The 57,442-nt window shown below is 57.5% G+C and carries 47 protein-coding genes, 1 other RNA gene and 13 pseudogenes (2 of these 61 only partly in view); 31 read left to right on the forward strand and 30 right to left on the reverse strand.

What is annotated here, in order from left to right; translation table 11 throughout:
* Positions 1-2,336 carry the 5' portion of a DNA polymerase III subunit gamma/tau gene (dnaX, locus tag SOPEG_RS21385; RefSeq protein WP_025246868.1) on the reverse strand. 73 nt of this gene lie to the left of the window's left edge, so the window shows 2,336 of its 2,409 coding nt (coding positions 1-2,336); its start codon is at positions 2,334-2,336; the stop codon falls past the left edge of the window.
* 74 nt (positions 2,337-2,410) lie between these two features.
* The gene (apt, locus tag SOPEG_RS21390) at positions 2,411-2,962 is read right to left on the reverse strand and encodes an adenine phosphoribosyltransferase (protein ID WP_025246869.1); all 552 of its coding nucleotides are present in this window, start codon (positions 2,960-2,962) and stop codon (positions 2,411-2,413) included.
* Positions 2,963-3,221: 259 nt separating this feature from the next.
* Here apt and priC point away from each other — a divergent pair, with 259 nt between their 5' ends.
* Entirely contained in the window at positions 3,222-3,752 is a 531-nt protein-coding gene (priC, locus tag SOPEG_RS21395; RefSeq protein WP_025246870.1) for a primosomal replication protein PriC, read from the forward strand.
* Between the two features lie 108 nt (positions 3,753-3,860).
* Entirely contained in the window at positions 3,861-4,010 is a 150-nt protein-coding gene (locus SOPEG_RS25640) for a DUF2496 domain-containing protein (RefSeq protein ID WP_071882037.1), read from the forward strand.
* A gap of 29 nt (positions 4,011-4,039) precedes the next feature.
* Here the strand turns inward: SOPEG_RS25640 and acrR are convergent, their stop codons facing one another.
* Complete coding sequence (gene acrR / locus SOPEG_RS21400; RefSeq protein WP_025246871.1) at positions 4,040-4,699, reverse strand: multidrug efflux transporter transcriptional repressor AcrR; 660 nt, start codon at positions 4,697-4,699, stop codon at positions 4,040-4,042.
* Positions 4,700-4,843: 144 nt separating this feature from the next.
* Between acrR and SOPEG_RS21405 the strand changes: the two genes are divergently transcribed.
* The 6 genes from SOPEG_RS21405 (at position 4,844) to SOPEG_RS21425 (ending at position 10,924) form a co-directional block, all read left to right on the forward strand.
* On the forward strand, positions 4,844-6,040 hold the full coding sequence (locus SOPEG_RS21405; RefSeq protein ID WP_025246872.1) for an efflux RND transporter periplasmic adaptor subunit: 1,197 nt from the start codon (positions 4,844-4,846) through the stop codon (positions 6,038-6,040).
* An 18-nt stretch (positions 6,041-6,058) separates the two neighbouring features.
* The gene (locus SOPEG_RS21410; RefSeq protein WP_025246873.1) at positions 6,059-9,223 is read left to right on the forward strand and encodes an efflux RND transporter permease subunit; all 3,165 of its coding nucleotides are present in this window, start codon (positions 6,059-6,061) and stop codon (positions 9,221-9,223) included.
* Between the two features lie 151 nt (positions 9,224-9,374).
* Positions 9,375-9,632 (forward strand): type B 50S ribosomal protein L31, encoded by a 258-nt coding sequence (locus SOPEG_RS21415; protein WP_025246874.1) that lies wholly within the window; start codon positions 9,375-9,377, stop codon positions 9,630-9,632.
* 20 nt (positions 9,633-9,652) lie between these two features.
* Positions 9,653-9,793, forward strand: a complete 141-nt coding sequence (ykgO, locus tag SOPEG_RS25645; RefSeq protein WP_071882278.1) for a type B 50S ribosomal protein L36 — start codon at positions 9,653-9,655, stop codon at positions 9,791-9,793.
* A gap of 521 nt (positions 9,794-10,314) precedes the next feature.
* Positions 10,315-10,674 (forward strand): Hha toxicity modulator TomB, encoded by a 360-nt coding sequence (gene tomB, locus SOPEG_RS21420; protein WP_025246875.1) that lies wholly within the window; start codon positions 10,315-10,317, stop codon positions 10,672-10,674.
* Positions 10,675-10,720: 46 nt separating this feature from the next.
* Positions 10,721-10,924: an HHA domain-containing protein gene (locus SOPEG_RS21425; RefSeq protein WP_011410544.1), complete on the forward strand. Its 204-nt coding sequence runs from the start codon at positions 10,721-10,723 to the stop codon at positions 10,922-10,924.
* A gap of 494 nt (positions 10,925-11,418) precedes the next feature.
* On the opposite strand, the gene ffs is transcribed toward SOPEG_RS21425, so the two are convergent.
* Positions 11,419-11,515, reverse strand: an RNA gene (gene ffs, locus SOPEG_RS25650) — signal recognition particle sRNA small type.
* A 202-nt stretch (positions 11,516-11,717) separates the two neighbouring features.
* Here ffs and SOPEG_RS21430 point away from each other — a divergent pair.
* A complete protein-coding gene (locus SOPEG_RS21430; RefSeq protein ID WP_025246876.1) occupies positions 11,718-12,047 on the forward strand; it encodes an MGMT family protein in 330 nt (109 codons plus the stop codon).
* A gap of 320 nt (positions 12,048-12,367) precedes the next feature.
* Here SOPEG_RS21430 and SOPEG_RS21435 read toward each other — a convergent pair whose 3' ends face one another.
* Together SOPEG_RS21435 and SOPEG_RS21440 are read right to left on the reverse strand one after the other, a co-directional pair.
* Positions 12,368-12,928, reverse strand: a complete 561-nt coding sequence (locus SOPEG_RS21435) for a YbaY family lipoprotein (protein ID WP_025246877.1) — start codon at positions 12,926-12,928, stop codon at positions 12,368-12,370.
* Positions 12,929-12,950: 22 nt separating this feature from the next.
* A pseudogene (locus SOPEG_RS21440) lies at positions 12,951-13,547 on the reverse strand (IS256-like element ISSoEn2 family transposase); the annotation flags it as partial.
* A gap of 72 nt (positions 13,548-13,619) precedes the next feature.
* Here SOPEG_RS21440 and SOPEG_RS21450 point away from each other — a divergent pair.
* A pseudogene (locus SOPEG_RS21450) lies at positions 13,620-14,827 on the forward strand (IS256-like element ISSoEn2 family transposase).
* Positions 14,828-14,851: 24 nt separating this feature from the next.
* Here SOPEG_RS21450 and SOPEG_RS26830 read toward each other — a convergent pair.
* The 6 genes and pseudogenes from SOPEG_RS26830 to SOPEG_RS21480 all read right to left on the reverse strand — a co-directional run.
* Positions 14,852-15,482 (reverse strand): annotated as a pseudogene (locus SOPEG_RS26830) (IS256 family transposase); the annotation flags it as partial.
* Positions 15,483-15,529: 47 nt separating this feature from the next.
* Positions 15,530-16,042 (reverse strand): annotated as a pseudogene (locus tag SOPEG_RS26835) (IS21 family transposase); the annotation flags it as partial.
* A gap of 346 nt (positions 16,043-16,388) precedes the next feature.
* Positions 16,389-17,618 (reverse strand): annotated as a pseudogene (amtB, locus tag SOPEG_RS21465) (ammonium transporter AmtB).
* Between the two features lie 36 nt (positions 17,619-17,654).
* A pseudogene (gene glnK, locus SOPEG_RS21470) lies at positions 17,655-17,998 on the reverse strand (P-II family nitrogen regulator).
* A gap of 392 nt (positions 17,999-18,390) precedes the next feature.
* Positions 18,391-20,166: a SmdB family multidrug efflux ABC transporter permease/ATP-binding protein gene (locus SOPEG_RS21475; protein WP_025246882.1), complete on the reverse strand. Its 1,776-nt coding sequence runs from the start codon at positions 20,164-20,166 to the stop codon at positions 18,391-18,393.
* Entirely contained in the window at positions 20,150-21,922 is a 1,773-nt protein-coding gene (locus tag SOPEG_RS21480) for a SmdA family multidrug ABC transporter permease/ATP-binding protein (RefSeq protein WP_025246883.1), read from the reverse strand. The genes SOPEG_RS21475 and SOPEG_RS21480 overlap by 17 nt, the downstream gene beginning before the upstream one ends.
* Here SOPEG_RS21480 and SOPEG_RS28565 point away from each other — a divergent pair.
* The 3 genes and pseudogenes from SOPEG_RS28565 (at position 21,853) to queC (ending at position 24,281) form a co-directional block, all read left to right on the forward strand.
* Positions 21,853-22,134, forward strand: a complete 282-nt coding sequence (locus SOPEG_RS28565; RefSeq protein WP_162149706.1) for a hypothetical protein — start codon at positions 21,853-21,855, stop codon at positions 22,132-22,134. The two genes, SOPEG_RS21480 and SOPEG_RS28565, sit on opposite strands and share 70 nt — an antisense overlap.
* Before the next feature lie 325 nt (positions 22,135-22,459).
* Entirely contained in the window at positions 22,460-23,488 is a 1,029-nt protein-coding gene (locus SOPEG_RS21485; protein ID WP_025246884.1) for a PLP-dependent cysteine synthase family protein, read from the forward strand.
* 97 nt (positions 23,489-23,585) lie between these two features.
* Positions 23,586-24,281: pseudogene (queC, locus tag SOPEG_RS21490) on the forward strand (7-cyano-7-deazaguanine synthase QueC).
* A gap of 261 nt (positions 24,282-24,542) precedes the next feature.
* Here queC and SOPEG_RS28965 read toward each other — a convergent pair.
* From SOPEG_RS28965 to bolA, 9 genes are all read right to left on the reverse strand, one after another.
* A complete protein-coding gene (locus SOPEG_RS28965) occupies positions 24,543-24,698 on the reverse strand; it encodes a ComEA family DNA-binding protein (RefSeq protein WP_417903426.1) in 156 nt (51 codons plus the stop codon).
* A 163-nt stretch (positions 24,699-24,861) separates the two neighbouring features.
* Positions 24,862-25,221, reverse strand: coding sequence for a hypothetical protein (locus SOPEG_RS21500; RefSeq protein WP_148297162.1), 360 nt, complete (start codon positions 25,219-25,221; stop codon positions 24,862-24,864).
* Positions 25,222-25,395: 174 nt separating this feature from the next.
* A complete protein-coding gene (ppiD, locus tag SOPEG_RS21505) occupies positions 25,396-27,282 on the reverse strand; it encodes a peptidylprolyl isomerase (protein ID WP_025246886.1) in 1,887 nt (628 codons plus the stop codon).
* Between the two features lie 235 nt (positions 27,283-27,517).
* Positions 27,518-27,847 carry a nucleoid-associated protein HU-beta gene (gene hupB, locus SOPEG_RS21515; protein ID WP_158382515.1) on the reverse strand — a complete coding sequence of 110 codons (330 nt, stop codon included), beginning with the start codon at positions 27,845-27,847 and terminating at the stop codon, positions 27,518-27,520.
* A 154-nt stretch (positions 27,848-28,001) separates the two neighbouring features.
* Entirely contained in the window at positions 28,002-30,362 is a 2,361-nt protein-coding gene (gene lon, locus SOPEG_RS21520) for an endopeptidase La (RefSeq protein WP_025246889.1), read from the reverse strand.
* Between the two features lie 194 nt (positions 30,363-30,556).
* Positions 30,557-31,831, reverse strand: a complete 1,275-nt coding sequence (gene clpX / locus SOPEG_RS21525; RefSeq protein WP_025246890.1) for an ATP-dependent protease ATP-binding subunit ClpX — start codon at positions 31,829-31,831, stop codon at positions 30,557-30,559.
* A 147-nt stretch (positions 31,832-31,978) separates the two neighbouring features.
* Entirely contained in the window at positions 31,979-32,602 is a 624-nt protein-coding gene (gene clpP, locus SOPEG_RS21530; RefSeq protein WP_025246891.1) for an ATP-dependent Clp endopeptidase proteolytic subunit ClpP, read from the reverse strand.
* A 397-nt stretch (positions 32,603-32,999) separates the two neighbouring features.
* The gene (tig, locus tag SOPEG_RS21535) at positions 33,000-34,304 is read right to left on the reverse strand and encodes a trigger factor (RefSeq protein ID WP_025246892.1); all 1,305 of its coding nucleotides are present in this window, start codon (positions 34,302-34,304) and stop codon (positions 33,000-33,002) included.
* A gap of 319 nt (positions 34,305-34,623) precedes the next feature.
* Positions 34,624-34,941 (reverse strand): transcriptional regulator BolA, encoded by a 318-nt coding sequence (bolA, locus tag SOPEG_RS21540; RefSeq protein ID WP_025246893.1) that lies wholly within the window; start codon positions 34,939-34,941, stop codon positions 34,624-34,626.
* 289 nt (positions 34,942-35,230) lie between these two features.
* Here bolA and SOPEG_RS21545 point away from each other — a divergent pair, with 289 nt between their 5' ends.
* The 7 genes and pseudogenes from SOPEG_RS21545 to SOPEG_RS21575 all read left to right on the forward strand — a co-directional run bounded on the left by SOPEG_RS21545 (position 35,231) and on the right by SOPEG_RS21575 (position 42,137).
* Positions 35,231-35,809 (forward strand): lipoprotein, encoded by a 579-nt coding sequence (locus tag SOPEG_RS21545; protein WP_025246894.1) that lies wholly within the window; start codon positions 35,231-35,233, stop codon positions 35,807-35,809.
* Positions 35,810-35,936: 127 nt separating this feature from the next.
* Complete coding sequence (locus SOPEG_RS31075; protein WP_417903427.1) at positions 35,937-36,629, forward strand: MFS transporter; 693 nt, start codon at positions 35,937-35,939, stop codon at positions 36,627-36,629.
* A 550-nt stretch (positions 36,630-37,179) separates the two neighbouring features.
* A pseudogene (locus SOPEG_RS28975) lies at positions 37,180-38,795 on the forward strand (cbb3-type cytochrome c oxidase subunit I); the annotation flags it as partial.
* On the forward strand, positions 38,785-39,399 hold the full coding sequence (locus tag SOPEG_RS21560) for a cytochrome o ubiquinol oxidase subunit III (RefSeq protein WP_025246895.1): 615 nt from the start codon (positions 38,785-38,787) through the stop codon (positions 39,397-39,399). The pseudogene SOPEG_RS28975 and the gene SOPEG_RS21560, both read left to right, overlap by 11 nt.
* Entirely contained in the window at positions 39,399-39,731 is a 333-nt protein-coding gene (locus tag SOPEG_RS21565; RefSeq protein ID WP_025246896.1) for a cytochrome o ubiquinol oxidase subunit IV, read from the forward strand. The genes SOPEG_RS21560 and SOPEG_RS21565 overlap by 1 nt, the downstream gene beginning before the upstream one ends.
* Before the next feature lie 15 nt (positions 39,732-39,746).
* Positions 39,747-40,637, forward strand: a complete 891-nt coding sequence (gene cyoE, locus SOPEG_RS21570) for a heme o synthase (protein WP_025246897.1) — start codon at positions 39,747-39,749, stop codon at positions 40,635-40,637.
* Positions 40,638-40,862: 225 nt separating this feature from the next.
* Complete coding sequence (locus SOPEG_RS21575; protein WP_025246898.1) at positions 40,863-42,137, forward strand: MFS transporter; 1,275 nt, start codon at positions 40,863-40,865, stop codon at positions 42,135-42,137.
* A gap of 204 nt (positions 42,138-42,341) precedes the next feature.
* On the opposite strand, the gene SOPEG_RS21580 is transcribed toward SOPEG_RS21575, so the two are convergent.
* Positions 42,342-42,833 carry a YajQ family cyclic di-GMP-binding protein gene (locus tag SOPEG_RS21580; protein ID WP_025246899.1) on the reverse strand — a complete coding sequence of 164 codons (492 nt, stop codon included), beginning with the start codon at positions 42,831-42,833 and terminating at the stop codon, positions 42,342-42,344.
* Positions 42,834-43,024: 191 nt separating this feature from the next.
* On the opposite strand from SOPEG_RS21580, the pseudogene panE reads away from it, so the two are divergent.
* Positions 43,025-43,928: pseudogene (gene panE / locus SOPEG_RS21585) on the forward strand (2-dehydropantoate 2-reductase).
* Positions 43,891-44,467 (forward strand): annotated as a pseudogene (yajL, locus tag SOPEG_RS21590) (protein deglycase YajL). The pseudogenes panE and yajL overlap by 38 nt, the downstream one beginning before the upstream one ends.
* Before the next feature lie 147 nt (positions 44,468-44,614).
* Here the strand turns inward: yajL and thiI are convergent.
* Positions 44,615-46,066 (reverse strand): tRNA uracil 4-sulfurtransferase ThiI, encoded by a 1,452-nt coding sequence (gene thiI, locus SOPEG_RS21595; protein ID WP_025246900.1) that lies wholly within the window; start codon positions 46,064-46,066, stop codon positions 44,615-44,617.
* A 219-nt stretch (positions 46,067-46,285) separates the two neighbouring features.
* Between thiI and xseB the strand changes: the two genes are divergently transcribed.
* From xseB to SOPEG_RS21620, 4 genes and pseudogenes are all read left to right on the forward strand, one after another.
* On the forward strand, positions 46,286-46,534 hold the full coding sequence (gene xseB, locus SOPEG_RS21600) for an exodeoxyribonuclease VII small subunit (protein WP_025246901.1): 249 nt from the start codon (positions 46,286-46,288) through the stop codon (positions 46,532-46,534).
* Positions 46,531-47,433 carry a (2E,6E)-farnesyl diphosphate synthase gene (gene ispA, locus SOPEG_RS21605; RefSeq protein ID WP_025246902.1) on the forward strand — a complete coding sequence of 301 codons (903 nt, stop codon included), beginning with the start codon at positions 46,531-46,533 and terminating at the stop codon, positions 47,431-47,433. Before xseB ends, ispA begins: the two co-directional genes overlap by 4 nt.
* Before the next feature lie 37 nt (positions 47,434-47,470).
* Positions 47,471-49,333 (forward strand): 1-deoxy-D-xylulose-5-phosphate synthase, encoded by a 1,863-nt coding sequence (dxs, locus tag SOPEG_RS21610; protein ID WP_025246903.1) that lies wholly within the window; start codon positions 47,471-47,473, stop codon positions 49,331-49,333.
* 320 nt (positions 49,334-49,653) lie between these two features.
* Positions 49,654-50,626, forward strand: a pseudogene (locus SOPEG_RS21620) (aldo/keto reductase).
* A 43-nt stretch (positions 50,627-50,669) separates the two neighbouring features.
* Here the strand turns inward: SOPEG_RS21620 and pgpA are convergent.
* The 6 genes and pseudogenes from pgpA to nrdR form a co-directional block, all read right to left on the reverse strand.
* Positions 50,670-51,158, reverse strand: coding sequence for a phosphatidylglycerophosphatase A (pgpA, locus tag SOPEG_RS21625; protein ID WP_038470679.1), 489 nt, complete (start codon positions 51,156-51,158; stop codon positions 50,670-50,672).
* A gap of 8 nt (positions 51,159-51,166) precedes the next feature.
* Positions 51,167-52,153, reverse strand: coding sequence for a thiamine-phosphate kinase (thiL, locus tag SOPEG_RS21630; protein ID WP_025246906.1), 987 nt, complete (start codon positions 52,151-52,153; stop codon positions 51,167-51,169).
* Positions 52,154-52,222: 69 nt separating this feature from the next.
* Complete coding sequence (gene nusB / locus SOPEG_RS21635; protein WP_025246907.1) at positions 52,223-52,642, reverse strand: transcription antitermination factor NusB; 420 nt, start codon at positions 52,640-52,642, stop codon at positions 52,223-52,225.
* Positions 52,643-52,662: 20 nt separating this feature from the next.
* Positions 52,663-53,133, reverse strand: coding sequence for a 6,7-dimethyl-8-ribityllumazine synthase (gene ribH, locus SOPEG_RS21640; protein WP_025246908.1), 471 nt, complete (start codon positions 53,131-53,133; stop codon positions 52,663-52,665).
* 86 nt (positions 53,134-53,219) lie between these two features.
* On the reverse strand, positions 53,220-54,347 hold the full coding sequence (gene ribD / locus SOPEG_RS21645; RefSeq protein WP_025246909.1) for a bifunctional diaminohydroxyphosphoribosylaminopyrimidine deaminase/5-amino-6-(5-phosphoribosylamino)uracil reductase RibD: 1,128 nt from the start codon (positions 54,345-54,347) through the stop codon (positions 53,220-53,222).
* A 22-nt stretch (positions 54,348-54,369) separates the two neighbouring features.
* A pseudogene (gene nrdR / locus SOPEG_RS21650) lies at positions 54,370-54,817 on the reverse strand (transcriptional regulator NrdR).
* A 193-nt stretch (positions 54,818-55,010) separates the two neighbouring features.
* Between nrdR and SOPEG_RS31080 the strand changes: the two are divergent.
* The 5 genes and pseudogenes from SOPEG_RS31080 to SOPEG_RS21665 all read left to right on the forward strand — a co-directional run bounded on the left by SOPEG_RS31080 (position 55,011) and on the right by SOPEG_RS21665 (position 57,394).
* Positions 55,011-55,157: a SadB/YajI family lipoprotein gene (locus SOPEG_RS31080; protein ID WP_417903428.1), complete on the forward strand. Its 147-nt coding sequence runs from the start codon at positions 55,011-55,013 to the stop codon at positions 55,155-55,157.
* A 12-nt stretch (positions 55,158-55,169) separates the two neighbouring features.
* Positions 55,170-55,510, forward strand: a pseudogene (locus SOPEG_RS21655) (DUF3251 domain-containing protein).
* Positions 55,507-55,773 (forward strand): hypothetical protein, encoded by a 267-nt coding sequence (locus SOPEG_RS21660; RefSeq protein WP_025246911.1) that lies wholly within the window; start codon positions 55,507-55,509, stop codon positions 55,771-55,773. Before SOPEG_RS21655 ends, SOPEG_RS21660 begins: the two are co-directional and overlap by 4 nt.
* Positions 55,774-55,955: 182 nt before the next feature.
* Entirely contained in the window at positions 55,956-56,276 is a 321-nt protein-coding gene (locus tag SOPEG_RS30420) for a BRO-N domain-containing protein (protein ID WP_148297164.1), read from the forward strand.
* Positions 56,186-57,394 carry an IS256-like element ISSoEn2 family transposase gene (locus SOPEG_RS21665; RefSeq protein WP_025246912.1) on the forward strand — a complete coding sequence of 403 codons (1,209 nt, stop codon included), beginning with the start codon at positions 56,186-56,188 and terminating at the stop codon, positions 57,392-57,394. Before SOPEG_RS30420 ends, SOPEG_RS21665 begins: the two co-directional genes overlap by 91 nt.
* 10 nt (positions 57,395-57,404) lie before the next feature.
* Here SOPEG_RS21665 and SOPEG_RS28095 read toward each other — a convergent pair whose 3' ends face one another.
* On the reverse strand, positions 57,405-57,442 hold the final stretch of the coding sequence (locus SOPEG_RS28095) for an FAD-binding protein (RefSeq protein ID WP_417903461.1). Its footprint extends 94 nt past the window's final position; the window shows 38 of its 132 coding nt (coding positions 95-132); its start codon lies beyond the right edge, outside the window; it ends in the stop codon at positions 57,405-57,407.

The raw sequence follows: 57,442 nt of genomic DNA on the forward strand, positions 1-57,442 counted from the left end.
TTCATCATCGCTTCCCGCGCCCGCATCAGTTTCTCTTCGTAAATCGCCTGGCGCCATTCCAGCGGCGTTTTCATCGCCGAATTATCATCTTCCGTTACGGTTAATTCAACCGGTGCGCCCAAATCGGCGCTGAGCGCGTCGCGCAGGGCGTTTTGCGCTGTCGCCGAATTCAGATGACGCTGCGAGGCGCGCAGGTGCAGACAGACCTTGCCCGGCGCCAAATCTTCTTTCCAGGCGTTCAGAGCAAGCTGCTGCACCAGCTTGGGTACCGCCAGCCGATGCACCTGCGCCGCCCAGGGATCGCGTTCCAGAGATTCTTCCGCCAGAGACAAGGCCAGTTCCGGCGTTTTTTCATGCTCCAGCGCCGTGCGCAGCGCTTTCGGAGTGGTCACCGGCGCCGGCTCAGCTTCAGCCTGCTGGCTGGCACGCCAGCGGTAAGCCTCCGGTCGCGGCGCTTTCACCGAATCTTCCCGTCCGGCGGCAGGCTGACGCTGCTGGGCACGTTCGCCCACGGTGGTCAGCCGCTCCAGCACGCTGACGGCCGCTTTCTGGCGCGCCGGCGCCGGTTCAGCCTTTTTTGTTTTTTGGCTCTCCTGACGTCGCAGCAAGGCGGTACGGGCCTGCAAGAGCTGCGCGGTCGCGTCCGGCAATGGACTATCGCCGCCGGGGGGCGGAGCGGGCGGCTCGACATTTTCCGGCATTACCGCCCCCGGCTGCCATTCAGCCTGCGCCTCATCATCATCGAAGCCGCTGGCGGCATACGCCTCCATAAGGCTTTCATCCGCACTGTCAACCGCAGTGGCTTGCCGGGTAGTGGGCGCGCCGCCGCCCGGTAGAGACGGGGTCTGCCCGCCGGTCAACGTTGGCGCAGAAACGCCAGCGGCCGGTTTATGCCCCGGTGCCGCCTGTCCAGCGACATGGCCGGCATGCGCATTGTGCGTTGGGCTATCGCTCCCGTCGCCCCCCTGGGCACCTGCCGCCTTGTCAGACGCAGAGAGGCGCCCTTGCCCCCCATGGGGACTGGGCACCCTTTCAGACGCCGCCAGGGGGGCTATGTCCGGTGCCGCGCCCGGCCGGCCCTTAGCGAGGGGGGGGGCATTAACGCCGGCGCGCGACGTCACGCGATCCGCGGACGCGGCCCCTGAGGCGACAGCTGCGTCGGCGGCAGGTCCGCCCTGGCCGGCGGCGGAGCTAAATTCAGCTGTTTTTTTTTCCGCGTTGGCCGGTATCACCGCCTCTTCCACCGCAGCAGGATGAAACGCCAGCGCGCGCAATAGGGTCATTTCAACCCCCATCCTGGGGTCCGGTGCGAAAGGCAGCTCTTTGCGCCCTATAAGCAAGGTTTGGTAATACAGCTGTAAATCGGCCGGAGGAAGGCGACGGGCCAATTCCCGCAAACGCGGCACGATGCCGGGGTCTTCCTCATCGTTCAGTTGGTCCGGCAAAAGCTGCCCCATCGCGAGACGGTGTAGCAAAGAGAGCATTTCCAGGAGCAGAGTTTCCCAATCCATACCGCGAGCGGCGCATTGCGCAAGCTGCGCCATCATCGCGCCGCCGTCGGCGTCGGCCAGCGCTTCGATAAGCACCAGCGGCTGCTCGGTGTTCAACGTGCCGAGCATGAGGCTTACCGCCTCAGCGCTAACCTCCCCCTGCCCCATGGCGATAGCCTGATCGGCCAGGCTCAGGGCGTCACGCATGCTGCCGTCGGCGGCACGGGCCAGCAGTTGCAGCGCGCGCGGCGCGGCGGCGATATGCTCCTGCTGCAACACCGTCGATAGCTGACCGCGGATTTGCTCGACGTCGAGCGCTTTTAAATGGAATTGTAAACAGCGGGAAAGGATGGTCACCGGTAGTTTCTGCGGATCGGTGGTGGCCAGTAAAAATTTGACGTGCGCCGGCGGCTCCTCCAGCGTTTTTAACAGCGCGTTGAAGCTATGGCGAGACAGCATATGCACTTCATCGATGAGATACACCTTGAAGCGGCCACGCGCCGGCGCGTACTGGACGTTATCCAGCAGATCGCGGGTATCCTCAACTTTGGTCCGCGAGGCGGCGTCGATTTCAATCAGATCGATGAAGCGGCCCTGCTCGATTTCGCGGCAATTATCGCACTGGCCGCAGGGGGTGGCGGTGATACCGGTTTCGCAATTCAGCCCTTTCGCCAGAAGACGGGCGATGGTGGTTTTACCCACGCCGCGGGTGCCGGATAACAAATAGGCATGATGGATCCTGCCCAATGATAGGCCGTTCGTCAGCGCCGTCAGGACATGCTCCTGACCTACTACATCGGCAAATGTTTGCGGACGCCACTTACGGGCAAGCACCTGATAGCTCATGAGTCGCGATTTACGTCGGAGGAACAGAGTGCCATGCTAACACAGCCTCACACCGCAGCGCGAGGCTGTTGTCATCAGTGGCCGGGGAAGAGCACCAGACTGTAACTCGTTACGCCGATACCGTTGAGAAGCGTTTCACCGCCGAGGTCGACCAGATTGATAACGAAGGCCGCATCCTGCACATCGCCGCCGAGCCGCCGGATAAGCTTAACCGTGGCGCCGATGGTCCCGCCGGTGGCGAGCAGATCGTCCACCACCAGCACTTTATCGCCGGGGACGATGGCGTCTTTATGGATTTCCAGGCTGTCGGTACCGTATTCCAGCACGTAGTTTTCGCTAATGGTTTCACGCGGCAGCTTGCCGGGTTTGCGCACCGGCACGAACCCCAGCCCCAACGCCAGCGCGACCGGCGCGCCGAACAAAAATCCGCGCGCTTCGGTGCCGACGATTTTGGTCAGCCCTGCATCGCGATAACGATCGGCCAGCAAGGCGATGCTGGCGGCATAGGCATGCGGATCTTCAAGCAGACTGGTGACATCGCGAAACAAAATACCGGGTTTCGGATAGTCTGGAACCGATTTTATGCTTTGCTTGATTAATGCTAATTGTTGTTCCGTAGCGGTCATAGTGGGTATGCCTGGAAAGCCTTTATTCATCATTAACGCGGTTCTTGTCATGGCTAAATAAGACTGACCGCGCACGAAAGCGCCCAAATCTATGCAAACTGCCGCGAAAATGCAACCTCCGGCAAACGCAGAGAAGGCAAATATTGACGTGGCGCAAGCTGCACCAGCCGCCCCCGCGCGTTAATGCTGTGCATCGCAGAAAACGACGGGGTATTATCATAAAAGTCGACCCCGATGTCATTCATTACAGGTAAATGGCGTGCACGCATCTCAACTGATTACCGTTCTTGGCGCCCGTCTAAACGATTTAGCCGTACGCATCGAAGCCCAGGGACACCCTGTTGTGAAGCAATCCCGTTTCGATCATCTGCTCTTTAGCACCCGCGGCAACCGCCTGGGCGATTATTTGTCCGAGAGCCGCGCAACGCTTGCGTATTTGACCAGCGCGGTGAAACAGGGCCGTACCGAACGCGTGGCCTGGCTGGCCCAGCGGCTAACCGATCAAATGTTGGCGCTCTCCCGCGAACTGGCCACGCAAAATCTGCACCAGGCGGCCCCCGCCGCCGCGCCGGAGGATATTTACGCCCGCCTGGCCGAGCATCAGGACTATGAGCGGCGGCTGCTGTCGATGATCCGCGATCGCGATAGCCTGCTCGCCGCCGCGGACGATCTGGCCTGCGCGCGGCAGTTGCAGCAGGAAATCGCCGCGCTGGAAGGCCGTCTACAGCGTTGCCGGCAGGCGCTGACCCGTCTCGAATACCAGATAGAGCGGCGCGAGCGGGGCGAATAAGAAAAAAAATTCGCCCGGCGACACAAATGGATTACCTGCTCATCTTTTAGAGTGTAAATAATATTCTCTATACTTGAGTTTACAGCCTGAGTTGAGCAGGAGCGCGAGGTGACCCTCGAAGACGAATCCCCCGAAATCAAACTGGCGGTCGATTTGATTATGCTGCTTGAAAAGAACGAACTGGCACCAGAGCTGGTGCTGGCGGCGCTGGAGATTGTCAAAAATGATTATTTGCGCAAAGCGGATACGGTGGAATAAACGTTGATCGTCTTTGCGTGGGCACGCCGTCAGACGGTTTGGGGGGCGTCGTGTTGCTCGCAGCGCAACATCGGGCTCATGCGCAACATGTCGATCAGCGCGAAAACCAGAGTGCGCGAGTCGGCCTGCAAATCAAAGCTCCCGGGAATGAACAACCAATTTTCCATGAGGCCAGACATAGAGGCGCGCAACATGATCGCCGCACGGCGGTAGTGCAGGGTCGCGGGCAGTTGCCGTTGCACGATGCAGCGACCGAGCGTGGCCTCAAGCCGGCCGTAACATTCGTCGAAAAGCTGCGAACGCACTTCTTGATACAGCGCCATTTTACCCACAAACTCGCATTTATGAAACACGATTTCCATAAGCTCGCGCCACTGGCGATTGGATACGGTAGCGTCAAGAATGTAAATCATTGTCTCGGTTAACACATAAAGTGGATTGTCTGGATATTTTGTCTGATACTCTGTTTCAAAATCTCGGACCTTACTGTCAGCCGTGTGAAGTATTTCATTAAATAACTCGGCTTTATTTTTGAAGTGCCAATAAATCGCGCCGCGCGTCACCCCGGCCAATGCCGAGATATCATTGAGCGAGGTGGCGGATACCCCTCTCTCGGAGAAAGCCTTAATTGCGGCGTCCAGTATATGCTGGCGGGTTTCCTGAGCCTGTCGTTTGGTTTTTCGTGCCATAGTGCCGTTTTGAAGTGGTCTTTGGATTTACATACATTCAAAAATGTATGTAACATAGCATAATGAAAAATGTCGCGCAGCACTGTCTTTGGGGCTTGTGATCACTTGATCAATTTTTTCAAATCGGAATCTTGGGGTTTATCTATGAACAAAAACAGAGGGCTATTGCCTCTGGCGGCCGTTCTGATGCTTTCCGGCAGTTTTATTCTCGCAGGCTGTGATAATAAAGAAGCCGCGCAGGCAGGCAATCAGCAGCAGGCTCCCGAAGTGGGCGTTGTGACGCTAAAAAAACAAGCGCTTAATGTCACCATCGACTTACCGGGCCGCACCGCCGCTTTCCGGGTCGCGGAAGTCCGTCCACAGGTCTATGGCATTATCCTGAAACGTAATTTCGTCGAAGGGAGCGATGTCACGGCAGGCGTCTCTTTGTATCAAATTGATCCGGCCACCTATCAGGCCGCCTATAACAGCGCCAAGGGCGATTTGGCGCAGGCGCAGGCGAATGCCGGCATCGCGAGGGTGACGGTAAACCGCTATAAGAAACTGCTCTCCACCAGCTATGTCAGCCGCCAAGACTATGATCAGGCGGTTGCGACGCTGGCGCAAAACGATGCGGCCGAGCAAGCGGCGCAGGCGGCGCTGGAAACCGCCCGCATCAATCTGGCCTACACCCGCGTCACTTCCCCGATAAGCGGCCGCATCGGCAAGTCCGCCTTTACCGAAGGCGCCTTGGTCACCAGCGCGCAAACGACCGCGATGGCGACCGTTCAGCAGTTGGACCCGATGTATGTCGATGTTACCCAGTCGAGCAATGACTTCATGCGTCTGCGTCAAGAGCTGGAAAACGGCACGTTGAAACAGCATGACGGTAAAGCGACGGTGCGCCTGCTGATGGAAAACGGCGGCGAATATGCACAGACGGGTACGTTGGAATTCTCCGATGTCACGGTGGATGAAACCACCGGCTCCATTACGCTGCGCGCTATTTTTCCGAATCCGCAGCATACGCTACTGCCGGGTATGTTTGTGCGCGCCAAATTGGACCAGGGTATCAATGAAAACGCTTTACTCGTGCCTCAACAGGGCGTCACCCACACGCCCCGTGGCGAGGCGAGCGCCATGGTGGTCGGGAGCGACAATAAAGTCGCGATCCGTCAGATCACGGCACCGCAGGCCATCGGCGATAAATGGTTAGTCACCGCCGGATTACAAGAAGGCGACAAGGTCATCGTCGCCGGCGTGCAAAAGGTGAAACCCGGCATGCAGGTCACCCCGAAAGAAGTGACCGACCAGGAAAAACAACCGGAACAACCGCAGCCTGACACCGCCAGTAAGTCTTAACAGGAACGGGTAACCCTTATGTCTAAGTACTTTATCGATCGGCCCATCTTCGCATGGGTGATTGCCATTATCATCATGCTGGCGGGGGCGCTATCGATTCTCAAGCTGCCCATCGAACAGTATCCGGCTATCGCGCCGCCGACGATCCGTATCACCGCTACCTACCCCGGGGCGGACGCCTCAACGCTGCAAGATAGCGTGACGCAGATAGTCGAGCAGAATATGAACGGCATCGACCATCTGATGTACATGGCCTCCGACAGCGACTCGTCCGGCACCGCGACCATCACCCTGACCTTTGAATCGGGTGCCGATCCGGATATCGCCCAGGTCCAGGTGCAGAACAAACTGCAACTCGCAATGCCGCTGTTGCCTCAAGAAGTTCAGCAACAAGGCGTACAGGTACAGAAATCCAGCGCCAGCTTCCTTATGGTCGCCGGTTTTATCAGCGATGATAAAAACATGACCCAGGAAGATATCGCGGATTATGTCGGTTCCTCCATCAAGGATCCGATAAACCGTACCAACGGCGTGGGCGAAGTGCAATTGTTCGGCGCCCAATATGCAATGCGTATCTGGCTCGATCCCAATAAGCTAAATAATTTTCAGCTAACGCCGGTGGATGTCATCAGCGCGCTGGAGGTCCAGAACAACCAGATCGCCGCAGGCCAGCTGGGCGGTTCGCCGCCGGTGAAGGGGCAACAGCTTAACGCCTCGATTATCGTGCAAACCCGGCTGAAAACCGCCGAGGAGTTCGGCAAAATCCAGCTGAAAGTCAATCCCGACGGATCGCAGGTGCGGCTGAAGGATGTGGCGACCATCGCGCTGGGCGGAGAGAGCTACGATATTATCGCCCGCATCAACGGCCAGCCCGCCACCGGTTTGGGGGTTAAACTCGCCACCGGCGCCAACGCGCTGGATACCGCCAACGCGGTTAAAGCGGAACTGGCGCGGCTTCAGCCCAACTTCCCCGCCGGACTGAAAGTGGTTTACCCTTACGACACCGCGCCGTTTGTGAAGATCTCCATCACCGAGGTGGTGAAAACGCTGGTGGAAGCCATCATCCTGGTGTTCCTGGTGATGTATCTGTTCTTGCAAAATTTCCGCGCGACGCTTATCCCGACCATCGCGGTGCCGGTAGTTCTGCTGGGGACATTCGCCATCCTGGGAGCGTTTGGTTATACCATTAACACATTGACGATGTTCGCCTGCGTGCTCGCCATCGGGCTGCTGGTGGATGACGCCATCGTGGTGGTGGAAAACGTCGAGCGCGTAATGGCCGAGGAGGGGCTCAGTCCCATTGAGGCCACGCGGAAATCGATGGGCCAGATCCAAGGCGCACTGGTAGGGATCGCGCTGGTACTCTCCGCCGTATTTGTGCCGATGGCGTTTTTCGGTGGCTCGACCGGCGCTATTTACCGTCAGTTCTCTATCACCATCGTTTCGGCGATGATTTTGTCGGTTATCGTGGCGCTGATTCTGACCCCGGCGCTGTGCGCCACCCTGTTCAAGCCCATTAAAAAAGGCGCTCACGGCAAGACCACCGGCTTTTTCGGCTGGTTTAATAAAAAGTTCGACCAGAGTACCCACCACTATACTGACAGCATCGGCCACATCTTAAACAGCACCGGTCGCTATTTGTTGATTTATCTGCTGATTGTGGTGGGTATGGCGTTACTGTTTATTCGCCTGCCCACGTCGTTCCTGCCGGATGAGGATCAGGGCGTCTTCCTGACGATGACGCTGCTGCCGGCGGGCGCCACCCAGGAGCGCACCCAGAAAGTGCTGGATGAGGTGACCCAGTATTATCTGAACAACGAAAAAGACAATGTCAGGTCGGTGTTCACGGTCAACGGCTTTGGTTTCGCCGGCCGGGGGCAGAACTCCGGTATCGTGTTCGTCAGCCTGAAGGACTGGGGTGAGCGTTCCGGGGCAGACAACAAAGTGCCCGCGATTACCGCCCGCGCCAACCAGGCGTTCTCCAAGATCAAAGACGGCATCGTGCTGGCGTTTAACCTGCCCGCGATCGTCGAACTGGGGACTGCAACCGGTTTCGACTTTGAGCTTATCGATGAGAACAATCTGGGGCATGAACAGCTGACCGCGGCGCGCAATCAGCTGTTGGGGATGGTGGCGCAGCATCCTGATGTGTTGCAGGGCGTCAGGCCCAACGGTCTGGAAGATACCCCCGAATACAAGCTGGATGTCGATCACGAGAAAGCCGAAGCGCTGGGAGTTTCGCTGTCGGATATCAACACCACCATCGGTGCGGCGCTCGGTGGCAGCTATGTTAATGACTTCATTGACCGCGGCCGCGTGAAGAAGGTCTATGTCCAGGGTGACGCGCCCTACCGTATGCTGCCGCAGGATATCAATAACTGGTATGTACGCGGTTCGGATAACCAAATGGTGCCCTTATCGGCGGTCACGACCTCACGCTGGCAATACGGTTCGCCGCGTCTGGAGCGCTATAACGGGCTGCCGTCGATGGAGATCCAGGGGGAAGCCGCGCCCGGTAAGAGTACCGGTGAAGCCATGGCATTGATGGAGCAGCTGGCGGGCAAACTGCCGACGGGAATCGGTTACGACTGGACCGGAATGTCCTACCAGGAACGGTTATCCGGCAATCAGGCCCCATCGCTGTATGCGATATCGCTCATCGTGGTGTTCTTATGCCTGGCGGCCCTGTATGAGAGCTGGTCTATTCCGTTCTCGGTCATGCTGGTGGTACCGCTGGGGGTTATCGGCGCCCTGCTGGCGGCGACGCTACGCGGTTTAAACAATGACGTTTACTTCCAGGTTGGTCTGCTGACCACCATCGGATTGTCGGCCAAAAACGCCATATTGATCGTGGAATTCGCCAAGGATCTGATGGAGAAGGAAGGCAAAGGACTGGTAGAAGCCACTTTGGAAGCGGTACGTATGCGTTTACGACCGATTCTGATGACCTCGCTGGCCTTCATCCTCGGCGTATTGCCACTGGCGATCAGCATCGGTGCCGGCTCAGGCTCGCAAAACGCGGTCGGTACCGGCGTCATGGGCGGGATGGTTACCGCTACCCTGTTGGCAATTTTCTTCGTACCGGTGTTCTTCGTGGTGGTACGCCGCCGCTTCGGTAAGACGGGCCATCAGGACGAACTGGAACATGGACATCCCGTGGACAACCCGTCGCCGCGGCCGTAAGCGCGACGTCGTCATCCCCTCACACCAGGGCCGCTATTGCGGCCCTTTTTCATGTCTTGCGGGCCGAGACGATCCCCCGCCCGGCGATTGTATAATGTCTTCCCTGACGCTATAATTAATATGTTATAACATTATAATTAGGAGCAGCATGATGAAACCCGCTATTCATCCCGTTTATCGTCAGGTGGTTTTTCACGACACCACGGCCAACGTCTACTTCAAAGTCGGTTCGACCATCGCGACCACGCGCTCTGTGGAATACGAGGGGGCGACCTACCCCTATGTCACTCTCGACGTCTCAAGCGCGTCGCATCCCTATTACACCGGGAAGCAGCGTACGGTAGCCAAAGACGGGAGTACCGCACGTTTTAATCAACGCTTTGGCCGTTTCCTCGGTCAACAAGGTTAACCCTCAGGAGAAACCAGCAGATGCAGGTATTAAGTTCCCTCAAGAGCGCCAAAACGCGTCATCCCGACTGTCAGATTGTTCGCCGGTGTGGGCGCGTGTATGTCATATGCAAATCCAACCCCCGCTTCAAGGCGGTACAGGGACGCAAAACACGCTGCTGACAATTATGGCGCTGGGCGACCGGGGCCGGGACAGAAAGACAGTACAGCTGCGCCGAGGGAATACCTTCGGCGCTTTTTATTTGTGTCGTCGGGGCGTGAAACGGCATAGGCATGATTATGGTAGGAGAAATGCGGGGATTTACGCATATTTGTAAATAAATATTGTATTTGAGTGAATAAGAAGAAAACACTCTTTTATTTAGCCGACATGCCTGCTAATTTTAAAGTATCCATCATGCATCAGCACTGATAAAAGTAATTCAGCCGTATCGTTTCATTCCGCACCAGCACGCCGGCAATGAGAGAACGCTGAGACTCCCATCCCAACGCTGTTTACCTGAGCCCTGCTGTCACGGCTGGCTATGACTCAGGGACTGTAAGTTAATGTAAGCATGGGATGCCAAACCGCCCAAAATATCCTATCTTTAATCTGGAATGGGCGAATTGAGCAGTGGGTATCGATCCATGTCCCCAGCCGGGTTTTAAGATTACTGCAATTGCTATGTGTTAGGAGGGCTGATATGGATGAGTATTCACCCAAACGCTACGATATTGCGCAATTGAAATACCTGTGTGAAAATCTCTATGATGAAGGCATTGCCAGTCTGGGTGACAGCTATCATGGTTGGGTAAATGACCCAAGTTCCGCCGTCAATTTGCAGCTTAACGAATTAATTGAGCACATAGCGGCGAATATTGTCATCTTCAAACTTAAATACCATAATGAAAGTGAGCTTACCGATCAGGTTGAAACCTTTTTAGACGATACTTTTACCCTGTTCAGTAGCTATGGCATCAATAATTACGATATCCAGCGCTGGCGTCGCAGCCGCAGGCGTTTATTCGGAACATTCTCGGAGACAGAGCTCTGTACAACCTGAGAAAGTAGTAACTCACCCGTTCAACTGACTGTACAAAAAGGTAAAAATGAAAAAGATCGACTATTTAATGCGCTTGAGGAAGTGCCGAACGCTGGAAACCCTCGAGCGTGTGATTGAAAAAAACAAATATGAACTGTCTGATGATGAACTGGAGATATTCAATTCCGCCGCCGATCATCGCCTGGCGGAACTGACCATGAACAAGCTGTACGACAAAGTTCCAGTTTCTGTCTGGAAGTATGTACGCTAAAACTGATTATTCTAAACATAATGTTAGTGTTAATAAACATGACTATTAATACCTTTTTTTGCCCTCCGGCAATTAAATAACCTATTGCTTGCCCCTGCTGATAACCGTTCTTTTTCGCGCCATTGACGTCAGGTTAACCTCCTATTGTCTGGCGCGCGACGCGGATGTAAATGGCCAGTGCGTTATCATACTGGTTAATAACATTATTGGTCTTCTCCAAGCGCAGGTCCCAAGCGGTGATGTCAAGTGCATATTACGTCGGATTTCCCTCATTTTTGCGGGACGGCCTTGGCGTTATTTCGTACGATTGTATTTTTACAGGTGCCGGACGGGAATGTACTGACCGGCAGATACAATTTCGGCACGTCATTAATAAAGGACAATTGCGGAAAAAACACCGCTTATTTCCCGGTAAAGGGAGGATAACCTCGGCGCCGCGGGCGGGTAGGCCCGAGAGAGAGAGCAAGATGAATGCGGGCTGAATTGGGTGGAGGCCCCGCCAGCGACATCCCGGCACACACGTCGCCTGCTGCGGCTGCTTCCTTCCGGACCTGACCGAGTTCACAGGGTAGTGTTGCGAGAGCACCCACGGGGCCTCCAGTGACGGCTCGTTTCAAACGAGCGCGGGGCATTATCAATTAAGGCTTGGGTAATTGCAAGCCAGGGCGGTTTAAGCGCCGTTTTCTTATCCAATATGTTTCACACGTATCGCTTCACCGCCGGCGGGTTGCGGTCGCCGGGCTAAATGTGACAGGATAATTCCCACGCCGAATTCAACTGCAGAATTGAAAATATGTCCGATCCCTCTCACGATAATTTTCGTCAGCGCGTTTATCAGATCGTGGCCGCCATCCCTTATGGCCGATTAACCACCTATGGTGATGTGGCGCGTCTGGCCGGCGCACCGCGCGCCGCTCGGCAAGTCGGCGGGCTATTGAGCCAGCTGCCCGAGGGCAGCAAACTCCCCTGGCATCGAGTGGTTAATCGTCACGGCGCTATCTCGCTAAGCGGCGAGGATTTCTACTGCCAGCTCAGGGTGCTGCAGGCCGAAGGGCTGTTGTTACAAAACAGCGGCCGGTTTGATCTCGCCCGCTGCCGGTGGCGTCCAGAAGACGGCGATTAAGCGTTTATCGCCAGCCGCCGTGGTGATAGGGGGCGGTACCGAGCGTTCTTGGTTGGCGTCTGGGCCTGTGCAGCGCGAGCGTCGTCAGATGGCCACGATTTATCACCGCAGCCTCGGTAAACGCAGGCCGCCCTGGGAGCCGGCTCGCCATCGGAAGCGGCCGTTGGAATGACGGTCGCCGGAAGCGACCCTCGGTATTGCGGTCGCCGGAAGCGAACACTGGGAGGACGGCCACCGGGAGCAGGCATTAAGAAGAAAGCCGCCAGAAGCGGCCATTCGGACCAAGGCCGCCAGGACGCGCGGCTGCTGTCGGATAGCCGTTAAAAGGACGTCGGCGCCGGGATGCTATCCGAAGGGGTCACCTGCGTTGGCGAACTTAACGGCACCGTGGTAGCGGGTTGAGTTTGCGTCGGCAAGGCAACCGACTCAACCGGTACCAAGATCAAATCGTGGCGCGCTCCGCCTTGGGTGACCGCCATTTTTACCTGCTCGGTGATCATCACTACGCGGCCATCAACCGTAATGGCGGCACTTAACAGGATGCGGCCATTGGGCTGAATATCCGAGGGATTAAACGGCAATACAAAGCTGAACGGAGCTTGCTTGCCGTCCGTGCGCACCACGCGCTGCGCGATGACTTTGGACGGGGTATCAGGAATCGTGGCATCGGATAGCGTGACCGTCAGCGCCGCGTTAGGCGGCAGCGCGATGCGCTGGCGGATATACACCGTACCGCTGACCGCCGGCTGGCTGATGGCGCCCTGCTGGGCGGTGCCCGGCGCTTTAAACGCGGGGGTGGGAATGTTGGCGCTTTTATCCGCGCATCCTGCCAATGTGGTGCCTAGAGCGACACCCGCAATGATTTGCCAGACCCTGTACACGATTCTGTGTAAATGCCTTTTCTCAGAAGTGACCGTCCAGGCGGTCACCGAACTCGATAATAAAGCGGCTCATTGCCATGCGCCAGTCCCTCAAAGGCATTGTCCATTTCTGTGAGGCCGCCTGTATCGCCAGCCACACCACCTTTTTCACTGCGTCGTCGGTCGGGAACACCTTGCGCTTTTTGATGGCATGCCGGATCACGCTGTTTAACGACTCGATGGCGTTGGTCGTGTAGATCACCTTGCGGATGTCCGTTGGGTAGGCAAAGAACGTGGCCAGATTGGCCCAGTTTGCCTGCCAGCTTCGACTTATTTGCGGGTAGCGGATGTCCCAGGCACTGGAGAACGCTTCCAGCGCCTGCAAGCCGGCTTCTTCCGTAGGGGCCTGATAGATAGCTTTTAGGTCGCGGGTGACGGCCTTGTAGTCCTTCCAGGAGACGAACCGCAGGCTGTTGCGCACCATATGCACGATACACAGCTGGAGCCGCGCCTCCGGATACACCGTGTTAATAGCGTCAGGGAAACCTTTCAGCCCGTCTACGCAGGCGATAAGGATATCGTTCAGGCCGCGGTTTTTCAGCTCTGTCAGCACGTTCAGCCAGAACTTTGCGCCTTCATTGAGCCTGTTTAGAAATTTGTGTATTTGCCTGATTTTGATATGTTCAATCCAACATCAAAAACAGGTTAATTTATGGACGAAAAACAGTTGCAGGCTCTGGCTAACGAACTGGCCAAAAATCTCAAAACCCCTGAAGATCTCAGTCACTTCGATCGGCGGCTGAAAAAAATTAGCGTCGAAGCAGCTCTCAATGCCGAAATGACCCATCACCTCGGCTACGATAAAAATCAGCTTAAACCGGGGACCAACGCCCGCAACGGCTATTCCACAAAACCGTTACCACTGGCGATGGCCCGTTGGCGCTGCGTACTCCGCGCGATCGTGACGGTTCCTTTGAACCGCAACTGGTGAAGAAGAACCAGACCCGGATTACCGGGATGGATAACCAGATTTTATCGTTGTACGCCAAAGGGATGACCACCCGCGAGATCGCCGCCGCGTTCAAAGAGCTGTATGACGCCGATGTCTCGCCGGCGCTGGTCTCAAAGGTCACCGATGCGGTCATGGAGCAGGTTGTCGAATGGCAAAACCGGCCTCTGGATGCAGTCTATCACATTGTTTATCTTGACTGTATCGTTCTAAAAGTCCGGCAGGACAGCCGCATCATTAACAAATCTGTGTTCCTGGCGCTGGGCATCAACATCGAAGGCCAGAAAGAGTTGCTAGGTATGTGGCTGGCCGAAAATGAAGGCGCAAAGTTCTGGCTGAACGTGCTGACAGAGCTGAAAAACCGCGGCCTGAACGATATCCTTATCGCCTGCGTAGACGGGCTGAAAGGTTTCCCTGACGCTATTAACGCGGTGTATCCGGAGGCGCGGCTCCAGCTGTGTATCGTACATATGGTGCGCAACAGCCTGCGGTTCGTCTCCTGGAAGGACTACAAGGCCGTCACCCGCGACCTGAAAGCTATCTATCAGGCCCCTACGGAAGAAGCCGGCTTGCAGGCGCTGGAAGCGTTCTCCAGTGCCTGGGACATCCGCTACCCGCAAATAAGTCGAAGCTGGCAGGCAAACTGGGCCAATCTGGCCACGTTCTTTGCCTACCCAACGGACATCCGCAAGGTGATCTACACGACCAACGCCATCGAGTCGTTAAACAGCGTGATCCGGCATGCCATCAAAAAGCGCAAGGTGTTCCCGACCGACGACGCAGTGAAAAAGGTGGTGTGGCTGGCGATACAGGCGGCCTCACAGAAATGGACAATGCCTTTGAGGGACTGGCGCATGGCAATGAGCCGCTTTATTATCGAGTTCGGTGACCGCCTGGACGGTCACTTCTGAGAAAAGGCATTTACACAGAATCGTGTACAGGGTCCCTTTATTTTCGGCCAGCCACATACCTAGCAACTCTTTCTGGCCTTCGATGTTGATGCCCAGCGCCAGGAACACAGATTTGTTAATGATGCGGCTGTCCTGCCGGACTTTTAGAACGATACAGTCAAGATAAACAATGGGATAGACTGCATCCAGAGGCCGGTTTTGCCATTCAACAACCTGCTCCATGACCGCATCGGTGACCTTTGAGACCAGCGCCGGCGAGACATCGGCGTCATACAGCTCTTTGAACGCGGCGGCGATCTCCGCGGGTGGTCATCCCTTTGGCGTACAACGATAAAATCTGGTTATCCATCCCGGTAATCCGGGTCTGGTTCTTCTTCACCAGCTGCGGTTCAAAGGAACCGTCACGATCGCGCGGAGTACGCAGCGCCAGCGGGCCATCGCCAGTGGTAACGGTTTTTGTGGAATAGCCGTTGCGGGCGTTGGTCCCCGGTTTAGGCTGATTTTTATCGTAGCCGAGGTGATGGGTCATTTCGGCATTGAGAGCTGCTTCGACGCTGATTTTTTTCAGCAGCCGATCGAAGTGACTGAGATCTTCAGGGGTTTTGAGATTTTTGGCCAGTTCGTTAGCCAGAGCCTGCAACTGTTTTTCGTCCATAAATTAACCTGTTTTTGATGTTGGATTGAACATATCAAAATCAGGCAAATACACAAATTTCTAAACAGGCTCGTCGCAGGGTTGACGATAGGTACGGTGGGGCCACAGAAGTCGATGAAGAGCTTTTCGCCAGCCTTGTGCTCCATGCGCATGGAACGCCACTGCTTCTTTTTCCAGTCACGGAACAGTGCACAAAACTGTGAGTAACCGAGGGCATCACCGCCCACGGCGGACTGATATTCCATCCAGAGCAGCTGCTTGGTCATGCCCTTGCGGCTTAACTCGGTATCGATATCAAGCCAGCTGGGTAATGTATTGATAACTTTTCCGGATTTGCCGGGATAGAGCAGGCGGTCGAGGTCGACGGGGGACAGTTCCGCCGGCAATGGCCAGACCAGGTTAGCTACCGTGAATCGGCCGAGGATATCGTGCACGGTAGTACAGCCTATGCCGAGCGCTGCTGCGATAGTGCGATTCGAGCGACGCTGCTCGAATTTCATACGTAAAACATTAATATAAATGCACATTTCCGTTCTCGCTTTCTTCTTTTTACGTGCCATGCCCCCGGAAGCTAAAAGTCTCCAGAGTATGGCGGAACAGAAGATGAGTGATCGGACAGAATCGGAATCGCTGATCGGGCGACCGGAATCAGTGATCGGATGAAATCAGAATTAGTGATCGGGTGAAATCGGAATCAGTGATCGGATGTGACCGGAACCAGCACCACCCAATGCTTTAATCATGGCACAAGATCCCGGAAATTTCCTGTCGCCGGGTTAAGGAGGATTTTTCTTCCGTCCGCCGCCTAACCGAAGGGCCGGCAGCCATAAAAAAGCGGGAGCGCTAAGCGCTCCCGCTGGATTGGCACCCGGTCTGTCGGTAGAACGGAACGGTTAATGCCCTCGATTAGGGGTTGTAGGCATTTTCGCCGTGACTGTTGACGTCCAAACCTTCGCGCTCTTGCTCTTCGGATACGCGCAGGCCCACCATCATATCGGCGATTTTGAAGCCGATAAACGCCACCACGCCAGACCAGATCAGTCACACGATTACGCTCATGAGCTGCACCCACACCTGGTGGCCCATGGTGACACCTTCAGCATAACCGGTGCCGCCCAGCGACGCGGAGGAGAATACCCCGGTCAGGAGACAGCCGACGATACCGCAGACGCCGTGTACGCCAAAGACATCGCACACGTCATCCACTTTCAGCCATTTCTTCAAGGTAACCACGCCCCACAGACCGGCGACACCACCCACCAGGCCGATGACCAGTGCACCGCCAACGCCGACGGTACCGGCAGCCGGTGTAATGGCGACCAGGCCGGCGATACAGCCTGAACACGCACCCAACAACGACGGTTTACCGCGCAGCATCCACTCGACAAACACCCAGGAAAGGATGGCGCTGGCGGAGCCGGCGTTGAAGCCGAACCAGCCGACGTACAGGATAGCGGTGCCGGTAAATACCATCGGCAAGTTATGGGGTTTGAACGCTTCTTTTCCAAAACCGGCGCGTTTGCCCAACAAGTAAGCCCCCACCAGCCCGGCGCTGGCGGCGTTAATATGCACCACGGTACCGCCGGCGAAGTCCAAAGCGCCCAAAGAAGCCAGGTAACCACCCGCCCATACCATATGCGCCATGGGCAGATAGGAGAAAGTCAGCCACACCAGCACGAAAATCAGCACCGCCGAGAAGCGGATACGCTCCGCCAGCGCGCTGACGATCAGGCCAACGGTAATGTAGGCGAATGAGCACTGGAACGCGACATGAATCAGCTGATAGAAACTGCCGGTCAGTGCGGTCACGCCGATGCTTTTAAGCATGATCATGCTGAAATCGCCGAAGAAGGCATTACCGGTACCGAACGTCAGCGAGTAGCCGTAAATCATCCATAGCACACAGACCAGCGCAAAAGTGACCGCAACCTGCGTCAGCATTGACAGCATGTTTTTCCCGCGCAGCAGACCGCCGTAAAACAGCGCTATCCCCGGAAGCGTCATGAACAGCACCAGCGCGGTGCTTATCATCATAAAGGCATTGTCGGCCTTGTCGACTGCGGGTGCCGCAGCCATGGCCCAGGACGGCAAGAGGGCCGCAGCGCCTAAAACGGTGAGTGAGACAAGTTTCTTCATTTTTTATTCATCCCTATCTACAAATAGCGCATGTCGTTAAAGTGCAGCTTCGTCGGTTTCGCCGGTACGAATGCGAATAACCCGCTGAAGTTCAGCAACAAAAATCTTGCCGTCGCCGATTTTGCCGGTATAGGCCAGGCCGCCTTGCTGATGACATCAATCACTTCATCAAGCTGATCGTCAGCGATAGCGATATCAATTTTCACTTTTGGCAGGAAATTTACGCTGTACTCGGCACCGCGATAAAGCTCGGCATGGCCTTTCTGACGCCCAAATCCCTTGACTTCAGTGACCGTCAGCCCCTGAATTCCCACAGAGGAGAGCGCTTCACGCACATCTTCCAATTTAAATGGCTTAATCACCACGGTTACCAGCTTCATATGTACCCCTCGAAAATTAAGTCCCGACTCGCGACCACTACGCCCAATTAAAGCAAAGCATGTGCCACAAATGTTTTGACATAAAAATTTACCGTTAGCAGGCTATTCCTATGGCAGCTGCCTGTCGCGGGTTAGGGGGAGGGATCAAAAAAGAAAGGTCATACAAACAGAAATGCACCAAACAGGTGCCTGATGCTAAAAAACGGTGCGTCTGTCACAAATTTGGAACACAAATGCCCATTCATAGTGCGTACCGCGGCGAATGGGCATCCGATTGGCGCTAACGATGACGAAATGGCGAGGGGAAATCGTGGCGCCTGATGGAGGAAGGCAAATGTTATTGCCGCACGGCGGCGAAAGGGTAAAGGTATCGCTAAGCCGGCGGCACGGCCTTAACCGGGCAATGCCTGGGGCGCGTCGGCGCGCAGCGCCTGTCCCGCCTGCTGTAGCTGATACATTTGATAATAGCGGCCTCGCGCCTGCAGCAGGGCAGCATGGGTGCCCCGCTCCACCGCCTCGCCCCGATGCAGCACCAGGATTTGATCCGCCTCGACCACCGTCGACAGCCGATGGGCTATGACCACCAGCGTCGTATGGCGCCGCATCGCCACCAGCGCGCGGGCAATCGTCTGTTCAGTACCGGAATCGATATTGGCGGTGGCCTCATCGAGAATCAATACCGCCGGCGTGGACACCAGCACCCGCGCCAGAGCCAGCAATTGCTTTTGCCCGACCGACAAGGTGTTGCCCTGTTCACCCAGTTCGGCGAACACTCCCCCCGGTAGCGAGCGTACCAGCGCCGCCAGTTGCACCTGCTCTAGCGCGCGCCAGACCTGTTGCTCGCTTATCTCCCGTCCGAGGGTGACGTTGCCATAGACCGTGTCAGCCATGACGACCGGATCTTGCTGCACCATCGCCACCCCCTGGCGCAAGACGCGATGGCTAAGCGTCTCTATGGGCCGGCCGTCCAGCAACAGCGTCCCCGCGCTTACCGGATAGTAGCCCATCATCAGGCTGGCCAGGGTACTCTTGCCGCTGCCGGTATGCCCCACCAGGGCGATAAAACTTTTCGCCGGCGCCGTTAGCGAAATGTCGCGCAACACCGGCGATCCCCGGCGATAGGCAAAGTGCAGGTTGCGCAATTCGATGGCGCCACCGCTCAGGGGAACATCATCCGTGCCGTACCGTTGCGCGGAACCGTCCATCAGTTCAAAGATACGTTCCCCCGCGACCGCCGCCTGCTGCATGATGGACTGCTGGGATGTCAGCTCAATCAGCGGCTCGTTGAGCCGGCCGAGGTAATTGATGAAGGCGTAAAGCACCCCCACGCCTATCGCCCCGCGCGGACTTAGCCCAAACAGCAGCAGCATGCCGCACAATATCAGCGCAAACAGCAGGCTGAGCAGCGGGCGCAGCAGATAGCCCTCCAGCCGTAGCGTCGCCATACGGGTTTGGAAGTGGGCGTGGCTTGCCCGCTGTAGCTTGTCGCCGAAACGCCGCTGCTGGCGGAATTGCTGAATTACCCCCATCCCGTTGATGGCTTCATTGAAGCCATCATTGATATCGGCGACATAGGCCCGCATCCGCCGCACGATTGGCGTGCTGTAATGCTGATACAGCCACATCACCACAATGACCACCGGAAACAGCACCAGCGAGATACTCGCCAGCCGCCAGTCCAGCAAAAACATCGCCACCAGCATGGCGCTGATTAACGCCACGCTGCGCAGCACGGAGGCCACCACCGTGACGTACAGATCTTTCACCACTTCGGTATCGTTGGTCACCCTGGAAATGAGCTGCCCTACCGGCTGAGTATCGAATACGCCTAACGGCTGGCGCAGCGCGGCATCCATGACTTCCGTTCTCAACTGCTGCACGACGCTTAACGCAGTGCGGTTGAATAACAGCGCCTGGTAATAGCGCAGCGCCGCCGACAGCACCTGTAGCGCGAGGAAAACCGCCACCAGACCGGCCTCCGTCCAGGGCGGCAGGACTTTCTCGGGCAGAATATGGTCGATGAAATAGCTAATCACTATCGGTCCGGCGACTTCCGCCGCTGCCGCTAGCCATAACATCAAAGCCGCCAACGTCAACGGCCTGCGGTAGGACCGGCCATAGGCGAGTAGCCGTTTGAGGGTGGGCCAAAGGCTAGTCCAGTTGCGCATCGCCCGTCTCCTTGGGTTCCTGTTCGAGGGCGGCTTCCAACTGCTGGTAGCGGTACATATCCCGGTACCAGCCCGGCTGGTGCAGCAGCGCGGCGTGATCGCCGCGCTGGCCGATGCGGCCCTGTTTGAGCACCAGGATCTCGCTCGCGCCCTGCAGCGCCGACAGCCGGTGCGCGGTAATGATCACCGTTCGGTGGGCACCCCAGCGGCGCAGATTATGCAATATGCTATGTTCGGTACGCCCGTCAACCGCCGATAACGCGTCATCCAGGACGAGAATTTCCGCCTCCAGCAAGAGCGCTCGGGCAATCGCCAGACGCTGTTTCTGCCCGCCGGACAGCATAACGCCGCGTTCCCCGACCTCTGTCTGGTACCCCTTAGCAAGACGCAGTATGTCGTCATGTATGCAGGCCAACCGTGCCGCCTCTTCAATCTGCTCCGCCGTGGCGTCCGGTCGGCCAAGGGCGATATTGCTGGCCACGCTGTCGGAAAACAAAAAAGGCGTCTGGCTCACCACCGCCAGCCGACTGCGCCATTGATCGAGCGCCAGCGCGGTCAAAGGCAGATCGTGAAAGCGTATCTCCCCTTCGCTGACGTCAAACTGCCGCAGGATTAGCGCCAGTAGCGTGCTTTTGCCGGCGCCGGTAGGGCCGCACACGCCCAGCATCTGCCCGGGAGCCAGCGTCAGATGAATATCCTGTAACACACGCTCTTTAGCGTGGGGGTAACGAAATGCATTAATCGCCACGCTCAACGTTCCCCGCTCCGCGGGAAGAGATAACGCGCCATCCTCGACTTCTGGCCCCTCTTCCAACGTCTGGCGGATGCGACTGTAGGCCGCGCTGCCGCGCTCGACAATATTGAACATCCAGGCAAGGGCGAGCATGGGCCAGATCATCAGCCCGAGATACATGATAAAGCTGGTCAGTTGACCGAGCGTCATGGCGCCACGCAGCACCAGCCAGCTGCCGCCGCCGACCGCCAGCAAATTTGATAGCCCTACCGCCAAGTAAATAGTCGGGTCGAAGCGGGCATCCACCCGGGCCACGCGCATGTTTTTATCACCGGCCTCCGCGGCGGCGACGGCGAAACGCGCCGACTGATGCTGTTCCAGACCGAACGCCTTGATCATCCGGATGCTGGTCAGATTTTCCTGCGCCTGGTTGTTGAGCGAGGAGAACGCCGCCTGCGCCACGCGAAAGCGCTGATGCAGGCGCTGGCCGTCCCGCTTGATGAGTACCGCCATTATCGGCATCGGCAACAGCGCGAACAGCGTCAGTTGCCAGCTGATTTGCAAACTCATCACCAACAATACCGAGCAACCCATCACCAGTGAATCCACCAGCGTCAGCACCCCTTCGCCGGCGGCGAAAACCACGCGGTCCACATCATTGGTGGCGCGCGCCATCAAATCGCCGGTACGATGGCGCAGATAAAAGCCCGGCAATTGCCGGCTGAGCAACTGGTAAAGCCGGTCGCGCAGTTCTACCGCCAGCCGGTATGCGGCGCCAAATAATAATACTCGCCAGACATAGCGCAGCCCATAGACCAGCACCGCGGTGAAGACCATCACCCCTAGCCACAGCGCGAGACACCGCCCGCTGGCGTTGCCGGCCACCACGCTATCGATAATCATCCCCACCAGCCGCGGCGGCACTAATTGCAATAGCGCGATAATGATCAATAATGTCACAGCACCCAGGTATTGCCGCCACTCGCGGCGAAAAAACCATCCTAATTGTGCAAATAATCTCACGAGGCGTTATTCCAAAAATAAAAAGGGCCGGACAGCCGCGCCGAGCGCCAAGCGCCAAGCGCCAAGCGCTATTGTGGCCGCATTATACCGTGATTAAGAAATTTATGCTGGTTTCAACCCTGGCGGAGACCGAAAGCCATGGGGGGCGCGGCGCTGTTATCGCCCCCACCGCAGGGATTAGTGATTTAGTGGTCGAAAGGTTAAATGGCTAAATGGCTGAAGGGTCAATTGCTCAAACGGCTAACGGGCCGATAAGGCAACTTGTCGAATGGTTGAATGGTCTTATGCCGATTGCGTGATTGTCCAACTGGTCGAATGGACGATTGGTTGAATGGTTAATTGACCGTATGGCGATTAAGCCGGCGTGGTAGTTTATAAATAGGATTCATGCCGCGATCATCAGATAATATATTCTCTTTTTATGGCAATAAAAGAGAAATTATTCCTCCAAATTATGATAATAATGCAATAAATAGCAAACCCTTTTTCCGCTATTGTGGTTAGGCTATGTTTAAATTACCAATAAGGACATGAGTCATGTCGTCATGGGCAGCACGGGCGGTAAACGAGATAGCGAGCGACTTCCAGCGCTCGGCGGATACCCATTTAATCCGGCTTACGTTGCCGGCCTTTCCCAATATTATCTTCTACCTAAAAGATGAGAGCACCCACCCTTCCGGCAGCCTAAAGCATCGGCTCGCCCGATCGTTGTTTCTCTACGGGCTTTGTAACGGCTGGATCCGTCAGGGCATGCCTATTATTGAAGCATTATCCGGCAGCACCGCCGTGTCCGAGGCCTATTTCGCCCGCCTGCTGGGCCTGCCTTTTATCGCCGTGGTAGCCGGATGTACCGCGCGGCGAAAAATCGAGCATCACGGCGGCCGCTGTCATTTCGTCAGCCACGGCGGATTGATTTACGATGAGGCGAAACGGCTGGCGCGTGAGCAAAACGGCCATTATATGGATCAGTTTACCTACGCCGAACGGGCTACCGACTGGCGCGGAAATAATAATATTGCCGAAAGCATCTGGCGCCAGCTGTCACGCGAGCCGTTTCCACAGCCGTCCTGGATGGTGATGAGTGCCGGCACCGGCGGCACCTCCGCGACGCTTGCACGTTATATCCGCTATCAGGGCCACCCGACTCGCTTGATGGTCGTCGCCCCGGAAAATTCCGTGTTCCATGCATTTTTTCGCCAGCGCGATCCCGAACTGACCCATAATCGGCCCAGCCGTATTGAAGGTATTGGCCGGCCCCGGGTCGAGCCGTCGTTTATCCCTGATGTGATCGATGAAATGATGACCGTGCCCTACGGGGCCAGCATCGCCACGCTAGGGTGGCTGGAACCGCTGCTCGGCCGCCGCGTGGGTGGCTCTACCGGCACCAACATGTGGGGCGCGCTGCAATTGGCCAAACGTATGCGCGCCGCCGGCGAAGCGGGGGCCATCGTCACGTTATTATGCGACGGCGGCGAACGCTATAGCGACACTTACTACCAGCCGACATGGGTAAAGGAACATATCGGCGATATTCGTCCGTGGCAGATTGAGCTGGAAAACCTGTAACGGCAAACAACCGCCGCAATTTTCGCCGCCCGCTACTGTTCATCCGCAGGCAGAGACAGTACCCTATACCCTTTGCCATGAATAGTGAACGTAACAGATGAAACGAGCGGTGGTGGTGTTTAGCAGCGGGCAGGATTCAACCACCTGCCTTATCTAGGCCTTAAATCAGTACGACGAAGTCCATTGCGTTACCTTCGATTATGGTCAGTGCCATCGGGCGGAAATTACCGTCGCCCGCGAGCTTGCGATGCAGTTGGGCGCGCGGGCGCACAAGGTGATCGACGCCGGCCTGCTTAATGCGCTGGCGGTCAGCAGCCTCACCCGCGACAACATTCCGGTACCGGGCTACGAGGACACGCCCGATGGTCTGCCCAGCACCTTTGTGCCCGGCCGCAACATCCTGTTTTTGACGCTGGCCGCCATCTACGCCTATCAGGTCGAGGCGGACGCGGTCATCACCGGCGTGTGCGAGACGGATTTCTCCGGTTATTCCGATTGCCGCGACGACTTTATCAAAGCGCTGAACCACGCGGTCAATCTTGGTATGGCGCGCGAATTACAATTCGTCACGCCGCTAATGTGGCTGGACAAAGCTGAAACTTGGGCGCTGGCGGATTATTACCATCAACTTGAAAGGGTGCGGCATGATACGCTGACCTGCTACAACGGCATCAAAGGCGATGGCTGTGGACAATGCGCAGCCTGCCATTTACGCGCGCGCGGGCCGGCGGCGTATCGCGCGCAGCCGCAGGCGGTGATAGCTTCGCTGAAAGCTAAAACCGGCCTGCGCTGAAAGCGCCATGCTCCTGCACCGCCCTAGCCAAGCGGCCTTAAGCACCTGATACCGCTGCGGTCAGACCCAGCAAGCACGCTCGCAGTTGATTCTCCCTGCGCCAACAGACCCAGCCAAGCGGCGCTGACTGCTTAATACCGCTGCGCCGCCCGCCCCCGCCGAACGTCGCTGACAGCGGTTAGCGCTGCGCCATCCCCTCCACGCGGCGCTGGAGCCATCAGCGCTCCCATGCAACGCCGTACTTACCTTCTCCCGCGGCGCTTAGAGCTTCAGGCAATCCTTGATCCGGGCCATCGTTGCCGGACCGATACCTTTCACTTTTTCCAAATCTTCGATACGCTCAAACGGACCGTGCTGCTCACGATAATCAATAATCGCCTGGCCCTTTTTGGGCCCGATGCCTTTCAGCCCGTCCACCAATTCGTCAAGGGGGCGGTATTGATACTGATTCTGTCTTCATCCTCCTCCGTGCTGTCCGCACTCGGCGCGGCATCCGGTGCGGGTTCCGCCACGCGCTTGCCTTGCACCGGCCCGGCGCTCTGCGTATTGCCGCTCGGTGGCGTATCTCCGGCGCCGTCTTTCACCCTACCGCCCGTGATTTTTTTTCTTGCTTCGCCCCAGCCCGCCCTTTGCTACCGGAGGGTTTAGGATGCGCCTTAACGCTAGCCGTGGGCCGTTCGGTTTTTTCTTGCTTACTGTCCGAGGTACTGCGGGTAGTGGGCCGTTCGACTTCTTCTTGCTTGTCATCCGAAGGGGCGGTATCCGTCGCCTGGTAATCCATCGGCGTCATCGCGTCCTCCAGCGGCAGCGCCGCCTCGAACGAAACGGGATCGGTCTGGGTGGCTTTATCGGCGGTGGCGGGTTTTTCCGCCGTGTCACCGGCGAGGATGGCCCGCGCCGGTGACACGTACTGTAGGGACAAAACAGCGATGAGGGTCAATAACGTCCTGGTGAATATCGGCTGTCGCATGCTCTTCTCTCCTTAGTGTATTCCCGGCAGAGCATGCCCTGGCGTTCCGATTGCCGCTACCGCTGGCGATGAAAAACGCAACAGGCCGCGAAAGCGGCCTGTTGGATTTGCACAGTTAACGGTAGCGTTGCGGTCAGTGTCGCATTATTGCATCTGCGCCGCCGCGCCCATTTTGATTTTCGCCGCCGCCCGCAGGTTCGCCAGCAGCGCATCAAAGGCCACGCCGGTCATCCCTTGATTCAGCTGGTCCACGAATGCTTTGCGCTGCTGCTCATCAAGCGATCGCGGCGTCACGCTATCCAACGCAATCAGGACTATGTCCCCTTGCGCATTGGTGGCCATGCCGTAGCTGCTTTTGCCCTGCGGCGGCTGCGGCAGCGTAAAGAGGGTTTGCGCCAGCGGATCGCCTTGGTTGGCGGAGTCGAAATGCTGCACGGCGCTGAAGCTCAGGCCGACGGCCCGCAGCGCCTCGGCGCCTTTATCGTTGCCCTGCTTTAAGGCGGCGAGCGCTTTTTCAGCGTCTACGCGGGCCTGCTCTACGGCTTTCTGGCGCTTCACTTCCTGCTCGACCCGCGCGCGCACATCCTCCAGCGGCTTCACATGTTCGGGACGGTGATCGGCAATACGAATGACGAAAGCGCGGTTGCCGTCGACGGTGATCACATCCGAATTGCTGCCTGGCGCCCCATTGCTTCCCAACAACGTCCCCTCGAACAGCACCTGTTTCACCGCGTCATAATTCAGCGCCGCGGGCACGTCATCCCGGCTGAACCAGTCGGTCTCTTGCGCCTTGATGCCGGCGGCGGCGGCGGCCGATGCCAGCGTCTCGTTATCATTGCTGGCCGCATCGCTCACTTTTTGCTGTAGCGCATAATAGGCGTCGATGGCTTTCTCCTGTTTCACCTTCGCCGCCACCTCGTCATGCACCGCGCTCAACGGGCTGACCTGCGCCGGCGCGACATCGTCCAAACGGACGATGAGGAAGCCCACCGAGGATTTAATCACGCCCGACAGATGGCCTTTTTCGCTCAGGTTGGCCTGTTTCAGCTCGTCGAGGCTATCGCTGTCGCTTATCCAGCCGAGATCGCCGCCGTTTTTCGCCGAAACGACATCGGTGGAGTGGGCTTTGGCCAGAACGGCGAAATCGGCGCCCTGCTGCAATTGTTTCAGCCAGTCGTTAGCGTCGTTTTCGGTTTTGCTTTGGATAATGCTGTAGCGTTTACGCGCGGGGACGGTGAATTGATCGTGGTGCTGATCATACCAGGACTGGATCTCTTGTTCGTCGACGCTGACTTTCGCCCGAATCGCTTCATCGTCCATCGGGATATAGCTCACCTTAAAGGTTTCCGGCGACAGGTACTGACTTTTGTGCGCGTTGTAGCTGGCTTGGATCTCATCGTCGCTCGCGGTCTGCTTCGCCGCCAGCGCCTCGATATCAAACGTGGCCAGGCGTGCGTCACGGGTTTGCACCGCCACCGCCAACAGTCGGTCGGTTTCCGCCGGTAACAGGAAGCCGGTGCCGCCAATGCCCTGAATAAGCTGTTGGGTAAGCAATTGTTTGCGCATCAGCGCGGCGTACTGATCCGGCGACAGCCCCATGTTGCCGATCAGGGCGCGGAATTTGGCGTTATCAAATTTATCCTCGGTGCGGAAAGCCGGGATGGCGAAGATCGCCTGTTTGATTTGATCGTCGCCGATAGCCAGTCCCAGCTTATCGGCATACTGATCCAGAAGGGTTTCATCAATCAATTGCGAGAGCACCTGCTGGCGCATCTGGCGCATGTAGCCTTCATTGGCCGCCAATTGGGAGAACTGTTCACCCATGGATTCCTGCTGGCGGTAACGTTCGTTCTGCACCGCCTGCTCCAGCTGCGCACGGCTGATCTGCTGACCGTTCACCTTGGCGGCGTAGTCGCCATCGCCGCCGATAAGATAGTTGCCTACCCCGGTCAGCACGAATGAAACAGCAATAAGCCCCAGAATAATTTTGAGCACGACGTGATTAGCGGCCGCGCGTAAATTGTCCATCATGGTGTGACAACACTCCGCTGTAAATGAATGAAACCTCTGCGCCGGTAAACGGGCTGCCCGCCTGCCGTAGCTCCCCGGAGCCGCTGCGCGTTAACGCTATTTCTCTGACAACGCCAACCCTGCTCTGTCAGCCAATCCAGAAAAAAAAGCGCATCCTGATGATGCGCCTTGTATTCTACCCTACCCGTCTGACTGCGTCAGGTATTAGTTGACGCATGCGAGACCGGGAAAGTGATCAGTTCACCGCGTCTTTCAGCCCCTTACCGGCACGGAAGCCCGGTACCTTGGCAACGGCGATGGTGATCTCTTTACCAGTTTGCGGATTGCGTCCGGTACGGGCGGAACGCTCACGCACGGTGAAGGTGCCAAACCCGACCAGCGCAACGTCATCTCCCTGCTGCAGCGACTCGGTAACCGAACCAATGATTGCATCCAGCGCACGTCCGGCGGCCGCTTTGGAAATATCAGCACCTACGGCAATTTTGTCGATCAGTTGTGACTTATTCACTTTTTCATCCCCTCTTGAATTCTCATGTCGCGGCGGATTTTTCCTTAAACGCGACAGCGCAGCTGTTATATCAAACCCAGTATGCCGGAGCAGACTAAACCTGCCCGCTGCCCCGACCCAACAGCTCACTAACTTAACGGTACAAAAAAAGGCTGGCAAGTCCGAATTGGCCTGCCAGCCCCTTTTTACCGGTTTATTTTACATAAACCCCTCATTTTACCGCTTCGGGCGCCACTTCAATGCCGAAAGGGGCATTCTGTAGCGCCAGATTCAACACCTCGTCGATGCGCTGAACCGGATGAATATCCAGGTCGTTTATCACATTGGCCGGCATATCTTCCAGATCCCGCTTATTCTCGAACGGAATCAGCACGGTTTTGATACCGCCGCGGTGCGCCGCCAGCAGTTTTTCCTTCAGACCGCCGATGGGCAACACCTGACCGCGCAGGGTAATCTCGCCGGTCATCGCCACATTGGCCTTGACGGGATTGCCGGTCAGGCAGGACACCAGCGCGGTACACATCGCGATCCCGGCGCTCGGGCCATCTTTAGGGGTGGCGCCTTCCGGCACATGCACATGAATATCGCGTTTTTCATAAAAGTCGGGGTTGATCCTGAGCTTGTCCGCGCACGCACGCACCACGGTCAGCGCCGCCTGAATGGATTCCTGCATCACCTCTCCCAGCGAACCGGTATAGGTCAATTTGCCCTTGCCGGGCACGCACGCGGTCTCAATGGTCAGCAGATCGCCGCCGACCTCGGTCCACGCCAGACCGGTCACCTGGCCGATGCGGTTTTCTCCTTCTGCGCGTCCGTAATCGAAGCGCTGGACGCCGAGGAAGTTCTTCAGATTGTCGGCGCTGATGGTGATATGTTTCGTGCTCTTATCCATCAGCAGGGTTTTCACCGCCTTGCGGCACAATTTGGAAATTTCCCGCTCCAGGCTGCGCACCCCGGCTTCGCGGGTGTAGTAGCGGATAATCCCCACCAGCGCGCTGTCTTCCACCGTCAACTCGCCTTTCTTCAGAGCGTTGCGCTCAAGCTGCTTAGGCAACAAATGCTGCCGGGCAATGTTGAGTTTCTCGTCTTCGGTGTAACCGGACAGGCGGATCACTTCCATACGATCGAGCAGCGGCGCCGGGATATTCATCGAGTTGGAGGTGGCGACAAACATCACGTCGGAGAGATCATAGTCCACTTCCAGGTAATGGTCGTTGAACGCCACGTTCTGCTCGGGATCCAGCACCTCTAGCAGCGCCGATGCGGGATCGCCGCGCATATCCGACGACATCTTGTCGATTTCGTCGAGCAAGAACAGCGGGTTTTTCACGCCGACCTTGGACATCTTCTGGATAAGCTTACCCGGCATGGAGCCGATATAGGTACGACGGTGCCCGCGGATTTCCGCCTCATCACGCACGCCGCCCAGCGCCATGCGCACATACTGCCGACCGGTGGCCTTGGCGATGGATTGGCCGAGCGAGGTCTTACCCACCCCGGGCGGGCCTACCAGGCACAGGATCGGCCCCTTAATTTTACTGACCCGGCTCTGTACCGCCAGATATTCGAGAATACGGTCTTTTACGCGTTCAAGCCCGTAGTGATCCTTATCAAGCGTCTCTTGCGCCTTGACCAGGTCTTTTTTGACTTTGCTGCGCGCATGCCAGGGCACCGACAGCATCCAGTCGATGTAGCCGCGCACCACGGTCGCTTCGGCGGACATCGGCGACATCATCTTCAATTTTTGCAGTTCCACCTCGGTCTTTTCCCGGGCTTCCTGCGGCATTTTGGCCGCCTCTATCTTGCGCTTCAGCGCCTCGTTTTCATCCGGCGCATCGTCCATCTCGCCCAGTTCTTTCTGAATCGCCTTCATCTGCTCATTTAGATAGTACTCGCGCTGGCTCTTCTCCATCTGCTTTTTGACGCGATTGCGGATACGTTTTTCCACCTGGAGCAGGTCGATTTCCGACTCCATCATCGCCATCAGGTACTCCAGCCGCTCGGTCACATCGGCCATCTCCAACACCGACTGCTTGTCGGCCAGCTTCAGCGGCATATGGGCGGCGATGGTGTCGGCCAGGCGGGCGACATCATCGATACTGTTTAACGAGGTTAGCACTTCGGGGGGGATTTTCTTGTTCAGTTTGATATAGCCTTCAAACTGATTGATGGCGGTACGCACCAGCACTTCCTGCTCGCGCTCATCCAGTTCGGGCGCGTCAAAATAGTCCGCCTCGGCGGTGAAGTGATCGCCGCTGTCCGCCAGCTCCTTGATCCGGGCGCGGGTCAGCCCTTCCACCAGCACTTTGACCGTGCCGTCGGGCAATTTAAGCATCTGCAGAATGAACGATACCGTCCCGACTGAAAAAAGATCGTTAATACCCGGCTCGTCGGTTGACGCTTCTTTTTGAGCCACCAACATGATTTTTTTATCACTGTCCATGGCTGCTTCAAGACACCGAATCGATTTTTCCCGGCCGACAAACAGCGGGATGACCATGTGCGGATAGACCACCACATCGCGCAGAGGCAATACGGGAATTTCTATGCGTTCGGAACGCTCAGCATTCATAGAGCTCTCTCTTAGTTTAGCTTCCGCCAGGTTTGTGGGATGCGCAAAAACTCAGCTTTTGCCAGTTTCAACAATTAGGTATTTGAGTATATGGGGTCGAATCGCTTACATTCAACGGCAGCCGGTAAGGAAAAAAACGGGGGATAAAATCCCCCGCCTGGACGCTCTTAATCGGCGCACGCGCCGCACCCCCGTTACTCGCCGGAGGCCTTCTGCGCTTCGTGCTTACCGTAGATAAGCAACGGCTCCGATTGGCCGGCGATGACCGCTTCGTCGATCACCACCTTTTCCACGCTGTCCTGGGAAGGCAGTTCGTACATGGTTTCCAGCAGCGCGCCCTCCACGATGGAGCGCAGGCCGCGGGCGCCGGTTTTGCGCGCCATGGCTTTTTTGGCGATGGCGGTCAACGCTTCGGCGCGGAACTCCAGCTCGACGCCTTCTAAGTTGAACAACGCCTGATACTGTTTGGTCAACGCGTTCTTCGGCTCGCGCAGAATCTGAATCAGCGCTTCTTCTCTTAACTCATTCAGCGTCGCCACGACGGGCAACCGGCCGATGAATTCCGGGATAAGACCGAACTTAATCAGGTCTTCCGGCTCCACCTGCGCCAGCAGCTCGCCTTCGGTGACTTTCTCCGAACTGCCTTTGACGGTGGCGCTAAAACCGATGCCGCGATTGGTTTCGGTGCGCCGCTCGATCACTTTATCCAGGTCGGCGAAAGCGCCGCCGCAGATAAACAGGATTTTCGAGGTATCCACCTGCAGGAATTCCTGCTGGGGATGCTTGCGTCCGCCCTGGGGCGGCACCGCGGCCACGGTACCTTCTATCAGTTTCAGCAGCGCCTGCTGCACCCCTTCACCGGAGACGTCGCGGGTAATGGAGGGGTTATCCGATTTACGGGAGATTTTGTCGATCTCGTCAATGTACACAATACCGCGCTGGGCCTTTTGCACGTCATAATCGCATTTTTGCAACAGTTTCTGGATGATGTTTTCCACATCCTCACCCACATACCCGGCTTCGGTCAGGGTGGTGGCGTCGGCCATGGTGAAAGGCACATCCAGGAAGCGTGCCAGCGTTTCCGCCAGCAGGGTCTTACCGCTGCCGGTAGGGCCAATCAGCAAAATGTTGCTTTTGCCGAGTTCGATGCCATTATTGGTGTCGCCATTGCGTAAACGCTTATAGTGGTTATAGACCGCCACCGCGAGCACTTTTTTGGCTTTTTCCTGACCGATGACATAATCGTCCAGGTGGTGACGGATTTCATGGGGCGTCGGCAGCGCGCTACGTTCACGGTGCGGCGCGACCTCTTTTATCTCTTCGCGGAGAATGTCGTTGCATAAGTCGACACATTCATCGCAGATATACACCGACGGCCCGGCGATCAATTTCCGCACCTCATGCTGGCTTTTACCGCAGAAAGAGCAATACAGCAGCTTTCCTGAACCGTCTTTGCGCTTATCTGTCATCAGTAAACCTCTTTCTTTCGTCTTTGTCCCGCAGGCCAATCAGGGCGGCAACGCGACGGCTGAACTCAAAACCGGTCGCCGGAAGCGCTAACGCTTCCGCACGACGCACTACATTCACTATAGTCTATCCGTTCCCGCCATTAGCAATTACGCGCGCTGGCTCAATACGGAATCCACTAATCCATAGTCTACCGCCTCAGGCGCGGAGAGGAAACGATCGCGTTCGGTATCCCGCTCTATTACTTCAAGAGGCTGGCCCGTATGTTTCGCCATCAGCTCATTCATCCGCGCCTTGACCTTCAAGATTTCCCGCGCGTGAATTTCAATATCGGTGGCCTGGCCCTGGAAGCCGCCCAGCGGCTGATGGATCATGACCCGCGAGTTGGGGAGGCAGAAGCGTTTGCCTTTGGCGCCTGCCGCGAGCAGGAAAGCGCCCATGGAGGCGGCCTGGCCCATGCAGAATGTGCTGACATCCGGTTTGATGAACTGCATGGTGTCATATATCGACATCCCGGCGGTAATGACCCCGCCCGGCGAGTTGATGTACAGATAGATATCTTTTTCCGGGTTTTCCGCTTCTAAAAACATCATCTGCGCGACGATCAAATTCGCCATATGATCTTCGACCTGACCGGTCATGAAGATAATCCGTTCTTTCAACAGGCGTGAAAAGATATCGTATGAACGCTCTCCGCGTGAAGTCTGTTCCACCACCATCGGCACCAGAGCCATATGGGGTGCAAAGTTATCTTGTTCGCCACTGTATGACATTATCGTCTCCTAGAAATAAAGCTTTCGGCGCCTGGCCTGGGTTTCCGATTTTACGTGAGATGCGGCGTCATCGCCATGTCCCAAGATGTCGCCGGTCCGCTGGAGGGGTTTCGGCCCCTCTTCCGCCAGCGCGGCAGCTCCTCCCTTTCCCCTCTAGTTGGGGGAGCGTTGCGCCTTTTTCAAGGCCGCAGCGGCATTATTTCAGCGCCGGACGTTGCCGGGTATTCCCGCGGTGCACCCTATTTTTAACACTGCTTACCCGTTAAATATAGCGCTATTTATCACCGTCAATAGTATGAAAAGCTTATACAAACAAAAAGCCTGCCACCACAGGATGACAGGCTATGGGGATGACGGATGAGCCTTGGGACCGCACGCGGCCCGACGACGAGGGCGGTTACGCCGCGCTCGGCTGGTTCATCAACTCGTTGAAGCCGGTTTCTTTTTCCGTCACGCGCGCGTTGGCCAGCAGCGCTTCAACCGCCTGCTCTTCCAGCGCCACGTTACGCATGTTGTCCATCAGCTCTTTATTCTTGCCGTAGAACTCGATGACCTCGTTGGGATCTTCGTAGGCGGACGCCATTTCTTCAATTAGCGCGTTGACGCGGGTTTCGTCCGCTTTCAGTTCATGTTTGCGGATGACTTCGCCCAGCAGCAGACCGACCTTGACGCGGCGCTTGGCCTGTTTTTCAAACAGCTCGCGCGGCAGTTCCAGCGCCTGCTTTTGGTTGCCGCCGAAGCGCTGTGCCGCCTGGCGTTTTAGCACGTCGATTTCGCCATCGACCAACGCCGCGGGAACGTGAATGTCGTTCGCGCTGAGCAGACCGTCAATCACCTGGGTCTTCACGCGGTTGCGCACGGCGTTTTTCAGCTCTCGCTCCATGTTTTTACGCACTTCGGCGCGCAGGCCCGCCAGGGTGCCGTCGGCAACGCCGAAACGCTTAATGAAGGCTTCATCCAGCTCCAGCAGTTCACGCTGCTCGACTTTTTTCAGCTCAACGGCGAACTTCGCGGCTTTGCCTTTCAGATTTTCGGCGTGGTAGTCTTCCGGGAAAGTGACGCTGATGTCGAAGCTTTCGCCCGCTTTATGACCGATAACGCCCTCTTCAAAACCGCGGATCATGCGGCCCTGGCCCATGGCCAGCACGAAATCGGTGGCTTTGCCGCCCTCAAACGCTTCGCCGTCAATGGTGCCGGTGAAGTCGACGGTGACGCGGTCGTCCGCGCCGGCGGCATCAGCGGTTTCTTTCCAGTCGGCCTGCTGTTTGCGCAGCGTTTCCAGCATGGTGTCGACATCGGCGTCCTTCACTTCCACCTGCGGTTTTTCCACCTCAATGGTGTCCAGCCCCGTCAGTTCCACTTCGGGGTAAACTTCAAACTCCACCGCATAGCTGAAATCTTCGCCGGTCTTGTATTCGCCCGGGACATAATTCGGCGCGCCTACCGGATTGATTTTTTCCTGGATAATGGCGTCGACAAAGTTGCGCTGCATCAGGTCGCCTAGCACGTCTTGACGGACGGAGGCGCCATAGCGCTGCGCAACGATATTCATAGGGACCTTCCCTTTGCGAAAGCCGTCGATGCGGACTTTTTTGGCGACGTTCACCAATTCGCTTTTCACCGCTTGCTCAATCGTGTCGGCGGCAACGGTAATGTTTACACGGTGCCCCAGGCCTTCAGTGGTCTCAACAGAAACTTGCATCTCGTTACCTCAAAAAATCACAGTGCTCGATCAACGCCAGAAGCCGTTTTCAAAGAAGCGGTCATCCAGGTCCACTGACGTGAAAATGGCCTCTTAAGATCCGGGTGGTCTGAGGAATCAAAACCTGTTGCCCGTCGTCGTCAGAAGCATCCCGAATACCTTCCGGAAATATAAGCCGAGGCATTCATTATAGCGAGATAGGGTTTATGAGTCGAGGACGGCGCGCAAATTGCGCCGTGTGCGCGTGTAGAGGGAGATAAAAAAGGCCGGCGGGTCGCTTCCCAGCCCATCCGGCCCGTTTACCCTGTGCCGATAGGGCTCAGGCCGTCAGCCCGGCACCCCGGCAAGGGAGGGAGGCCGGCACCGTATCCTGCAAACCTTCCCACTCTTTCACCGTGTAGGTGTGCAGCGCCAGCGCATGCACAGGCCCCGCCAGCTCATCCGCCAGAACGCCGTATATCGCGCGGTGTCGGCTCAGGATACGCTCGCCGTTGAACCGATCGCTGACCAATACCACTTTGAAATGACTCTCAGAGCCCGCCGGGACATTATGGCGATAACTTTCATCCACCACTTCCAGATACAGTGGGGTGAACTCTGCCCTGATTTTTGTTTCTATTTGCTCACGAATCATCATCTCTTCTCCTCAACGCCAGGCAGAGCGCTTTGCTCCGTCAGTTAAAATTTTAGCTGATTATTCTTTAACGCCTAGCCTTAAAGCGACAAATTTCACGCTCAACGCCCCTTACCGTCCCGCCCGGGGCCGTCAACGGGGGTGTCGCATGGCCGAGGGGCGTTTGCCTGACGCGGCACAGCAAAATGTCCGGTAACGTAAATTAGCGTTATTAAAGGCTTTCCCCTCCCGATGGCGATGCTATGATGTGGCCATTTTCCCCTTCCCTATCCTGATGAATGAGAAAGCATATATGCTAAAAAAATTACTGATGCCGTTGGTGGCCTTATTATTGCTCTCCGGCTGCGCCGCCAGCACCAATACGCTGGATATTTCCCCGAAAATTCAGCTGCTGCAGCAGGATCCGTCGCTGATGGGCGTCACCGTAAGCGTTAACGGCGCCGACCAGCGGCCGGATCAGGCGTTGGCCAAGGTCAACCGCGACGGCCAACTGGTCACCCTCACCCCGTCGCGCGATCTGCGTTTCCTGTTGCAGGAAGTGCTGGAGAAACAGATGACCGCCCGCGGCTACATGATTGGTCCGAACGGCGCCGTCGATTTGCAGATCGTAGTCAATAAACTTTACGCCGATGTTTCCGAAGGCAACGTGCGTTATAACATTACCACCCGGGCGGATATCTCCATTATCGCCCAGGCGAAAAATGGTAACAAACAAGTGAAGAGCTACCAATCGGTCTATAACGTGCAGGGCGTTTTCCGCGCCACCAATGACAAAATCACTAGCGCCGTGGACAGCGTGCTGGCGGATGTCATCAACGATATGGCCAACGACAGCAGCGTCAATAGCTTCATCAAGCAAAACGCGCGTTAATCTTTTCCGTTCACCCGCCTACCCGCGGCGCCGGGCAGGTTAACCCGAAAGCCGTCTATGCCCATGACATCCGTTCGACTTGCCACGCTTACCCAGCGCCGTTCCCTCATTTTGCTGTGCCTCCGGTTTGCCGCTGGCGCTCACCTCCGGCACGCTACAGGCCTGGATGACGGTAGCCGGGTTGGATCTGAATACCATCGGTTTTTTCTCGCTGGTGGGTCAGGCGTACGTCTTCAAATTTCTCTGGTCGCCGGTAATGGATCGCTACAGCCCGCCGCTTATGGGCCGTCGCCGCGGTTGGCTGGTCATTTGCCAAGTGCTGCTGATGGTGGGGCTGCTGGCGATGGGTACCCTCGATCCGGCACGCAATCTGGCGTGGTTGGCGGCGCTTGCGGTATGGGTGGCGTTCTGCTCCGCCTCGCAAGATATCGTGTTTGACGCCTACAAGACCGATCTGCTGCCGGCGGAGGAACGCGGCACCGGCGCCGCGGTCTCGGTACTGGGGTATCGCCTGGCCATGCTGGTGTCCGGCGGCCTGGCGCTGTGGCTGGCGGATCGCTGGCTGGGCTGGCAGGCCACTTACTGGCTGACGGCCGCGTTGATGCTGGTAGGCTTGGTCAGCACCCTGCTGGCGCCGGAGCCGGACCAGGCGATACCCAGGCCGGCCAGTCTCGAGCAGGCGGTGATGGCGCCGCTGCGCGACTTTTTCGGCCGCGATAACGCCTGGCTTATCTTGATGCTGATTGTGTTTTATAAGCTTGGCGACGCTTTTGCGCTTAGCCTGAGCACGACCTTCCTTATTCCGCGGCGTAGGGTTTGACGCCGGTCAGGTGGGTATGATCAATAAAAGCCTGGGCTTATTGGCGACGATCATCGGCACGCTGGCGGGCGGGCTGCTGATGCAGCGGCTGTTGCTGTTCCGCGCCCTGATGCTATTCGGGCTCCTCCAGGCGGTCTCCAATGCCGGATACTGGGCGCTGGCGGTGACCGATAAACACCTTTGGTCGATGGCCGCGGCAGTATTTGTCGAAAACCTGTGCGAAGGCATGGGCACCGCGGCCTTCGTCGCGCTGCTGATGACGTTGTGCAACAAATCCTACTCCGCCACCCAATTCGCCCTGCTGTCGGCGCTGGCCGCCGTCGGCCGGGTCTATGTCGGCCCTCTCGCCGGCTGGTTCGTTGAACTGCACGGCTGGGCCTGGTTTTACCTGTTCTCCGTCGCCGTTTCATTTCCCGATCTGGGCCTATTGATGCTGTGCCGCACCACGTTGACCGCGACGCAGCAGACCGGCGATTTCCTGCGACGCGGCCATTTTAGCGCCGGTTATCGCCTGGCGCAGCGCCTCTTGGCGACCGGCGGCGCGCTGGCGCTGCAAATCGACGCGCGTGACGTTGCCTTTCCTTTCCTGAACTCCGTGAGTTTCTGGTTCTTCGTCGTCGGCGTCATCCTGATTAACGTCTCTCTCGGCGTGGGTGAATTCGCCCAAACCGGCTGGGTGGCTTATCCGCCGCTGGCGGGCAAGGAGTACAGTCCCGGCGTCGGGGTTGATTACTGGATCTGGAGTATCCAGATAGCCGGTATCGGAACCACCCTGACCGGCGTTAACTTCTTCGCCACCATTCTGCGCATGCGCGCCCCCGGCATGCCGATGATGAAAATGCCGGTCTTCACCTGGGCCGCGCTGTGCACCAACGTGCTGATTATCGCCGCGTTCCCGATTTTAACCGTGACCATCGTACTGCTGACCCTGGATCGCTATCTGGGTACCCATTTCTTCACCAAGGATATGGGCGGCAATATGATGATGTACGTGAATCTGTTCTGGGCCTGGGGCCATCCGGAAGTGTACATCCTGGTGCTGCCGGTGTTCGGCGTGTTCTCGGAAGTGGTGGCCACTTTCTCGAAAAAACGCCTGTTCGGCTACACCTCGCTGGTATGGGCGACCATCGCCATTACCGTGCTGTCGTTCTGCGTTTGGCTGCACCACTTCTTCACCATGGGCTCCTGCGCCAACGTCAACGCCTTCTTCGGCACCATGACCATGATCATCGCCATCCCGACCGGGGTGAAGATTTTCAACTGGCTGTTCACCATTTATCAGGGTCGCGTGGTGTTTAACTCGGCGATGCTGTGGGCCATAGGCTTTGTCATCACCTTCTCCATCGGCGGGATGACCGGCGTGCTGCTGGCGGTGCCCGGCGCCGACTTTGTGCTGCACAACAGCCTGTTTTTGATTGCCCACTTCCATAACGTCATTATCGGCGGCGCGGTCTTCGGCTGCTTCGCCAGGATGACCTACTGGTTCCCGAAAGCCTTCGGCTATACCCTGAACGAAACCTAGGGCAAACGCGCTTTCTGGTTCTGGATTATCGGCTTCTATGTCGCATTCATGCCGCTGTACGCATTGGGCTTCATGGGGATGACCCGTCGTTTGAGCCAGCAGATCGACCCCGTCTTCCATCCGCTGCTGATGGTGGCCGCCCGCCGCCGGCGCCGCGCTTATCGCGCTGGGTATCCTGTGCCAGGTGATCCAGATTGTGGTCAGCGTGCGCGATCGCGAAAAGAACCGCGACCTGACGGGCGATCCGTGGGGCGGTCGTACTCTGGAGTGGGCCACCTTCATCTCCCCCGCCGTTTTATAACTTCGCCATCGTGCCGGAGGTGAATAACCAGCGCGATGTGTTCTGGCAGATGAAAGAAGAAGGCACCGCTTATCAAAAACCGCTGGCCTATGAGCCGATCCATATGCCGAAAAACACCGGCGCTGGTGTGGTTATCGCCGCCTTCAGCCTGGTGTTTGGCTTTGCCTTGATCTGGCATATCTGGTGGCTGGCGATCGTCGGGTTTGCCGGCATGATCGTGACCTGGATAGTTCACAGCTTCAATGAAGGCGTGGATTATTACGTGCCGGTAGAGGAAGTCGAGCGTATTGAGAACCGGCATTTTGACCAAATCAGTGAAGCGGGCGTGAAGAATGTCAACTAAGATCCTATCCAATCATGATACCGCCCATGCCGAGCATGGGCACCACGATGCGGGAGCCAATAAAGTATTCGGTTTCTGGATCTACCTGATGAGCGACTGTATTTTGTTCGCCACCCTGTTCGCCACCTACGCCGTTCTGAGCAACAGCGTGGCGGGCGGGCCGACGGGCAAAGAGATTTTCGAGCGGCCGTTCGTCCTGGTCGAAACCCTCTTCCTGCTGTTCAGTAGTATCACCTACGGCATGGAGATCCTGGCCATGTACCGCGGCGACAAGAGCCGGGTCAACGTCTGGCTGGGCCTGACTTTCCTGTTCGGTCTGGGCTTTATCTGCATGGAGCTCTACGAGTTTCATCATCTGATTGCCGAAGGCTATGGCCCGGATCGCAGCGCCTTCCTGTCCGGCTTCTTCACGCTGGTGGGCACCCATGGTCTGCACGTCACCTCCGGCCTTATCTGGATGGTGGTGATGATGGTTCAGGTCTCCCGTCGTGGTCTGACCCCGGTCAACCAAACCCGCCTGCAGTGCCTGAGCCTGTTTTGGTACTTTCTTGACGTGGTCTGGATTTGCGTCTTTACCGTGGTGTATTTAATGGGGGCACTTTAATGAGTCATGCATCCGCAGGGCATACCGGCGCCAACCACGGCAGCCATAAGTCCTATCTGATTGGTTTTATTCTCTCCATCATCCTGACGGTGATTCCGTTCGCCATGGTGATGCAGGGCTCCGCCAGCGAAAGTACGCTGATAGCGGTGCTGGTGATTTGCGCCGTGGTGCAGATTGTCGTGCATCTGGTGTATTTCCTGCACTTCAATACGTCATCCGAGCAGCAGTGGAACCTGATAGCCTTTGTATTTGCGGTGATGATCATCGCAATCCTGGTGGTCGGCTCCTTGTGGATTATGTGGTACCTTAATCACAACTTGATGGGCCACTAACAGAGCGCAACGGTAATGATTAAGCAATACCTGCAAGTAACAAAACCAGGAATTATTTTCGGTAATCTAATTTCTGTCATCGGGGGCTTTTTGCTGGCTGCAAAGGGCCAGATAGACTATGCCCTGTTTCTCGCCACGCTGGTCGGTGTATCGCTGGTGGTCGCCTCGGGTTGCGTATTTAACAACTATATCGATCGCGACATCGACCGGAAAATGGAAAGGACCAAAAACAGGGTCTTGGTGAGAGGGTTGATTTCTCTGAAAGCCAGTCTGGTTTACGCTACGGTGCTGGGTATTGTCGGTTTTGCACTGCTGTATCTGGCGGCCAATCCGCTGGCCATGTGGCTGGCGGTAATGGGCTTTATCGTCTATGTCGGCGTATACAGCCTGTATATGAAGCGCAAATCCGTCTACGGTACTCTTATCGGCAGCTTGTCCGGCGCCGCGGCGCCGGTGATTGGCTACTGCGCCGTCAGCGACCGGTTCGACACCGGCGCATTGATTTTGCTACTGATCTTCAGCCTGTGGCAAATGCCGCACTCTTATGCCATCGCCATCTTCCGTTTCAAGGATTATCAGGCGGCGTCGATTCCGGTGTTGCCGGTAAAACGCGGCATTTCGGTCACTAAACACCATATTACCCTGTATATCATCGGTTTTATGGTGGCGACGCTGATGTTGACGCTGAGCGGTTATGCCGGCTACAAATACCTGATTGTCGCCGCCTCGGTCAGCGTTTGGTGGCTGGGCATGGCGCTACAGGGCTATAAATCCGCAAATGACGATAAAGTCTGGGCGCGCAAGCTGTTCATCTTTTCGATCGTTGCTATCACCTTGCTCAGCGTGATGATGTCGGTGGACTTTATGGTGCCTTCCGCCACCAGCCTGCTCGCCTACGTCTGGTAGCCATCCGCCTTACCCTCTTTCCGGCAGGGCGCAGGCCCTGCCCTCTTCCTGTCCTTTTCACCTCATTGTCAGCCATGGCCGCCGGAGCTGCGACGGCGCCGCGCTCCGACTATCGCCACGCCCGCCGGACAAAGGCGTATGACGTTAACATCTGTTAAATATCATTCCATTTCCCGTCATGCGTTAAGGCATTACAATGGCCCGGTAAGATATTTCGAGGTAGTGATGAACGACACAAAAATGACCGGCATGGAGCTGCGGGCCACCTGGGGCCTGGGTACGGTATTTTCACTGCGCATGCTGGGCATGTTCATGGTATTGCCGGTATTGACCACCTACGGCATGGCCTTGCAGGGGGCCAGCGAATCGCTTATCGTCGGCGGCTTGCTGGTCTTCGCTCTCGGCAGCGCCATTGCCGTGCTGACCGACAACATTTGGGGGGTGATACTCGGCCGCGCGTTGCAGGGATCCGGTGCAATTGCCGCCGCGGTAATGGCGCTGCTGTCGGATTTGACCCGCGAACAAAACCGCACCAAAGCGATGGCGTTTATCGGCGTTAGCTTTGGCGTGACCTTTGCCATCGCCATGGTGGTGGGCCCGATCGTCACCCACGCCATCGGACTAAACGGCCTGTTCTGGGGCATCACCGCGCTGGCGCTGGCGCTGGCCGGCGTCGTGCTTACCCTATTGGTGGTGCCCACCGCCGGCGACCATACGCTCAACCGCGAGTCGGGCATCGTGCGCGGCAGCGTCGGCAAAGTCCTGGCCAATCCACAATTGCTAAAACTCAATATGGGTATTTTTTGCCTGCACGCCATGCTGATGTCGAGCTTCGTCGCCTTGCCGCCCATGATGGCCGGCGCCGGCTTTTTGCTTAGCGAACAATGGAAAGTGTATCTGATCACCATGCTGGTTTCGTTTGCCGCGGTGGTGCCGGCGATCATTTACGCCGAAGTTAAGCGCCATATGAAGCGCGTCTTTCTGGGTTGCGTGACGCTGCTGCTGTTTGCCGAGCTGGTATTGCTCGCGGCGGGCAACCATCTGTGGGTAATGTTCGCCAGCATCCAACTGTTCTTTCTGGCATTCAACGTTATGGAGGCCCTCTTACCTTCGTTGATTAGCAAAGAGTCACCGGCCGGCTATAAAGGGACCGCTATGGGCGTGTACTCCACCAGCCAGTTTCTCGGCGTTGCATTCGGCGGCACGCTCGGCGGTTTTCTGTTTCAGCTTCAGGGGGCGTGGCTGGTGTTTCTGGCGGGGGCGGTAATAGCGTTGGCCTCGTGGGGGGTGAGCGCGACGCTGCGTGAACCGCCCTACGTCAGCAGTCTGCGCATTGCCCTGCCCGGTCGCGCGGCGGCCGATAATCAACTGGCGCAGCGTCTACAGGCGCAGCCTGGCGTAACCGAAGTGGTGGTGGTGCCCGAAGAGCGCAGCGCCTACATCAAGGTGGATACCAAACAAATCAACCGCGCGGCGCTGGAAAAGGCGGTGGCGGTCTAACGCCGGCGTCGCCGCCCAATCAAGCGCCGCAGTCGCAAGCCGCCCGTTGTGCGGCCCTCACCCGTGGTCTTGACGGCAGCATCGTCAAAGGCCGCAGCTCGTTAAAACGGCAAGCGCCCTCACGCCTCGCCGCGCCGGGAAACGGCAGCGGCTAGCGAAAGCTTACGGCGCGGGAACAGCACAACGATCGGCGCCGGCGGGGCATTAATCGCGGAAGTTGGTGAATTGGAAGGGTTGACCCAGCTCCCCGCCTTTGACCAGCGCGATAACCTGCTGCAGGTCGTCGCGGGCCTTGCCGGTGACGCGGACCTGCTCGCCCTGGATCTGCGCCTGCACTTTCAGCTTGCTGTCTTTAATGAGTTTAACGATTTTCTTGGCCAAGCCGGTTTCGATCCCCTGTTTGAGCTTCGCATCGACGCTGTAGGTTTTCCCGCTGTGCTCCAGTTCGTCCGGCAATTCGATAGCGCCGCCTTCAATGCCGCGCTTGACCAGTTTTTCGCGCAGGATTTCGATCAGTTGTTCCACCTGAAAATCCGATTCGCTGGCGGCCTTGATGGTCTGATTTTTTTCATTCAACTCAAAGCTGGCCAGGACATTGCGAAAGTCCCAGCGGGTGCTCAGTTCGCGATTGGCGTTTTCCACCGCATTACGAACTTCTTGCATATCAATTTCTGACACGATATCAAATGAGGGCATACTGTGGCTCCGGCAAGGCAAAATTTGCCCATATCATACCTTCAAGGGCAAAGAGATAAAAGACGGGATCCCCGCGGCACGTTACGCGCTGGCGCGCCGGGAAAATCTGTGGCACAGCAGAAAAGTCTATACTTATGGCTCCAGGGTGATGTGCGGCCGGAGCCCTATCATTTCGCTACAGGGTAAGGAAAATGAAAATTACCGTTCTGGGTTGTGGCGCATTGGGGCAGCTATGGCTGGCGGCGCTCAGCCGCCAGGGACATAGCGTCCAGGGATGGCTACGGGTGCCGCAATCGGTTTGCGCCGTGGACGTTATCAGCCCGCAAGGGCGGGAAAGCCGTTTGCAACTGCCCGCCAATAACGCCGAGCATTTGGCTAAAAGCGATCTGCTGCTGGTCACGCTGAAAGCCTGGCAGGTGTCGGGGGCGGTGCGGGCGCTGTTGCCGCAGTTGCGGGCCGATTGCGCCATCTTGCTGCTGCATAACGGGCTCGGCACCCGTGAAGAATGACCCACCCTGGTCCAGCCACTGATCATGGGCACCACTACCTATGCCGCCCACCGAGAAGAGGCCAAAATTCACCATGTTTATGCCGGCACGACCCGCATCGGGCCCGGTAATAGCCAGGCGCAACAGGCCAGCGCCATTGCCGAAGTGCTGCACCACGCCCTGCCTGAGGTCGCCTGGCACAACAATATTACCGCCTCCAGTTGGGTCAAACTTGCCGCCAACTGTGTGATTAATCCCCTGACCGCGATCCACGATTGCCACAACGGCGAGCTGGTGCGCTATGCGGCGGAAATCGAGGCCATTTGCCGCGAGGTGGCGATGGTGATGGACCGCGAGGGCTACCATACCCATTACGAAAGCCTGCTGTTCTATGTTGGCCAGGTCATCCGCAGCACCGCCGATAATGTCTCCTCCATGTTGCAGGATGTCCGGGCGCAGCGGCATTCGGAAATTGATTATATCAACGGCCATATTCTACGGCGCGCACGGGCTGAGCGGGCCGGAGAACCAGCGACTGTTTGATTTGGTGAAACGCAAGGAGGAAAGCTATGGACAAAACGATTCTTCTCTGTCTGGCAGATGGTAGTGAAGAAACCGAAGCCGTCACCACCTTCGATCTGCTGGTGCGCGCCGGTTTCCAGGTGCGCGCGGCCAGCGTCAACGGCGATGGCGGGCTGACCATCGCCGGATCGCGCGGCGTACGTCTGCTGGCCGACGCGCCGCTGGCGGACGAGCCCTATGACGCCATGGTACTGCCCGGCGGTATGCAGGGCGCCGAGTGCTTTCAACGCAGTCCGTTGCTGGTGGCGTGCGTGCGCCGTATGCATCTCGATGGTAAATTGGTGGCGGCGATCTGCGCCGGCATTGGTGTTGCAGTACCATCAGCTGTTCAGCCAGGCTAATATGACCGGTTTTCCGGCGCTTAAAGACCGCATCCCCGCCGAACGCTGGGTGGATCAGCGGGTGGTCTATGATGCGCGTTATCGGCCCCTCACCAGCCAAGGGCCGGGGACGGCTATGGATTTCGCTCTCAAAATCATTGAGTTACTCGCCGGCCGGCCGCGCGCGGCCGAGGTAGCGGCGCAGCTGGTGCTGCCGCAGGGCATTGACAGCTACCAGGATTAGCAACGGGCCAGATTGAGCCGCAGCTGCGGTTCAGCGCGGGCCAAGAGTGCGGATCAGGGTGAGCGGTCGCCGTGGCGTTGAACGAAAAGCGCGCTCCAGATAGCGGCATGAAGGCGGGCACGGTCTGCTCACCGCGCCCGTGAGGCTTTACGGGCGGTAAACCTTCACATTATGAAAACCCTGCTCGCGCAAATAGAGCGCCTGCAAGCGGCTCATCACCCCGCGATCGCAGTAAAGCAAGTAATATTTACTCTGATCCAGATCGCCAAATTGGCTGCCCAGTTTGTAAAACGGCAACGTCTGCACTGCCACATTGTCCAGCGACAGCGGGCGGCCTTCCTGTTCATCCTGCGAGCGGATATCCAGCACGACATCGCCACTGCCCAATTCGGCGGTCGTTTCCACTTCGGTTATCGGCGCGGCGGCCGCGGCGGCGTCAATCTCGTGGATATCCAGCACCTGCGCCTGCGCCACCGCCGCGTCCAGCACGGCGAAATCGAATTGCCCCTCTTCCTGCTCGATGCGGCTTTTCACCGCCCGCACGGTCGGGCTTTTGGAAATCACCCCGCAATATTCCGGCATGGTTTTCGCGAATTCTTCCGTGCCTATCTGGCGCGCCAGCGTGATGATATGCTCTTTGTCATGGGAGATGAGCGGACGCAGGATAAGCGTATCCGAAGCATTATCAATCAAACGCAAATTGGTCAGCGTCTGGCTGGAGACCTGCCCCAGCGCCTCGCCGGTCACCAGCGCCTGGATCCCGTAGCGCTCGGCCATGGCCGACGCCGCGCGCACCATCATACGTTTTAGCACTACGCCCATCTGGCCATCGTCCACCTTTGCCAGAATCTCATTCACTACCGGCTCGAAATCAAGGGACACAAAGCGGACTTTATGCGACAGACCATAACGGCGCCACAAATGATACGCCACCTGACGGACGCCGATCTCATGCGCTGCGCCGCCAAGATTAAAAAAGCAGTAATTCACCCTACAGCCGCGGCGCATCAGCATGTAACTGGAAACGCCGGAATCGAAGCCACCGGAAATCAGCGACAGCACATCCTCCTGGGTACTGATAGGGAAGCCGCCAAGGCCTTCGAGGCGTTCGGTTATCAGCAGTAGTCGGTCGTTATCGATTTCCAGCAGTACCGTTTCGTCCGGATGGGTCAGTTTAACGCGGGTATTTTCCACATTCTGGTTCAAACCACCGCCGACGTAGCGCTCGACATCCTGCGACGTGAAATCGTGCGTGCCGCGGCGTTTTACCCGCACGCAAAAGCTTTTGCCCACCAGATGGTCGCGATACATCGCCAGCGTTTGCAGGTAAATATCGTGCATATCCTGCCAGGGACGCTCCTCCACCGCCAGAATGTGATGGATCCCGGGAATGCGGGTCAACGCATCGGCCACCTGAGGACGACGGAGTTCATTGCCGGTGCGCACCTCGATATGATCCCAATGGCGTACCACCGCCACCGACTCATCGCACTCTTTGAGAATATTGCGGATATTGCTGGTAAGAATTTTAATAAAGCGCAACCGCACGGATTGACTTTTTATCGTGATTTCCGGAAACAGTTTGATGATAAACTTCATGGCGATAGTCGTTATTTGATCATTAAAGAGTCACGCGTCGCAACACGTTATATAATGGGGCATTGGCCCACGTTAGCCCTGGCGTCGACCTCTCGGCCCTGCGGCGCGGAGTATACCACTTTATGCCGTGGGATTAAGGCGCAATTTGCTTATCACCGCACTCTGGGCTAACGTGGGCCGCCACCCGCGCCTTCGCTATTGACCGGTAGGATACAGATCATGCCAAAAAAAACTGAACAACCCGTCAGTTTTGAAACTGCCCTAAAAGAGCTGGAGCAGATAGTCACCCGCCTCGAATCCGGGAAATTGCCGCTGGAGCAGGCGCTTAACGAATTCGAGCAGGGCGTGCAGCTGGCGCGCCAAGGTCAGAAAACGCTGCAACAGGCGGAACAGCGGGTGCAAATCTTGTTAAATGACACGCCAGACGCACAGCTTATTCCCTTTGCGCCGGAAAATGATGCGCTATGATCGATTTCGCCCGCACGTTAGAAGATAGCCGCCAGCAGGTGGATGCGGCGTTGGAACACTATCTGCACACCCTTACCCGCCAGCAGGCGCCGCTTGTCCAGGCCATGCGCCACGGCGCTCTGCTGGGGGGCAAACGGCTGCGGCCCTTTTTGGTTTATCAGACCGGCCGGCTATTCGGACTCACGCCCGCAAGCCTTGACGCGCCGGCGAGCGCGATTGAGTGTATCCATGCCTATTCGCTGATTCATGACGATCTGCCGGCGATGGATAACGATGCGCAGCGCCGCGGTTTGCCAACCTGCCACGTCAAATTCGGTGAAACTACCGCCATTCTGGCCGGTGATGCGCTGCAAACGCTGGCTTTCAGCATCCTGGCCGATGCGGAAATACCTGAGGTCAGCGCACAGGATAGGCTGCAAATGATCTCGACCCTGGCCGCCGCCAGCGGCGCCGACGGCATGTGCCTCGGGCAGGCGCTCGATTTGGCGGCGGAGGGTCAGCAGGTATCCGCCGCACGTCTGGAGACGATTCACCGGCACAAGACCGGCGCCCTTATCCGCGCCGCGGTGCGGATGGGCGCGCTGGCGGCCGGCGAACGCGGCGGCCCGGCGCTGGGCTATCTCGATCGTTTCGCTGCCGCCATCGGCCTGGCTTTCCAGGTACAAGACGATATTCTTGATGTCGTGGGCGACAGCCAAACCACCGGCAAGCGGCAGGGAGCGGACCAGGAATTAGGCAAAAGTACCTATCCGGCCCTGCTGGGACTGGACATGGCGCGGGCCAAGGCTCAGGATCTGTATCACGAATCGCTAGCATCCTTAGAATGTGTCGCCGCACTCGGTTATGATACCGCCACGCTGGTGGCGCTGGCGCGCTATATTATTGAACGTGACAAATAAGTGATGTGGTTTTTTACACCTCAGATATGAGTACCCCATGAGCCTTGATACAAAGAAATACCCGACGCTGGTCCTGGCCGATAATCCTATGGAGCTGCGCCAGTTACCCAAAGAGTGTCTGGTGGCGCTGTGCGATGAGCTGCGGCAATTTTTGCTCGACAGCGTCAGCCGCTCAAGCGGCCATTTCGCCTCGGGGCTGGGGACGGTGGAACTGACGGTGGCGCTGCATTACGTCTACAATACGCCGTTCGATCGGCTGATTTGGGATGTCGGCCATCAGGCCTATCCGCACAAAATCCTGACCGGACGTCGGGATCGCATCGCCACCATCCGCCAGCGCAACGGCCTGCATCCGTTTCCGTGGCGTGGCGAAAGCGAATATGACCAGCTTTCGGTAGGCCACTCCTCCACCTCCATTAGCGCCGGGCTCGGCATGGCGGTGGCCGCGGAGCATGAGGGATTGGGCCGCCGCACGGTCTGCGTTATCGGCGATGGCGCCATCACCGCCGGTATGGCGTTCGAGGCCATGAATCACGCCGGCGATGTCAAATCCGATTTGCTGGTGGTGCTTAACGACAATGAGATGTCCATTTCGGAAAACGTTGGGGCGCTCAATAACCATCTGGCGCAGATCCTGTCCGGCAAGCTTTACTCTACCCTGCGCGAGGGCGGCAAAAAGGTGCTGTCCGGTATTCCGCCCATCAAGGAGCTGGTGAAGCGCACCGAAGAGCACATTAAGGGCATGGTGGTGCCCGGCACGCTGTTCGAGGAGCTGGGATTTAACTATATCGGCCCGGTGGACGGCCATGATGTGCAGGGTCTGGTGCAGACGCTAAAAAATATGCGCGCCAAGAAAGGGCCACAGCTGCTGCATATCATGACTAAAAAAGGCCGCGGCTATGCGCCGGCGGAGAAAGACCCCATTAGCTGGCATGCAGTGCCGAAATTCGATCCTCAAATCGGCACCCTGTCGAAAAGCGGCGGCGGATGCCCCTCCTACTCGGCCATTTTCGGCGATTGGCTGTGCGCCACCGCCGCCGGCGACGATAAGTTAATGGCGATTACTCCCGCCATGCGCGAAGGCTCCGGCATGGTTGCCTTTTCACGCCAATATCCGCGCCAGTATTTTGATGTCGCCATCGCCGAGCAGCATGCGGTCACCTTCGCCGCGGGTCTGGCCATCGGCGGTTATCACCCTGTGGTCGCTATCTACTCCACCTTTTTGCAGCGTGCCTACGATCAGGTGATCCACGATGTGGCGATTCAGAATCTGCCGGTGCTGTTCGCCATCGATCGCGGCGGTGTCGTGGGCGCCGACGGCCAGACCCACCAGGGCGCGTTCGATCTCTCTTATCTGCGCTGTATTCCCAACATGGTCATCATGACGCCCAGCGACGAAAACGAGTGCCGTTTGATGCTGCACACGGGATATCACTATCGGGCTGGGCCGAGCGCGGTGCGCTATCCGCGCGGTAACGGCACCGGCGCCCCGCTCAGCGAGCTGTATGAATTGCCGCTGGGGAAAGGGGTTGTGCGCCACGAGGGGGTCGGCGTGGCGATTCTCAACTTCGGTACCTTGTTGCCCGAGGCCGAGGAGGCGGCAAAGGCGCTGAACGCGACGCTTGTGGACATGCGCTTCGTCAAACCGCTCGACGGCGCGCTCATAAAGGAGCTGGCCGCCAGTCATCAGGCGCTGGTGACGGTTGAGGAGAACGCCATCATGGGCGGTGCCGGCAGCGGCGTGAACGAATTCGTCATGCACCAGCGGCTGCAGGTGACGGTATTGAACATCGGCCTGCCGGACCATTTCATCCCCCAGGGGGGCCAAGAGGAGATCCGCGCCGATCTGGGCCTCGACGGCGCTGGGATCCGCCGGCAAATCGAGAACTGGCTGGCCTAAGCCCGCGGCGCGGTGCGGACTCCGTTACCGGAAGCCTCCCGCCCCGCCCCGCGCTGGCGTCAGTTTTCCGGCGTAGACGCCTGAGCTGAGTCTCCCGGCGCTGAGCGCCCATGACACCTCTACGCCCCCGCCAGCCGGCGCTGTCCCCTGCCCCGGTTTTATTTCGCACAGGCCGGCGGTATCGCCCGCGCCGCTTTTAATCCGCTTTTGCGCCATTTGTGCCGTTAGTCACGTAAAGCCGTTATCGGTTGCCCGCGTCGCCGGCGCCGGCGCCTATACTTATTATTTCCCTCTACGGCGCTTTTCATCTGGAGATGATTATGGAATATACCACCCTCGGCCAGACCGGCCTGCGCGTGTCCCGCCTGTGTCTTGGCTGTATGACGTTTGGCGAACCCGAGCGCGGACGCCATGCCTGGACCTTGCCGGAAGAAAGCTCGCGGCCGCTCATCCAGCAGGCGCTGGAGGGCGGCATCAATTTTTTCGATACGGCCAATAGCTATTCCGACGGCAGCAGCGAAGAGATCGTCGGCCGGGCGCTGAAAACCTACGCCCGCCGCGAAGACGTGGTGGTGGCGACCAAGGTATTTTTTCCGACCGCCGGCCTCTCTGGCGGCTTGTCCCGCGCCAATATCCTGCAGTCGATCGATGATAGCCTGACGCGCTTGGGCATGGACTATGTCGATTTACTGCAGATCCACCGCTGGGACTATGACACCCCGCTGGAGGAGACGCTGGAGGCATTGCATGATGTCGTGCAATCCGGTAAGGCGCGCTTTATCGGCGCCTCCTCGATGTACGCATGGCAATTCGCCCGCGCGCTATACCGCCGATTTGCACGGTTGGACGCGGTTTGTCAGCATGCAGGATCAGTACAATTTGATTCAACGGGAAGAAGAGCGGGAAATGCACCCGTTGTGCCTGGCGGAAAACATTGCCGTATTGCCGTGGAGCCCGCTGGCGCGTGGCAGGCTTACCCGGCCCTGGGGCGAAACCACCGCCCGGCTGGTGTCTGACGAATTTGGCAAAACGCTGTATGGACACAGCGAGGATAATGATGCCCGTATCGCCGAACGGGTCGGCGTGATTGCCAAGGTCCACGGCGTCTCGCGCGCGCAGGTGGCGCTGGCGTGGATGCTCAGCAAGCCGGCGGTGACGGCACCCATCGTTGGCGCGTCGCGCCCGGCGCAGCTTGCCGAGCTGCTGCAGGCCACGGAGGTCAAGCTGGACGGCGAAGAGATAGCCGAGCTGGAGACTGCTTACTTACCGCACCATGTGGTGGGCTTTCGCTAGGGTAGCCGGCGTTTCCTCCCGCCGCCGGCACAGGGGAAACGCCCTAAAACAGCGGCCAGTGATGCCCGACCCAGTAAAGGACGCCGGCGGCGATGATCCCGGCCACCACATCGTCGATAATGATGCCCATGCCGCCATGTACCTTGCGATCGAACCAGCGAATCGGCCAGGGTTTCCAGATATCCAGCAGTCGGAACAGTAAAAAGCCCGCCAGCACCCACCGCCAATCGTTTACCGGTAAGGCCATCAGGGTAATCCACATGCCGACGAATTCATCCCAAACGATGCAGCCGTGGTCGTGGACCCCCATATCCCGCGCCGTCTGATGGCAAAAGTAGACGCCCAGGCAAAGACTGAACATAACCGCTAGCGAATACAGCTGCCACGGCAGCAGCACCAGCAGGCACCAAAACGGAATCGCTGCCAGCGAGCCCACGGTGCCGGGCATCCAGGGGAACATGCCGCTGCCGAAGCCCGTTGCCAGCAAATGCCAGGGGTTGGAAAGGTTAATCCGCCGCTTGGCGGCCAGCATATCCATCGTCATTCACTATCGTCCGTTTTGAAATGGTCATACCCGTGCCAGTCATACTCTACCGGCTGGTGATGGCGCATAAATTGTATCCCTTCGCTGCGCGGACCGATCTGGCCGATGCAGGTAAACGGCGCGCCGGTATGGCCCAGCGCGACATCCAGCGCGCCGCGATTAATTTCGGGCACCGTAAAGCACAGTTCGTAATCTTCACCGCCGCCGAGCGCCCAGCGCAGCGCCTGATCGGGCGTGGCGTGGCGCCGCAGCGCCGCAGAAGTGGGAACATCGTCGAGGTTAATGCGGGCCCCGCAGTCGCTACGGGCAAGAATGTGGCGCAAATCCGTGATAATACCGTCGGAGATATCAATGGCGGCGCTGGCGAGGTCGCGCAACGCCTGGCCCTGTAGAATGCGCGGCTGCGGGCGCAAATGGCGGGCCAGCAAATATTGCCTATCCTCCGCATCCTTTACCTGCAGGCGATTTTGCAGTATCGCCAGGCCGGCAGCGCTATCCCCCAGCGTGCCGGTGACATAGATCCAGTCGCCTATTCGGGCGCCGTCGCGGGTCAGCGCGCGGCCGGAGGGAACTAAACCCTGGATGATCAGCGTCAGGCTTAACGGACCGCGGGTGGTATCGCCGCCAATGAGCTGCATATCGTAGTAATCCAACTGCTGGAACAGGCTATCGCTGAAGGCAGCCAGCCAACCCTCGTCTACCGAGGGCAAGGTCAGCGCCAGCGACAGCCAGGCCGGATCGGCGCCCATGGCGGCCAGGTCGCTGAGGTTGACCACCAGCGACTTATAGCCCAAATCAGAAGGGCTGATGTCCGGCAGAAAATGCGTGCCCGCCACCAGCGTATCCGTACTGACGGCAATCCATTTTTTTTCAGCTACCGACAGCAGCGCACAGTCATCGCCGATGCCCACCACCACATCCCGGCGCGTGCTGCGCATCCGGTTAAAATAGCGGTCAATGAGGTCAAACTCACCACATGCCATACTCTGTCCAAATTTGTGTTGGTGCTGGCGCGGCGTAACGGTGGGACCGGCGACGCCGGCCCCGCCCCGCTATTTTCTGTTGGGACGAATCTCTGGGGCCACCTTGTCCAGCACACCATTAATAAACTTATGACTCTCTTCTGCGCCAAAGGTTTTGGCCAGCTCGATAGCTTCGTTGATGGCGACCTTGTAAGGCACATCCTGGCGCTTGTTCAGTTCAAACAGCGCAATGCGCAACACGGCGCGCTCCACGTGACCGAGCTCCTCCAGCTGACGTGAAAGATAGGGCGCCATCAGCTTATCCAGCTCCTGGGCATTCGTCGCCGCGCCGGCATACAGCTCACGGAAATAAGCGACATCCACATCCGACGTGTCCTGCTCCGCCAGAAACTGGACTTCGATATCGGCGATGTCGTTATGTGATAATTGCCATGAGTAAAGCGCCTGGACGGCACATTCACGAGCACGGCGACGAGCGGCTGGTTTCACAAAATTCCCCTTTCCTTTACTTACGCTTTGATGGCTTGCAATACGTTGATCATTTCCAGCGCGGTCAGTGCGGCTTCCGCGCCCTTATTGCCGGCCTTGGTGCCGGCGCGTTCGATGGCCTGTTCGATACTTTCGGTGGTCAGCACTCCGAACGCCACCGGCAGCGCGGTGCGCGCGGCGACCGCGGACAGCCCGGCGCTGCATTCGCCGGCGACGAATTCAAAATGCGCGGTGCCGCCACGGATAACCGTGCCCAGCGCCACGACGGCATCATAGTTTTTGCTATCGGCCAACGCGCTGACCGCCAGCGGTAATTCGTAAGCGCCCGGCACCCAGACCACGGTGATATTTTCGTCTTTGACCTGGCCGATGCGTTTCAGGGCGTCGACGGCGCCATCAAGCAGGCTGTCATTGATGAAGTGGTTAAAGCGCGCAATAGCGATAGCGACGCGCGCATTGGGAGCTGCAACAACACCTTCAATAACGTTCATGGTTATCCTTACAAAATGGCAAATAGCTGAATCGTCTCGCGAGGGAGCGGATTCTAACATAATACTTTGTCCGCTGCGCGGGCCAATTAAACACCCTCGCCGGGTTTCAAACGCAGGCGGATATCCGGCCCCACCTGCCGGACGTCAAGCAGCGTAAACCCCGGCGCCGCGTTAAGTTGTTGCAGTCCCGGCAGCAGACACAGAGGGCGGGCGTCGGCGCCGAGCAATTTCGGCGCCTGGTACAATATCAATTCATCCACCAATCCGATGCTCAGCAGCGCGTCGGACAGACCGGCGCCCGCCTCAACCCACAGGCTGTTGATCTGACGGTGGCCCAGTTGCATCATCAACACCACCAAATCAAGCTGCGCGCCATCCGGCCCTTCGCGCGCCGGCAGTTGAAGCTGCTCGACGGACGCCGGCCACGACAGACCGTCCGGCGCAAGGCGTGCCAGCCAGGTTCGCCCTTCCTCATGTGCGACCCGATGAGCGGGCGTCACGCGGTTGGCGCTGTCGATGATCACTCGCACCGGCTGACGCAACCGATCTTGGGGATAGTGAGCCTGAACATCCTCCGGCAGCGACGGCCAGCGCACCGTCAGGGCGGGATCGTCCGCCAGCACCGTGGCGGCGGTGGAAAGAATAGCGTCGCTTTCGGCACGCCAGCGCTGAACATCCCGCCGCGCCTCGGGGGAGGTAATCCACTGGCTCTCCCCGGAAGCCATGGCGGTGCGGCCATCGAGCGATGCCGCGAGCTTGAGCCTGACCCAGGGAAAACCGGTGCGCATGCGTTTGAGAAAGCCCGGGTTTACCGCTTCCGCCTCGGGCAACATCAAGCCGTGGCGGACATTAATGCCCGCCTGCTGGAGCCGGTAGAAGCCGCGGCCCGCGACCTGCGGGTTGGGATCGGGCATCGCGGCCACCACCCGCGCCACGCCGACGTCTATCAGCGCGTCGGCGCAGGGGGGCGTGCGGCCGTGGTGGCTGCAGGGTTCAAGGGTGACATAGGCGGTGGCGCCGCGCGCCGCCTCTCCCGCCGTGCGCAGCGCATACACTTCGGCATGCGGCTCGCCGGCGCGCTGGTGATAACCTTCGCCCACAATGCGTCCATCGCGGACGATAACGCAGCCCACGTTAGGATTGGGCGCGGTAGTAAAGCGTCCGCGGCGCGCCAGTTCAAATGCGCGCGCGAGAAAAACCTCATCATGCTCCATAGGAGGGTCCTTAAGGGTGACGCTAGTCCTGCAGTCGGGCGATCTCTTCGCCAAACTCGCGGATATCCTCGAAGCTGCGATAAACCGAGGCAAAGCGGATATAGGCGACCTTATCCAGTTTTTTCAGCGCGTCCATCACGAGATTGCCGATCATTTTGCTCGGCACTTCGCGCTCGTCGGTGGCGCGCAGCTGGGATGATGTGGTTGATGGCCATTTCGACATCGTCGGACTTGACCGGCCGCTTTTCCAGCGCTTTCAAAAAACCGCTGCGCAGCTTTTCTTCGTTAAAGGGTTCGCGCACATCATTGCTTTTGATGACTCGAGGCAGCACAAGTTCCGCCACTTCAAATGTCGTGAAGCGTTCATTACAGATGACGCACTGCCGGCGGCGGCGCACCTGGGTTCCTTCCCCCACCAGACGGGAATCTATCACTTTGGTATCGACTGCAGAACAAAACGGACAATGCATAGCGCTTCCTGGCCAGCTGATTAGGGATAGGGTAGTTTAGCGCGAACTCCGCCGAGGACAAAGCAACAGTACTTAAAGCGGAACCGGCGCCGCAGAGTTATCGCTATTGACGAGAGAACGCGGCGCACCTCATGACTTTCCGCCGCTTAACGGCTAAACTGAACGCAACCGTTGAAAAAAGGAAATTGCCGCTATGACAATCAGTTATCGCGCTAGTTATGCCGTTGCCGCCCTGCTGTTGCTTACCGGCTGCGCCAGCCGGGAAGAGGCCCAACAGGTGCCCAAACTGCACAGCGAAGTGGGGCATTTGAACCAGCGTTTGCAAACGCTTACCAATTAGGCCGCAGCGCTGGTGGCGCAAAACGAGCAAAATCAGCAGTCGACCCGCGGTATCTACCTGTACCCTGCGGCAAAAACCGCGGCGGACGTGCAAAGCGAGGCGGGCAAATTGCGGGTCTCAATCAGTCAGGTAGAGGCGGAAGCCAGCGGCTCGCGCGCGGGATTGTGGATTGGGGACAGGTGGATGCGGCCACGGGTAAGCCATTGACCGCCGATGCGCTTAGCCAACCGATTTCCGTGCCGGCCTCGCTGTTGCCGAGGACCGAGGCCACTATCGAACTACAGATGTCCGGCCTGACGCCGGAGCAGGTAGCCTTTATCCGGCTGCATGATATTCAGCGGGATAAACCATGATAAAAACCATAAATATCAATGCGTTGATTTATTTTTTAGCTCAAAAAATAGGCGACAAAACACAACAAAGCACGACAATACACGACATTTTTATCAATAACTTACCGCTCATTTCGACTTGCCGACTACGCCAGAATCGCCAAAATTTGACCGCCCAACTCCCCATATTTGACGAAGGAAATCCCATGCGCTATAGTCGCCTTGCATCTGCAAATTCAGGTGCCGGGATTAGCCTCCTGCCAATTCTCATACCGCGCCAATGAACACGCCGCGAGCGTATTTTTTATTGGCCCCAGCCAAGCCACATGTCAATGGTGGCTCAGGGAGGGGAACCGAAAGGTTCGCCAGGTGGTATGAGCTGGTAAGGCTAACCCTGTCTGGGCTACCACCCAAGATTAGCCTCTGAAGTGGTAGTTGAACTACTATCATACTGTTGGAGGTCATCATGACCGCATTAGCTATAAGCCCTTTCACATTTGAAAATCATCCAGTCCGTATCCTACTAAAAAATGGCGAACCATGGTTTGTTGCTCAGGACGTCTGTGATGCTTTAAAAATAATCAATAGCCGCGATGCATTAGGCAAGCTGGACTATGATGAAAAGAGCCTGTTTAGAAATTTGTGTATTTGCCTGATTTTGATATGTTCAATCCAACATCAAAAACAGGTTAATTTATGGACGAAAAACAGTTGCAGGCTCTGGCTAACGAACTGGCCAAAAATCTCAAAACCCCTGAAGATCTCAGTCACTTCGATCGGCTGCTGAAAAAAATTAGCGTCGAAGCAGCTCTCAATGCCGAAATGACCCATCACCTCGGCTACGATAAAAATCAGCCTAAACCGGGGACCAACGCCCGCAACGGCTATTCCACAAAAACCGTTACCACTGGCGATGGCCCGCTGGCGCTGCGTACTCCGCGCGATCGTGACGGTTCCTTTGAACCGCAACTGGTGAAGAAGAACCAGACCCGGATTACCGGGATGGATAACCAGATTTTATCGTTGTACGCCAAAGGGATGACCACCCGCGAGATCGCCGCCGCGTTCAAAGAGCTGTATGACGCCGATGTCTCGCCGGCGCTGGTCTCAAAGGTCACCGATGCGGTCATGGAGCAGGTTGTCGAATGGCAAAACCGGCCTCTGGATGCAGTCTATCCCATTGTTTATCTTGACTGTATCGTTCTAAAAGTCCGGCAGGACAGCCGCATCATCAACAAATCTGTGTTCCTGGCGCTGGGCATCAACATCGAAGGCCAGAAAGAGTTGCTAGGTATGTGGCTGGCCGAAAATGAAGGCGCAAAGTTCTGGCTGAACGTGCTGACAGAGCTGAAAAACCGCGGCCTGAACGATATCCTTATCGCCTGCGTAGACGGGCTGAAAGGTTTCCCTGACGCTATTAACGCGGTGTATCCGGAGGCGCGGCTCCAGCTGTGTATCGTACATATGGTGCACAACAGCCTGCGGTTCGTCTCCTGGAAGGACTACAAGGCCGTCACCCGCGACCTGAAAGCTATCTATCAGGCCCCTACGGAAGAAGCCGGCTTGCAGGCGCTGGAAGCGTTCTCCAGTGCCTGGGACATCCGCTACCCGCAAATAAGTCGAAGCTGGCAGGCAAACTGGGCCAATCTGGCCACGTTCTTTGCCTACCCAACGGACATCCGCAAGGTGATCTACACGACCAACGCCATCGAGTCGTTAAACAGCGTGATCCGGCATGCCATCAAAAAGCGCAAGGTGTTCCCGACTGACGACGCAGTGAAAAAGGTGGTGTGGCTGGCGATACAGGCGGCCTCACAGAAATGGACAATGCCTTTGAGGGACTGGCGCATGGCAATGAGCCGCTTTATTATCGAGTTCGGTGACCGCCTGGACGGTCACTTCTGAGAAAAGGCATTTACACAGAATCGTGTACAGGGTCTCGGAACTGCAGCA

The organism is Candidatus Sodalis pierantonius str. SOPE, from assembly GCF_000517405.1.
Taxonomy (GTDB): domain Bacteria; phylum Pseudomonadota; class Gammaproteobacteria; order Enterobacterales; family Enterobacteriaceae; genus Sodalis_C; species Sodalis_C pierantonii.

Excerpts from the sequence above, each read along its gene's own strand:
- ribD (WP_025246909.1), bottom strand. The coding sequence starts at position 54,347 with ATGGAGCATGATGAGGTTTTTCTCGCGCGCGCATTTGAACTGGCGCGC.
- pgpA (WP_038470679.1), bottom strand. The coding sequence starts at position 51,158 with ATGCTGGCCGCCAAGCGGCGGATTAACCTTTCCAACCCCTGGCATTTG.
- xseB (WP_025246901.1), top strand. The coding sequence starts at position 46,286 with ATGCCAAAAAAAACTGAACAACCCGTCAGTTTTGAAACTGCCCTAAAA.
- SOPEG_RS21410 (WP_025246873.1), top strand. The coding sequence starts at position 6,059 with ATGTCTAAGTACTTTATCGATCGGCCCATCTTCGCATGGGTGATTGCC.
- SOPEG_RS21485 (WP_025246884.1), top strand. The coding sequence starts at position 22,460 with ATGTCGTCATGGGCAGCACGGGCGGTAAACGAGATAGCGAGCGACTTC.
- apt (WP_025246869.1), bottom strand. The coding sequence starts at position 2,962 with ATGACCGCTACGGAACAACAATTAGCATTAATCAAGCAAAGCATAAAA.
- SOPEG_RS21565 (WP_025246896.1), top strand. The coding sequence starts at position 39,399 with ATGAGTCATGCATCCGCAGGGCATACCGGCGCCAACCACGGCAGCCAT.
- tig (WP_025246892.1), bottom strand. The coding sequence starts at position 34,304 with ATGCAAGTTTCTGTTGAGACCACTGAAGGCCTGGGGCACCGTGTAAAC.
- lon (WP_025246889.1), bottom strand. The coding sequence starts at position 30,362 with ATGAATGCTGAGCGTTCCGAACGCATAGAAATTCCCGTATTGCCTCTG.
- dxs (WP_025246903.1), top strand. The coding sequence starts at position 47,471 with ATGAGCCTTGATACAAAGAAATACCCGACGCTGGTCCTGGCCGATAAT.
- thiL (WP_025246906.1), bottom strand. The coding sequence starts at position 52,153 with ATGGCATGTGGTGAGTTTGACCTCATTGACCGCTATTTTAACCGGATG.
- clpP (WP_025246891.1), bottom strand. The coding sequence starts at position 32,602 with ATGTCATACAGTGGCGAACAAGATAACTTTGCACCCCATATGGCTCTG.
- SOPEG_RS21545 (WP_025246894.1), top strand. The coding sequence starts at position 35,231 with ATGCTAAAAAAATTACTGATGCCGTTGGTGGCCTTATTATTGCTCTCC.
- ribH (WP_025246908.1), bottom strand. The coding sequence starts at position 53,133 with ATGAACGTTATTGAAGGTGTTGTTGCAGCTCCCAATGCGCGCGTCGCT.
- SOPEG_RS21430 (WP_025246876.1), top strand. The coding sequence starts at position 11,718 with ATGTCCGATCCCTCTCACGATAATTTTCGTCAGCGCGTTTATCAGATC.
- SOPEG_RS21415 (WP_025246874.1), top strand. The coding sequence starts at position 9,375 with ATGAAACCCGCTATTCATCCCGTTTATCGTCAGGTGGTTTTTCACGAC.
- SOPEG_RS31080 (WP_417903428.1), top strand. The coding sequence starts at position 55,011 with ATGACAATCAGTTATCGCGCTAGTTATGCCGTTGCCGCCCTGCTGTTG.
- SOPEG_RS21660 (WP_025246911.1), top strand. The coding sequence starts at position 55,507 with ATGATAAAAACCATAAATATCAATGCGTTGATTTATTTTTTAGCTCAA.
- SOPEG_RS30420 (WP_148297164.1), top strand. The coding sequence starts at position 55,956 with ATGACCGCATTAGCTATAAGCCCTTTCACATTTGAAAATCATCCAGTC.
- SOPEG_RS21405 (WP_025246872.1), top strand. The coding sequence starts at position 4,844 with ATGAACAAAAACAGAGGGCTATTGCCTCTGGCGGCCGTTCTGATGCTT.
- cyoE (WP_025246897.1), top strand. The coding sequence starts at position 39,747 with ATGATTAAGCAATACCTGCAAGTAACAAAACCAGGAATTATTTTCGGT.
- SOPEG_RS21560 (WP_025246895.1), top strand. The coding sequence starts at position 38,785 with ATGTCAACTAAGATCCTATCCAATCATGATACCGCCCATGCCGAGCAT.
- bolA (WP_025246893.1), bottom strand. The coding sequence starts at position 34,941 with ATGATGATTCGTGAGCAAATAGAAACAAAAATCAGGGCAGAGTTCACC.
- SOPEG_RS21665 (WP_025246912.1), top strand. The coding sequence starts at position 56,186 with ATGGACGAAAAACAGTTGCAGGCTCTGGCTAACGAACTGGCCAAAAAT.
- SOPEG_RS21580 (WP_025246899.1), bottom strand. The coding sequence starts at position 42,833 with ATGCCCTCATTTGATATCGTGTCAGAAATTGATATGCAAGAAGTTCGT.
- SOPEG_RS21475 (WP_025246882.1), bottom strand. The coding sequence starts at position 20,166 with ATGCGCAACTGGACTAGCCTTTGGCCCACCCTCAAACGGCTACTCGCC.
- SOPEG_RS21425 (WP_011410544.1), top strand. The coding sequence starts at position 10,721 with ATGAAAAAGATCGACTATTTAATGCGCTTGAGGAAGTGCCGAACGCTG.
- tomB (WP_025246875.1), top strand. The coding sequence starts at position 10,315 with ATGGATGAGTATTCACCCAAACGCTACGATATTGCGCAATTGAAATAC.
- acrR (WP_025246871.1), bottom strand. The coding sequence starts at position 4,699 with ATGGCACGAAAAACCAAACGACAGGCTCAGGAAACCCGCCAGCATATA.
- ykgO (WP_071882278.1), top strand. The coding sequence starts at position 9,653 with ATGCAGGTATTAAGTTCCCTCAAGAGCGCCAAAACGCGTCATCCCGAC.
- thiI (WP_025246900.1), bottom strand. The coding sequence starts at position 46,066 with ATGAAGTTTATCATCAAACTGTTTCCGGAAATCACGATAAAAAGTCAA.
- clpX (WP_025246890.1), bottom strand. The coding sequence starts at position 31,831 with ATGACAGATAAGCGCAAAGACGGTTCAGGAAAGCTGCTGTATTGCTCT.
- SOPEG_RS21575 (WP_025246898.1), top strand. The coding sequence starts at position 40,863 with ATGAACGACACAAAAATGACCGGCATGGAGCTGCGGGCCACCTGGGGC.
- SOPEG_RS28565 (WP_162149706.1), top strand. The coding sequence starts at position 21,853 with ATGTCACAGCACCCAGGTATTGCCGCCACTCGCGGCGAAAAAACCATC.
- ppiD (WP_025246886.1), bottom strand. The coding sequence starts at position 27,282 with ATGATGGACAATTTACGCGCGGCCGCTAATCACGTCGTGCTCAAAATT.
- ispA (WP_025246902.1), top strand. The coding sequence starts at position 46,531 with ATGATCGATTTCGCCCGCACGTTAGAAGATAGCCGCCAGCAGGTGGAT.